The organism is Novosphingobium sp. ERN07, from assembly GCF_012641335.1.
In the GTDB taxonomy this organism is placed as follows: domain Bacteria; phylum Pseudomonadota; class Alphaproteobacteria; order Sphingomonadales; family Sphingomonadaceae; genus Novosphingobium.
Window position 1 is genome coordinate 1 of record NZ_JABAID010000020.1, and the last position, 53,393, is coordinate 53,393.

Here is a 53,393-nt window from a genome sequence, read left to right on the forward strand (position 1 = left end):
CACCAAAGCCCTTTTACCCATAGACCTGTGCGAGCCCCACCGCGGGTCGTACTTGTAAGACTTTCGTACGCCTGCCGGCGCCCGAAACCCTTCGACATTGCCGTCATTCCCGTGCGAGCGTCGAAAGGGCGGCTAATAGCTGACACCGGACGCTCTGAAAGATAGAGAATAGCGGCAGGGAACCGGAAAGGCGGGGCGACCGGCGAATGTCCGGTTCGAGCTGGGTCGCGGAAAAAGCCAAAGATCACGCGGCGCCTGCTGCCGATCCTTCCGGACGTCTTTTATGCTTAGCCGGTAAGGCATCCAGGACTCCAGCGCCCCTGCTCTGCCGCCGTTGGTAAAATCAATGGGATTGCCAGTGCCACCAATTAGGCGAGGCTTAGAGCTAGTCTAAGCCGCTTCCAGTTTCCGAGCGATCAACCGATCTTTTTGTGATTGCCTTGCGAGTGAACGCACTTGGGAGTAAACGACATCATGCGTGATGCGCTTCTGTCGGTGCCTTGATGGATAGCTACCTAGAGATTGCTCGTGCTGTCCTTAAAAGTTCGCGCCAGCCGATGAGTGCCCGCCAAATCCTGCGGACTGCTCACCAGCTCCAACTGGTTCCCCGCGACTTGTTCGGACGAACGCAGCACAAGACCATGCAAGCACGTTTGGCGTCCGATATTCTTAGGCATCGTTCCAGAAGTGATTTCTATCGAACTGGTCCTGGACGCTTTTTTTTGCGCATGTTTCAGAACGATCGCAACATTCCAGACCGGCACAGGAGGGAGTACATCGCACCTTTGCGCGCGGCGCAATTAGGTAGGTTCGACGCGGTCGCTTTCCCGCGTACCGAACTCGCCGAACTAGGCTTTAAGCTCAGCGGACCCTTCTTGGTGACCGAACTACTGCCGCTGTCCTGGAGTCTAATGCGGCTTTTCAGTCTCCGGAAAAGCCGCAGCCATGTTCCGTTCCGCTTCTTGCTAGTCCTTTTTGCGGATGGGCAAATTTTTCTGCAGCATCGCAAACCTACTTCCGACGGCGACATCAGCCATCACTCCGCCATTGGTATCGAAGGCGTTGTTCGGCGCGATGACCAATCCTTGTTTTCTCCTGGCGACTTGGGCCTTGCCGATGCTGCTGCACGCACGCTTTTTGAGCATTTTGAGCTGCCCCATCATGTTCGGGCATCAGTACGTGACGAGCGCCGTTGGTCCAAACCACTCGCGGTGATCGACAGAGCACACGACGTACTTGAGACGGACATTCTGACCTATATTGGCTTCCAATGTGCCGGCATCTCCGAAATTACTGATGCCGTGGAGGCCTGGACGGCGTGTGAATGGATTAGCTTTCCCGCGAAGTTCAACGACCTCAGTCGGTTCGACAAATCATCAGCGCGCGTTCTCTCCGACGCTGAGCTTCAGGCCGCCCTTTGCAGCTAGGGAATGCGCTCAATGATCTTCCCTAGAGAAATGGTTTTCAGCAGATCGCTTAACGTCTTCATGCCCAGCGACCGCCAGTGATCATCGGCCTTTGCAGGATCGGCACTGTCCGAAATTACACGGATCATGCTAACCGCAATCCCCTGTTTGCGCGCAGCGGCGCAAACGCCGCCCGCCTCCATTTCTACCCCAAGAAGTTTGGGGTCGCCTCCTTTGCCATTTAGAATTTGAGCGCTCCATTCGTTACTGGCTACCACCTCGTCTGCGCTCGCCAACGGACCATAATGTATCGAAGGGCGCTGGTCATCCGGCCATCCCAACTCACAGGCCTGATTCACCCATGCCTTTTTATCAAACTCATCTGATTGGATGTGCCGTTGCAGCACATCGTCCATCACATAGTCCTCGTGTCTGAAATGGGTAATAGCGGCGTCCGCTTCATCAACAACCTTCCGCAGCGCGAGATCTACAACCTTCGTCGCGACCACGATGTGCCCTGGCTTGCTGTTGTTATTCTGGAAGCCACCCGCCAAGCCGACGATGAGAATTAGCTTGGGCTTTGGTCTTCTCGCCAGATAATCTGCCATAGCCACAGCGCCTGCAACTCGCCCCATTGCTCGCGGACAGATGACGGCCACATCATAACCATCGAGCTTGCCTGTCGCCTCGGGCGTACCTGCTGGCTTATCAAAGCCCAAGCTCTTCGCCAGCACGTCAAGTTCTTCGGCCAGGGCCACGAAGAGGACCAGTTCGGGTTGGTTGGACATGCCGGGCACTCTCTTGTTAGTGTTGGGTGAAATGATCCGCTGCCCGCGAACCGGCAAACCATGTTCTTTCACGAGGTGTGAACTGACCTCCGCCAAGGCATCACATAGTTCACGAATTTCTACGGGGCTGCCCTCATAAAAGCTCAGGCGTCGTGACTTGAGTGTTTCCCAGCCGTAGCTGACACCTTGTGCGGCCCGGCCAGCATGAAATTTGATGTCTGTCTCACTGCCTGCACTTTTTGCAAATGCCGCGAAAGCATCCATGAAGCTGATAAAACCTGGTTGCCGTCGCAATGAGACGATGAGGTCTGCCGGAGCTTCATAGAGTAGTTCCCGCATCTCAAAAATGTCGAGAAAACTGCTAAGGCGCCTGTAATTATAGACTTTTGTATCAGCCGGAATATTGAAATCGTGTAACACATGCGGAATGCCATTTAGCGCGATGAGGCCAAATTCAATGCAATATTGCCGGAAATAGACATGCTGTAGCGTATCGCGCATTTCCTTCGCGGCTGCCCTTGCAGGCTCGGGAAGCTCAGGCTCGATTGCTGACCAAGTGAGCGCCATCCCCTTCTCATGTAAAGCAGCCGGGATTTTGGAAACAATATCCACAAGATCGTGGGTCAGGCGCTTCTTGATCGGAGCCCACATGCGCGCGCCGCTTTCTGGCCCCGAAGTCCAGTCGTTCAGAATACCTTCGGTAATCAGGGTTTTACGACTGATGATCCCCTTGGCGTTGTCGCCGAGAAATCCGATTCTAGTGTCATTAAATAGGCCGGAATAACGATCTCGCATCGGCTCGTAGCCGATACGCTTCTTCTCGGCGAACTCCGCCAGACTGTTTTCCCGCATAGGGAACTGAATCAGCCCTTCGCGCAGAAAAGCACGCTGACTCTCAGCCAGCTCAAATGCGAGTTCATCTTCGACAATAAAGCCTGGCGGGGCAATGCAATGGTCTTCACACAGGATCGCGGCCGCGTTCAGAGCCTGACGCAGCAAGCCACTATGGCTTTGCCTTTGCAGACTCCCGTAGAAATCGAACACCTCGCGAGTGTCGCGATTGAGGAAATGAAGGAAAATATTCCGCCGCAAGTTTCGAACCTATGCCACAATCCTGGCAAGCGACAGACGCAAATGATTCAGATCACAGTCGTTTGATATCTCGAAATCAACCGCCGATGCATCCAGCTCAGTTTCCGAACGATGCAGACCATCAGTGGCTGGATCAAAGACCTGGCCGCGCTCGGCCAGACGGCGCAAGCGCTGATCGTCTGGGGCGCTGATCCTAATGGTGAGGCAGCCATAGTTCTGCGCCATCGCAAGATCTTCACAGAACCGCAGCGCATCGACTACGAACCCCTGATCGCTGCCCACACTTCGCAGCGCCGCGCGTAGGAAGATGCATGGATCAAGCGGCGTTAGGGCGTCATCGAGGCGCTGCGTGGACCGCTTGTCTTCATTTCCAAACAGGATATGCGAGATCTGTCTGCAGACTGCGCCAGTCTTAATGTGTGGAACATGGAGCAAGTCGCTCAATATTTCCGCGGCCCGCGACTTACCCGAGCCACTTTTTCCTAATAGTGCATATCGGATCGGCTGCGTCATGGTTTTACTGTCTCTATCACGGAAAGGGCCGCAGTAGGCAGGCGGCTCAACAGGCTTTCGACCGAGATACGCCTGAACAGGGCAATATCCGTCAGGAGGCGGTATATGAGTTCAGTGTGATGCCGCGCCAATCTCGGGAAATACTCCTTGGCTTTCGCAGTGTACCGCAGTGTGAAAGTAAGATGTTCATCCGTCATCGCTCCGGCCTTTTTAGCCAGAACGAACGTCAATGCTTGTAGCTTGTCTATACCTTTCACAAAACGGGCTTCTTCAGACAAACCATAGATCGATTCTAGGATTAAGGCGCGCTGCCGCTCTCCAGCAGATGCTGGCAGTCGAGCAATATATAGTTCGAGCGCTGCTAGTTCGAGTTCCTGCTTTCGTGCGCGCGCGGCGCTGTCGAAGGCATGTGACAAGTTTCCCTGCCCATCTGCTCCAACCGGGTCCAGGTCACCGGTGAAGAGTTCCAGCTTGTCGTGCAATATTGCTAGCTCGAGAGCGTGAAGGCTGTCGATGTCAGAAAAATTTGAAGCGACCAGCATGGTCGCGTCCGCAACATGCCAGCTATGCGCGGCGACGTTTTCAAGCTTCAGCCCGGGTTCGATCTCGTCTGCCGCGCGTGCGACCTGCGATTCATCATGCCAGTGATGCTGGCCCATATAGCGCCGGATCGATTGGAGCCCTAGCGAGGCGATCATCATGTCGACGTCCCGAACAACATCATTGAAGGGTGGAAGCCCCAAATCGCTTTCCTTCGATCCAGATCGCATTTCCAAGCCCTCGCGGTGGTCAATCGTATACCTTAGTCCGCTGTCAACATACGGTGCTTCTGTGGTCAGTGTGACCTCGTCTGTGCGAACTACACGGCAAGCGTCCATGATCACCCCCTAATCCGCAGAATGCAGAAGCGTTCGTTATATGCAAGCTCCAATGAACTGCCGATCAGGAGCATTGAACCGCGCTAAGTTTGTCGCAGGGCCCGACTTCTGAGAGTAAGGGGCTATCGCGAGGCAACTACTACAAACAAGCATCGGATACGATTAACGTTCGGAATTGGGTGCTATTTGCTGCGAGAGCGATCAGGCTGCCATCGGCCGCTTTCAACCTTAGCGGTCGTTCACGCTCGTCGATCGGAACGGCCTATTCTGGTCGATCACTGTCGTCCGTATAGGGAGCTAGCCGCCCTGTGCAGCAATTTCTGTGGGTATTACTGTCTGCACATGCTGAACAGTCAACGTTCCGTGTTGGTGCGCATCCTCCCAGCTGATCGTGACCCAGCTGATCGATCTCGGATACCGGATCTCGATCCGACTTGGGCGGTATTTCGCCGCCGCGAGCACCGGATATCGCTCTGGGTCGAAGGGCTCGAGTAGGAGAACGAATATGAAGCCGAGGATGCTCACTTGGAGCGCAACGATCTCATCCCCGCCGTCTGCTGTCTCGACCCAAGGGACCAGCTGGAAGCGCGAATGATTCAGCATGAGATCGCCCTCATTCATCATGCAGTATAGCCCCGCCCCTGCCGGCCAAGCCGCTGGGTCATCTAGCATCGCAATGAGTGAGTTGTCTTGGGCGAAAGCGCCGGAGAGCCGCTCTTCTCCTCTTGCCAAGTTCCCAGACACTGCAAGCGCCTTTGCCGTCTTCAAAACCCACCGTTCCAGGTCATGGCCTGAAACGAGCGAATGCCGAGGTTCGCCAGCATCCTCTTCCAGATATGTTTTGAGCGATTGGAACAGATGCTTTGCGGCACCGTCGATTGGACTCAACGAGCTGTTATGCTTAGTGCAAAGGCAGTTCGCACGGAGCGCATTCGCGCCCAAAACCCGGACCTCGCCTCGCGGCAGCCACGGCACCCCAGCAATCGAGAACTCACCGTTGCCTTGAAGCACCTGCATGACGGATTGCGAGATCAAATGCTCTCCGGAAATCGGGGCGACGCATGATCCGAGCTCGCGCATGTAGCACCTCTCGACAACCGCAGCCGCGGGTAAATCTCGTAGGCCGAGTGAGGCGGGTCGCCGGTGCCAGTTGCGACCATCAAAACAACACTTTCGCGCTATATCGTTCGATCCGCAGGGGCACGCACCGATGAGCACCGCCTCCCTCTTGCGCTTTGCTTCTCCCATGCTGCCCCCATTCATCTTGGCGATCTGAAATCTGGACGAACGGCTGCTTTTGAGCTGCTCCACCGGCGGTTTGCCCGACCGACACATCGGTGCATCCCGCCGTACGTTCTGATGTAAACTTGTATCACTACCCTTCTCAGAATGCGATGTTGGCGACGCCAGAAGCCAACGACGCATTCTCGTCGACTTACCGCCGCCGCCTGCTTTGCTTTCGTTGGCTCACAGGGGGCGTTTTGATCTCGCTTTGCTCCAAGGCGTTACGGACGTCATCGTCGAGGACGTGGGCGTAGCGGAGGGTGGTTTCGATGCGTTTGTGTTTCAGGGCTTCCTTGGCAGCAGCCAGGGAACCAGTGGCGCGGACGATGCGGGTGCCGCGTGTGTGGCGTAGGTCGTGGAGGCGGAAGCTGTCGACCTTGGCGGTTGCTAGGGCTGCGGCCCAGGGCTTGCGCAGGGCGGTGGGTGTTAGCGGGTAGCGTTTGTCCTTTCGGCGCTTGCCACGGCTCTTCTGGCAGACATAAGTGAAGACAAAAGGTTTGCCTTCCTTCGTGTCGGCCTGAGGCTGGCGCGCAATGATTTCGACCAGGGCGGTCGTCAGCGGGCGGCTTACGAAATCACCACCTTTGATGCGAGTGATTGCCGACTTTGCTGGCAGGTTCAAATCTTCCCAGCGCAGACCCAATACCTCGGCGCGGCGCCAGCCTGACTTGAGCATGAAATCTACCACATCGACGACGTCATTGCGAAGCGCCAGCATCAGCTTGTCTTCTTCAACCTGCTGGAGTTCACGCGGGGGCTTTTTCGGGACTTTCAGCAGCAGTAGCGCCCAGTCGGGCATTTCGCCTACGTCATATTTGGTCCGATGGGCGCGCCGCCACATGGACCGAGCGTTCTCGATCTCACGATTCACCGTGGCATTCGAGCGGGCATCGCGTCGTTTGGCAAAATAGATTTGCAGATCGCGGTCGGTCACCTCGGAGAGAAGCTTTGATGGGCCAAGCCCATCGACCAACTCGGCGAGCATGTAGCGTATGGTGGGCCAACTGGGCAGTAGCTCGACATGATCCTGATACAGGCTTGCAGCTTCGTTGACCGTGATCGTTGGTCGTCTGGTCTCAGGGTTGGCGGCAGCATGGCGCTCGCGCCGCTCGTAGGCTTCGGCAGCACGCAGCGAACTGCAGCCAGTTGAGCCGTAGTACCTCCTCCCTTTGAACTGGAAGTCGTAATGGTAGTGGGGTTTGCCCTTGGGCTTATAAACACTCACGGTTGGACCGAGTACGGCGCTAGCGCCTGTTCCGATCGGTAAAGGGAATGATCTTGGCCCCCTTGCGAGTGCTTCGTGTTGAGCGGGTGGGTTGAGCTTTGGGCGGACATGCTGGCTGCACCGTGCGAAGAGAATCGATGAACGTAGTCAGATCGTCCTCGGTGTATCGCACGGCGCGACCAATCAAAACATAGCGGAGCTTGCCTTCCTGTCGCGCCTTGCGAAGCGTGCGGGTGGAGAGGCTGAGGCGTTGCGCGGCCTCTTTTTCGGTCAGCAGCAATTGCTCACGCATTTTTCGCAGCCATTCAAAAAGGGGCAGGTCAGTCTCGCAGCCACCAAGGTTGCGGGGGTGGTTCGGGGTCGGCGCGGTGGATGGGGGCGCTTTTCAGGGCTTCGAGGCGGGCGTGGCCCTTGCGCCATTCTTCGTGGGCGGCGCGGCGCTGTTCGGCTCCGGCGCGGCGGGCCAGTTCGGCTTCGGCTTCCTTTGGGGTGCAGCCGAGTTCGCGCGCCAGTTCGAAGGCCGCGCGGTGGGCGCGGTAGCGTTCGGCCAGGCTGACGGACTTACGCGGCACCGCCTGAGGTCCGAGGCATGGCCCGGTGGGCCTGCGATGCCATACGGGCGGCGATCATCGCACCGTATTCCCGCTGCCTTGCCCGCCACTGGCGCTGGTAGGCGCGATCGGCGAGATTATCGGCTTCGGCCTGTTCTGCGGCGGTGAGCGGACGCAGCAGGCGCAGGGCGTCAAGCTCTGCCGTGCGGCGCAGCTGCTGGGCGACCGGCATCTGGCGCGGCGCGCGGGTGGCGGTCGCGCTTACCACGGGCAAGTCTCCCATGCCTGACACTGCACGAAACCGGCGATGAGGCGTTCGGCAAAATGCAGTGCGGCGGCGAGGGACAGGGCGAAGGCGGCAAGCCGCGCGATGTGGTGGAGCTGGTGAGCCATCACGCGGCGCTCTTCTGGTCATCGATCAGCGCGTTGACGCGACTGACCCAGTTCACGCGCTTTGCAGATCCGGGCGGCATGAGGGCCGCGCCTTCCTTTAGCAGGGCCAGCACCTGACTGCGCAGGCGGAGCTTGTCGGGCGATGGCCTGCGCGGTTTGACAGTGCGCGCGGCGATGCCGGCGCGGGTGCAGTCTGCGCACCAGACCTTGCTGCCGCGCTGGGACCAGCCCACCGGCAAACGCGCATCAGGCGCGTGGTGGATGTTGCCGCAGGTGCATTCGAAGCTGGCGACGTGCGGCAAGGCGGCGGGGATGCGGGGGCGCTTCATTTCACGGACGCCGCGATGAAATTGGCCACGGCGATCGCCGCCAGCGAGAAGGCGACGAGGCCGACGAGACAGGCGGCGGAAAGAAGAGCCTCGGTCCTGCTGTTTCGGTTGGCAGGCAAGCGGCATTCACGGCATGGGCAATCGATGCGGTGGAGTTCAGACGGCATGGTTGGCCTCCTGGTTGGTGCGCGAAGTTGCGCGGATTTCTCTGGCGAGCTGGGAAAGGGCGGCGGTTCTGCGGCCGGGTTCGAGGTGCCAGCGCAGGGCGATCACGCATTCGGCCTGATCGGCGAGCGCATCGGAAAAGGTGCCTTCCTCGCGGGCGATCTCGGCAATGGTGCGCAGGCTGGCATCGATGGCGGCGCGGCGCTGATCGAGGGACGCCAGCGGGGCTGGCTCGCCTTCTCCGGTGCAGATGAAGCGCCAATCGGCGGCGATCAGGCGAAAGGTGCCAATCTCTGCCTCGGCTTCATCAGCCGACATCTTTCCGGCGGTGACCAGCGCGGGGAATCGCTTTTCGCGCGAGGCGAGCATCCGCTCTGCCATGCCGAGAAGTTCGGCATGATCGTGGATGCGGTTGGGTGGATCGAAAGTTTCGATGCCCTGCCAGATGCGCAAGCCCGCCAGCTCGGCGCGCGCGTCGGCGAAATTGATGACCGCCCCCATCAGATGATCCGATCCGGCTTCGCGGTCTGCTGGAAAACCCAGCAGGGGACCGACCGGTTATCCGGCGCATTGACGTTCTTGTTCGCCAGCCACTTGCGCGAATGGCTGCCGCGCAGCACTTTCTTCAGCACGTCCATGTTGGGCAGGCGGAGGCCTGCATGGTGGCAGCGACTTTCGAACTGCGGCAGGTTGATCGCGATCAGGGTTTCGGGGCTGCGCGACTGGTTGAGGCTCTTGCCATCGCCGTGCGCGGTGGGGTCTTCCCGGCTGATCAGGTAATCGACCTTTTCCCAGAATTCGGCCACGAGCGGGTGATCGCCGCCCGCGCTCTGCTGCCGGTCGAGCGCCATCTCATCGACCAGTTGCAGTGTTTCCGCGACCCATTCGGGGCGAACGTTGTCGAAGAGTTTGGGCAGCGCTTCTACAGCGGCGGCAAGCTGGCTGTGGCACTTGATCGGGCGGGCGTTGTGCAGGCCCTGCACGCGCTTGCCCATGTTGCTATCGTGCCAGGCGTAGCGATCAAAGAAGAACGGCAGATAGTCCGCCTCGTTGCGGACGACATGAACGATGGTGCCGGAGAGCGGTTCAATCGGCCATTGTTCGAGGCGGACAGCGGCGGCCTTGGTGTTTCCGTTCCACCGCGATTTATCAATCGCCATCGACATCAGGCGTTCGAGGACCGCCGGGATGGCGTCGATCCGCTCGTTCTGCATCAGGTAGATCGAGCCGAGGAACGGCGGCGAGACGGTTTCGAAACCATCGGTCTTCTGGCCGGTGCCGCGCGGGCTGCGCCCGTTGTAAAGCACCAGCAGTTCGTTGAAATCGAACTTGGCCTTGCCGGTCTTCTTCTCGTCATCGCGCCCACCTTCGATCAGGCCGACCGGCAGGTTCGAGACTTTCATCAGAGTGCGGGCGAGGAATACCGCCGTGCCCTTGTTCGGATCATCGCCTTCGTAATCGGCGCGGCCCAGCAGCTTCCACAGGAATTCAACCATCGTGGATTTGCCCGAACCGGGAGGGCCGGTGATTTCGAGAAAGCCCAAAGACTTGTGCTTTTCGCGGATCTGCACCGCAAAAAGCGACATGGTGAAAAATGCCAGCGCCACGAGGCCCTTTGGCCCATAGGCGGTCCACAGATCGGGCACCCATTCGAACTGCAGGCGATCCGCATCATAGGCGATATCGAGCAGGCGTTCGGCACTGCGCAGCTTCACCGCCTGCTTGCCGAGATCGAAGTAGCTTTCCTTGTTGGTGGCGATCAGCCGCCCCCGGCAGACCGCGAGATCGCCGAGAATCCACGCCTTGTGATCGCGCGAATATCCGGTGAAATCGATGGGTTCGACCACTTTGAGGTTCGGCGTTTGCGCGCGAATGATGCGATCAAGCTGTTCGCCGGTCCCGCTCCATGATCCGGCGAAATCCAGCAGGCGCTTCTTGAATTCGCTGCTGTTGGCGCAGGCCGCAGACGAGAAACGCGCCTTGACCGTGGGCTGCGCGGTGGGGAAATCGATCTGCAGGAAGTAGGTCGTTACGTCCTTGGCTTCGCTGCGTTCGCGGTAAAGGATGCGGAACGCGCAGTTGGCGATCTGCTCAATCTCGATCTGGCGGTGATCGCCGTCTTCATCCTTGCGCAAGCGACACCACCACAGGCGGTTGCCATGCCGGAAATCGAAAGCTCCGACCGAACGGGCCTGATCCAGCTTGCGGCCAACGATCAGCTTGGCCTTGTCATAGGCCGAGGCGGCAAGGGTCAGCCTGCCGTTGTAGAGATATTCTTCGAACGCTCTCGTGCCGAGCGGGGCCTTGTCTGCTTCTCCATCCCAATCGAGGTGTTCCTTGAGAAGGTCGTTCCAGTCCTTCTTGGTGCCTTCACCATCGGGTTTCACCTGCAGCGCTTCGGCTTCCCAGCCTTCGGCGCGGGCCTGCTTCACATGTTTGCGTGATGCGCTGACGCCGGCGTTGCCCACGTCATAGGCGAAGAGCAGCTTGGGGCGAGTGGTGCGCCCGATGCGCTCCAGTTCGGCGCGCAGATCGGCAAGGAAGTGTTCCGGCCAGTTGTTGGTGGACATGACCGACGCGGCCACCTTGCGCACCTGGCACAGGGAAACCGCATCGAAGATGCCTTCGGCGAAGATGATTTCGTCTGCCTTGGCATAGTCTTCGATGGTGAAGCGGGGCGGGGTCCAGCAGTGGCCCTTATAGGTTCCGCCGTATCCGAAATTGGCCTTGGCCTTGAACCGGCCCACCCGATCAATGAGGCGTTCCCAGAAGGTTTCGCCCACCCTGAAACGGACGGTGGCCGAAACTGCCCCGCTTTCGCCATCGCGGTACAGTTCCTGCGTGTACGAGCCGCGCAGCCATTGCAGATCGAGCATCCGGTCATGCAGCAGATAGGCATCTGCGGTGGCGGTGGGGTTTTCGGGCGTGGGGGCGAAGCGCTTTGACCAGTCTTCGAACAGATCGGGCAGCAGGTTGCGGACGCTTTCCGTCCACCCGCAGTTATCGGCGCGCCCACATTTGACGACTTTCGGGTCTTTGGCAGCGCAATAGGCAGTGCGTTTGCCGCACTGTTCGCAGTTGCCTTCCTGCAGCCACTGTCCCTTGGTTTTGCGGAACTGGAACTTGGCCTGCAGGCCTTTGATGATGTCGGCTTCAAGGCTCACTGGGTGCGTCCGCCCTTGCCCTGCGAGACCGCGATCAGGTTTGCCGCCGAGGTGACATAGAGCCGCCCGAACTCGGTCAGTCGGTAGCTGCTGCTCATCTGGCGTTTGCGGCCAACGTGGCGCTTCCACGCGCTGTCCTGCCACTGGACAAGGCCCTTCTGCTCCCACGCGGGGGCTTCGAGCATTTCGATCATCGCGGCATCGAAGGCATCGGCTTCGCGGAAACCGCCGACCGCAGCGAGGAACTGGCGCTGGCGGCGGGTGAGACGCGGCGCGACCAGGCGAAGGGCTTTATCAAAGCCGATGCGCCGCGTGGCCGATGTGTGATTTGTTGCAGGCAAAGCTTCCCCCTCGCCCGGAATGCGGGCGTTCAATGGTCCAGGAATTTCAGGATGGTGGCCGGGTGGCCGGTGGATCAGCCGGAGAACATGCTGATCTGCGCCGGGTCTTCCTCCTCGGCCCGGCGCGCGGTTACGTGGGGCACCTGATCGCGCGGGCAGACCGGCAGATCGAGGTCGGGCCGGTCGATCAGGCCGGGGCTATAGGAATGGACGAAAACCACCTGCGCGGCGAAAGTGTGGCCGCAACCGGTGTTGGTGCAGTGCGCCTCAAGGTGTTTGACCTTTTCGGTGATGCGTTCCGACCGGCGAATGAAGCACGGCTCCTCGCACTTTGGGCAGGTGATGAAGGCGCTGTCCTTTGCAGGCTTGCCGCCAGAGCGCAGACGCATCTGCAGCGGCGCGCTGATCATCGGGCGCGGGGCGAGATGGCCTTCACCGCTCATGGACGTTCCCCTCTTGGCGATCAATGGCGGCAAGCGCGCCGGTGAGCGTGGCGATGGCTTCCTCGATTTCGCGGCGCGCGGTGCGGCGATCTTCTGCATTTGCCGATTGTGCCAGCACGATCAGCGCGGCCACCGCTTCCCCGGTTTCCTTTGCCGTGGCGGCAGCGGCGCGCGTGATACAAAGGTCTGTTGCGTCCGCCCCGGCAAGATCGAGCCGGAGCGAATAGACCTGATGAAACGGTGCGACCTTGGAACCTTGATCGAGGCAGGCGCGATCAATCCGCTCGGCATCGATCAGCCGGATTTCAGCGTTGGTGTCAGGCTCGGACCAGTTGCTGGCAGCGCGAGGCGTAACCCCACAGATACCGCCAACTGTGTCCCAACCTCCGAGGATGGCAGCGGCTTTGGTCAGCGCGAGGTGGAAAGTCAGGGGTTCGCGGCGCTTGGTCACAGCGTCACCCCAGCATATCGAAACACAACCATGTTCCCGCGCAGCGTGATCTGGCTGCGCGGAATTCTGGTGCGAGGGCAGACGGCGAAATGCGTCACCGAAACCTGAGATGTGAGATAGACGCGGTGCGCGAGGTGGCTATGACCCACGCAGCGAAAGTCGCCATCGCTATAGTCAACCGCCTTACAAATGCCCACGTGCCCCTGATCTTCGGCCCTGCCGATGAACAACTGGACCCGCTCGGTGGAGGTCTTCAGACCAATTGCCTGAGATAGGTCATAGCCGATGTATATCGACAGACACGGCGATGGCGGATTGTCGGTCCACATCAACACAATCTCATCGCGGCTAACTGGCTCTGGCTTCCGCTGGTCTACGAGACCACGCCTGATACGCTGAAAGGTCATGCAGCAGCCCCCACTTCGTCGATGCCGCGATGCAAAATTTGCGAACTTTGGAAAGAGACGCTCGCAGCGCATTGATCTACCGCGAGAAGGCGCTGGGGAGGCGGGTAAATGTCGGGGCGCAAATGGTGCCGCGAGATGCCGGTGTCTGCCTCAGCCTTGAGAACGTATTCCGCAGGAAGGCGCTTTGATTGCGAGACCCATCGACTGACTGTGGACTGATAGACGCCGAGAGCTTCGGCTGCAGCTTCCTGCGTGCCGTAAGCGTCGATGACCAGTTTAAGGGCTTCGAACCGAGTGGGAATGCTAATCATGCATTAGTGCATATTAGCGTCATATTAGCACGTCAATAGGAAACTAATGCTAATGCTCGAACTAGATGCGTTAGACCCCGACGCCGTGGCTGAAAAACTTCCCATCACAGCGACTCGGTTGCGAGATCGCCTCCTCGAAACGGGCATGACCCAAGAGGAACTAGCCATTGCCGTTGACGCTACCCAGGGTGCGATAAGCCAGATTTATACCGGCATGACCCGACGGTCACGGTTGTTGCCCGCCATTGCTACTGCGTTAGCTGTAAACCTCGACTGGCTTGTCGGCACATCTGACCAAAAAATCGACATGTTCGACGCAGACGGAAAAGATATTAGCGAAGATGACTTGGCGCTAATTCGAGCTGGTCGCAGCCAGAAGCGGCTTTCTAATCCCGCGCAACTCGAAACGCCCCAAACGATTATCACTGTAGCAAATTCCAATGAAGCAAGCGTTCCTCCTGCCGCAGAAGAGGATGAAGACGACGAGATCGTCGAGGTCAAAGAGATCGATCTGCGCTTTGGCATGGGCGGTGGCGGCTATCTTGAAGTGCCGGTCAAGAAGAAGCCGCGCAAGTTTACGCGGGGCTGGCTGCGCCTGTTTACGAATGCCCCGCACACCCGGATATTCATCGCGCAGGGCATTGGCGATTCGATGGCCCCCACGATCATGAATGCCGACATGGTGATCATCGATACTTCGGAAAACGAGGTGCAGTTCGGTGACCAGATATGGGCGGCTGCCTATGGCCAGACCGGGGTGATCAAGCGCCTGCGCCCGCTGCCCGATGGCGGGGTGAAGATCCTTTCCGACAATCCGCTGGTCGAAGCCGAAACCGCCTATGACGGCGAGCTGCACGTGCTGGGCAAGGTGGTTGCGGTTATCCGCCGGATGGCAGGCTGATGCCGCTGCCTGCGCTGTCTCTGGCAGTCGTTGGCGCTGACTATGAAAACGAGGACAAGGCGCGCAGCAATCGCCGGTTCGAGATCGCGCTGTGCAAACCGGGAGACGCGGTTCACCTGGTGCCGGAACCGGAGAACAACGCCGATGAGAATGCCGTTGCGGTGTTTTCCGAACGCGGCATCCAGATCGGCTATATCACCGCAGAGCGATGCGTGCGCATCGGCGCGCTGATCCGCGCGGGGCGCGATTTCTGCGCGGTATTTCAACAGGCTGCGCCCTATGGTTGTGTGATCAGGGTCGCATTCGACGGGGCAGTTCCAGTGGTAGACCCTGACGCGCAACCGATTCTGCGAAGGCCGGAGCTGGCCGAGGGGGCAGACCCGGATTTTGATTTTGAGCCGGACCCGGAGTGGCCGGATTAGCTGGGGGTGGGGATGTCTACGCGTTACAGTCTTGTTAGTGTTCCTGATGCAACGCTCATTCGATTTTTTCAGGATATTACAATAACTGATAGCGAGGCCCGTCCAAGCTTTTCGGGATTAAACACTTTGAACTTTTCGCTCAATAGTGAGCGTGAAGTTCCTAATTCGTTTGATGGGATTTATACTTCGCAATCTGCGATGATTAATAAGGCGGTATACCGCTGCCCCGATTTTGGTTTCAATGTGACCTTTTTCAGAGGTCATTCATGGACTATAACTCCGCAGGGTGGGTCTAGCTGGCTGCCCAACGCAGGATTTGTCGATGGTCTTGAAATCGAAGGACCAGACCACATCCAACACGCACTATTGCTGGCTAACGCAATCAAACAGCATCTACAGATGGCTCCCATTCCTTCGATTGGGCAACGTTCTGCTGATACACTTGATTTAGCCAGCCAGATGCTAAATCGCCTGAGCGCCGCAGCTGCTGATTTAGCTGAGCACACGGCGAAGCGGCAGCGGGATCTGGACGGATACAAGGCTCAGATCGAGCAGCGAAATTTTGAAGAATTAGTAGAGCAGAAAGAAAAGCTCGAACTGACCTTCGAGCAACGACAGGCTGTCCTGGATCAGCGGGAAGAGGAAATTTCCCAGAAAATATCTCGGATTGATGATCGCGAAAATACGCATGTCAGAAGGGAGATAAAAAATAAGTTCACGGGTGAAGTTGAAAGTATACTAAAAGAAGATTTACTAGGACGCTCAAATTCGCAATATAAACACCTCTCCCTTTTAACCATATTTGTAGGAATTGTTTTAATTTCGGTCGCAGTTCTTTCAGGTTACGCAATAACCGGGCTAAATGATCAAAATACACTTATATTTCTAGGGGTTAGCCGCATTCTTTTGGGTATTGGTGCTGCATCCTGCTTCTGGTTTGCTATTCGCCAAGCAGCTCAGCGCTACGCCCAAGTCGCCAAATGGGAAAACGAGCTTCATCGGTTTAGGCTGGATGCCGAACGCGCCGCCTTTATATTGGAAGGTGATCTGGAAGCTAGAAAGTCGAATTCTGAGGGATTGCCTCATGTCATTTTGGACCGATTTTCTCGAGGGTTGTTCGCGACGGAGCCAACCTCCGATGGTACTGATCCCGTCGGGAACACGTTGGTGCATTTGCTCAATCGACCAGCGGGACTTGAAGTTGGTACGAACGGTATCAAGGTAGAAGTCGATAAAGCGTCACTACGGAAGGCTAGCAAGGAGATAGAAGGCAATTAAGCGCTTTCCAGCGCAACCTTCTGCGCCAGCCCGCCCGCGCCGAGCGAGGTTTCCACGCTTTCGACCAGCCACACGGTGCCATCGATGCGCGCGTTCCAGCCTGACAGCTTTACGTGGGCGTTGGGCTGGATCTGCATGTCGGCCTCGGCAAGGTCATAGTCGAAGGTGAAGGCCCCGCGTTTGCCCTTGCCCGCAGCGGCCTTCACCGCCTGATCGGCTTCGGCATGACTGGCGTAGACGCGCTTCAGCTTCTTTGGGTTCTGGCCGCCGGTGGTCACCTTCCTGCGCTTTCCGGTGCCCTTGTCGTGCCATTCGGCCTCCGCGCCATCGTTCTGGCTGCGATCCGCGCGGCTGAAGCGCCATGTCCACCCATCGCGGCGGGTGAGCGTGAGGGTGGGAATCGCCTTGCCGCTGGCGGTGGTGCGCGCGCCCACCGGCATCAGGATCAGCCTGCGGTCCTTCCACGTGGCCAGCGCATCGAACCGGCTGCCCAGATCCATGACAAAGGCCATGTCCGATTTACCGTGCTGCTCCAGCACCGCGATAGCGGCTCCGCGCAGATCGGGGTGGACCATGCTGGCCACGCCATAGCGCGTGGCGATGGCATCGATCACCGCGCCCAGCGTGGTATCGCGCCAGACTTTCGTTCGGCGTTTGCGGTAATTACCGCCCAGATCGGCGGAGCGGGCGCGGATGGTAATCACGTCGGGCGGGCCGCTTTCCTCAACCTCGTCCACCTTGAAGCGACCTTTGCCGACAAGGCCGGTCGACGGCCCGCCAGAGCGCCAGCCCAGCGCCAGCGTGAGCATGCGGCCTGTGGATGGCGCGGCAAGACGGCCATCGTGGTTGTGCAGGGTGAGCGAAAGCTCGTCTGCCTCGTCCCCCCGCTTTTCGGTGAGCGTGAGATCGAGGAAGCGCGGGTCGATCTTTGCGGCCAGATCGGTGCCATCATCGAGCAGCAGCTGCACGCCTGCGATGTTCGCGGCCACTGTCAGTCCACCCGTTCAAGCTCGATGGCGAAATCCACCGCGCGGGGCAGGCCACCGCCCATGATGCCGCGGTGCGTCTCTTCAAGCCGCATGATGCGATAGTGGCCCAGAACGCGGCCCAGACCATCGACCAAGGGATAGTCCTCTCCGGTATCGGCCATCGCCTTGACGATCTCAATCGCCACGAACTGCCCCGCCACTTCGGGCACGAGCAGGCCCGCCAGCGTGATCGTATCCTCACCGGGGCCGAGATACTGGCTGGCGGGGCGCGCCATGAACCGCTCCGACGTGCCGTGCCGCCAACTGGTGCGGCGCGAAAGTTCGGAATAGGCCATCGCATCGATGCCGAACAGGAACATGCCGAGCGTGAGCAGGTGCGCTGGCGACAGGGTGTTGGTCGGAAGCGATGCCATCAACGGTCCCCTTCGTAGGAACTGCGCGCCTTCACGCCCTTGGCCCGCTCGATCTTGCGGATCACCGCCTGCGCCAGATCATCGACACTTTGACCCGGCGCGCCGTAGACCTGCACCGTGATGCCGCCACCGCCACCCAATGCGCCGCCCTGCTGCACGCCGCCCGATGCCGGTGTGATGGGGGATAGCGAGACTGCGCCTGCGCGGGCCACGCCAGTGGCCATGCGGCCCATCGCGCGCTGGGGCTTTCCGCTGCCGCCATCGATCCCCTGGGCAAGCCCGGTGGCAACGTGGCCACCCATCTGCATCATCAGCCGCGACGGGCTTTTGATGCCGAGGTAGTTCTTGAAGGCGGTGATGCCGTTCTTCGCCATCTGCACCAGCTTAACCGCCAGTGCCATCGGGTTGATCGACATGAGCAAGCCCTGCATCATCATCTTGCCCAGATTGGTCAGCCAGCTTGGCGCAGCGGCAAGGGTGGATTTGACCCAGTTCCACCCGGTGAGAAACGCCGATTTGATCTTGTCCCAATTGGAATAGACCAGATAGGCGAGCAGCCCGATGGCCACCCCGATTGCGACGATCGCCAGCACCATCGGATTGGCGAGCATCATTGCCCCGGCGCGCATCATGCCCTGACCGAGCAGCAGCGCCGCCGTGCGCATCATGCCGAAGAAGCGCACTGCCATGCTGCCTGCGCGGATGCCAACGTTGACGAATTGGCCGAGCGTCCTGCTCATCATCATCATCATGCCGCTGTGCATTCGGAAGAACTTCAGGGCGGTGGCAAACGGGCCGAGCAAAGTGCCGAATGCCAGTTGCAGCGCGCCGAGGCCAAGGCGGAAGGCAACGAGATAACCGAGGCCCTGGACCAATGCCGAAGACAGTTGTGGGTGTGCCTGGCTCCATGCGCGGACGGAGCGCGAGAGTTCGAGGATCTTCTGCGATCCTGCGACCACGGTGGGCAGAAGGTATTTGCCCAGTTCGATGTTCACCGCCTGCAGCCCGTTCAATGCCAACCCGGTTGCGCCTTCGGTGGTGGCAACGCGGGCGAGGTATTCCTTCTGCATTGACCCGGCATACTGCGCCTTGTCTCCCACAAGCTTGAAGTTCGCCTGCAGCTTATCGAGGTTTGTCAGCATCGGAGCGATTGCACCGATGGATTCGGTTCCGAAGAGTTCGCCAAGGATGCTGGCCTGCGCCTCTTTCGGCAGCTTGCTGATGCGCGAGAGGACGTCAGTGATGGTGGCGGCGGAATCCTTCTGCATTCCTGCGGCAACGCTGCTGGCTTCAAGACCGAGGCTGGAAAGGGCCTGCTTCTGTCCCTTCGTGGCGGCGGTGCCCTTGGTCATTGCCAGCATCATGTTCTTGATGCCGGTGGCGGCAACCTCCTCTTCCACGCCCACGCTGTTGAGTAACTGGGCCATTGCGCCGACCTGCGACGAGGACAGCCCCGCTACCTTGCCGAGCGAGCCGATGCGGGTGACGATGCCGGATACCGCCGTGGCATTGCCGCCATAAGTGTTGGTAAGCGCGTTGATCTGATCGGCCAGCGCGGTGACGCCAGTTTGCGAAAGGCCAAAGGCGGTGCGCCATTTGGCCATCATGCCGCCCGCTTCATCGCCGGTCATATCAAAGGCCACGCCCATCTTCGCAGCATCCTGCGCAAAGCCGAGCAGCTCCTTACGCGGGATATTGGCGCGCCCCGCTGCTGCTACAATCTGGGCAATGCCGCCTGCCGCCATCGGGATTTTCGTGCTGAGATCGAGCACATCACTGCTCATCTGCGCGAATTGCTGCGGCGTATCGAAATTCACCACTTTTCGCACATCGGCCATCGCGGATTCGAAGCTCATCGCCTGCTTGACGGCGTAGGCCAGAGGCACAGCCATTGCCGCACCGCCGACCAGATTGCTTTGCCCTTTGGACTGGTAGTCTGCCCCGGCGCGGCGCATCGCCCGTTCATCAGCATTGATCGCAGCAAGGCGACGCTGGCGGCGAAGTTGTTCGTTGGTTTGCGCAAGCTGGCCTTCGAGTTCCCGTTCCTTGTTGATCAAAGCGGTGAGGTTGCCGGTTCCTTTGGCGATATCGCGACGGACATTGGCAAGCTGCCTTTCGTACTTCTTGGTTTCGCCAGTCAGCGCACGGATGGATTTTGAGCCATCGCGGCTGAGGCCGATAATGTTGCGCAAAGCGCCCGACATCTTGTCGTGCCCGATGAAGTTCACGAGGAGATTGAGCTTGTTGCTCATGCGTCATCCTTGCCTTGCATCCGGTTCCAGCGCGACACAGCCCGTTCGCGCCAATCGAGCAACTCGGGCAGGGTAAGGGCTTCGAGTTCGGCCTTTGACCAGTGGAAGATGGCGGCGATATCGGCCATCAGCTCTTCGGCTGATAGTGCGTCATTACCGCCTCGATCATGCCGCGCTCCGACTTCGTCATAAAAAAACCGCGAACAGTTCCTGCGATCTCGGCGAAGTCTTCAGGATCAAGCGCGTTCGCCTCATCAGCCGTCAGCGGCGGTTCGCTGATGCGCGGAATGAGCGTGAGCATGGCGACGATGTCCATGCCCATCACATCGTTGAGCGAGAGGCCGCGCAGCTCGCCCGCCTTGGGGCGGCGCACAGTGATCGCATCGAAGCTGGTCTCGCCACGCTTGATCGGGACGGCAAGGTTGACCGTTTCGAACAGGGGCCGGGTATCGGCAGTGGGGGCGGCGGGTTCTGACATGTGCGGGGCTCCTGAAATTGCGGGGCTGGTTTCCTGCGAGGTGGCGATGTGGGGGTTCAGGCCATCGCCACCCCGCAGCCCCCACCGGACGGCGCCCCGCAAAAGGACCGCCCGGTGAAGCTGAAGGGGATCAGCCGGAGATGATCGCCATGATCTCGGCGTAGCGATCGTTGCCGTCGACGAGGAAGATGCCGCGCAGCATGTCGATCTCGATCTCGGTGCGGCCATCGACCACGCGGCGGTAATAGGCGAGCGGCACCTTGTACTTCTGCTCGGTATCGTCGCCCGCCTTGGCCTTGCCGGGATCGATCTCGGTAAAGCGGCCACCGATGTAGACTTCGACCGCCTCGGCCGCGCTGCCGTTGTCGGCCTGATATGCGCCGATGAAGCGGACGCGGACGCCGTCAACGCGCGTGGTGCCGAATTTGCGGATCAGGCTGGCCACGTGCCCACCCATCGTGAGCGTGGCTTCCATCGCCTCGAGCCCCTTGTCGAGCATGACCGGGCCGAGCATCCCGCCGCCGCGCCACTCCTCGGTGGCGATCGCCAGCTTCGGCTCTTCGAATTCGGCCACGGTGCCGAGGAAGCCTTCGCCATCGACATAGGTGTTCAGGTTCTTCAGTTTGCGGGGGAGGCCCATTGCCGTGTCCTTTCAGAAGCTGGGGGCGCGCCTTGGCGATCAAACCGCGTTGGCGATCTGGTCGGCAAAGCCCGAATAGTAGAAATCGGTGATGACCAGGCTGACCTGCGGGTTCTCCATCGGAGCCACCGGGGTGTACTGGATGCGGAAGTTCGGACGGCCTGCGGCCAGCTGCTCTGGCGTGTTGGCATCGGCATCGAAAAGGATTTCTGCGCCCATGATCTTGCCTTCAACCACGAGCTGGCGGAATTCGGCGTTCACCGTTTCCATCAGGTCTTTCACGCGGGCCACGGTCATCGGCTGATCGAGGAAGGGCAGCACCGCCGCCGCGATGATATCCTGCAGCGCGTGGCTGGTGCGCACCGCGCTTTCAAAACTGAATTCGGGCGTATCCTCACCCGCGGTGGTGCGATTGCCCCAAAGCCGATAGCCCGACTGGCGAATGATCGTGGTCACCTGCGCATCGTTCAGAACGCCGGCATCGGTATCGTTGTCGAGCAGATCGAAGTGGACGTTCCGGGTGACGCCGGTGACGCCATAGAACGGCACGTTGCTGACCGTCTTGTGCCAGCCCTGCTCTTCATCGATGCGGGCGCGCAGGCCCAGCGTGCGCGCCACGATATCGCCCGCGAAATCAGGCGAGCTATCGGGCCAGAGCAGCATCAGTTCGCGCGCCGAAAATTCATCGCGATAGGTGGTGACCTCAGCGATGTCGTCGCCAATGGCCGATGCATAGACCATGCCGCGCAGCTTGCGGGCGGCGATGACCATCTCGGCCACGACCTCCTGCGTATCGAGGCCGGGGGCACCGATGATGCGCGGACGTTTGCCAACGACGGTTTCCGCCGCGAGCAGTGCCTGCAGGCCGGTGTAGACGTTGCCATCGGTCGTGCCGATCACGTTGGCATCGGTCTCCGCCTGGTCTTCGCCTTCGGCCACGCGCACCACGATCACCAGCGGGCTTGCCTCGTCGCCGATAGCCTCGAGTGCGGCCTTGAGCGTGCCCGCGCTACCTGCCTTGCCTGCCGCTGCATCGACGCTGGTGACCAGCACCGGGGTATCGAGCGGGAATGCAGCGTCGATCGCGCCCTGATTTTCGGGCGCAACTGCGGTGGACGTGGCGATCAGGCCGATCACTGCCATCGATCTGCGAGCGATGGTGCGGACGCCGGTTGCGGATTCGGTGATGGTCAGGCCGTGCATGGGCGGTTCCTTCAGCTGGACAGGGCGGCGGCATTGCGCCGGATCGGGATGGAGAGAGAGACGAGCGCGGTGGGATCGGGCGCATCGAGATCGTAGCCTTCGATGCCGATCACTGGTGCGCCGCCGGGGAAATCGCCCGAGAGCGTGACGCGGGTGATCTGAAAGCCGGTTTCCCAGCGCCGGATGGCAATGGCAGTGGCTGCGCGCAGCAGCATGGCTGTGGCGACGTTGAGCGGGCGATCGAGCAGTTCGAACAGCAGCGAGCCGAAATCCCGGCGCATCACGCACGAGCCGAGCGGCGTGGTGAGGATGCGGGCAATCGACTGCGCCCGGCGCGGTGCGCCAGTGAGAGCCTTGCCGGTGTTTGCATCCATGCCGATCATGATGTGGAGCCGATCATGAGGCGGACAGAAGCGCGCTTTGCGCGGCGCACGCCAGCGGGCGGGATGGTAGAGGCCGGGTTTACCGTGAGGAGAAGGGTTAGACCGGCGATCCGGTCTGGCTGCCGCCGCCTTGGACGCCGCCGTGCCTGTGCGATTTCAGGCTGATGCCATCTGCGGTCACATCGCCGGAAACGGTCACGTCACCCTCAATCGCCACCGGGCCGCGAATGGTCAAGCCCCCCGGCGCTTCGACCAGAGCAGTGGCACCGGCGGGCAGGATCGCGGTAAGCGCGTGGGTTTCGGGATCGTAGGCGATCTGCGCGCCGTCTTCATATTCCACCAGTTCTGCCAGCGTGGAACCGGGCGCGGGGTTGGTGTCGTTGTTCAGGCCGAGCAGGGCCACGCCGTTGCCGATCTGGCCATCGGGGCAGAGCAGCAGGCATTCTTCACCCACCGATGGCGGCGACCAGGTGCGCGTTTTCCCGGCGCGCAGGGCAAGCCAGCGGATGGGCGGGGTTTCGCCCCCTTCTTCATCATCGCCTTCGGGATCGGCAAAGCGGACCTGACAGCGCGGCGGCGCGAGCGTGACGGCGCTGATCTGGCCGAGGCGGATCAGGGTGGAGGGATCGAGCGGGATGTCTTCTTCGGGCGCGGGCATCAGCGGCGATTCATCGCTGTCTTGCGCGGCGCGGGGCAGAGGCGATCATGCACCGCATTGTGTTCGAGCGCTTCGGCCACGGTCTGTTCGGTGTCCCACTGGTTGCCGGGATCGGTTGTGCCAGCGGCGGGCGCAGGCTCTATCGAGATGCGCCGGTCATTCAGGCAGAAATCGCTGACAGTTTTCGGGGGTTCGAGCGGATCGCAGGCACTGGTCATAGCGAGCAGACCCGCGAGGATCGCGAATTTCGATACGGGCGGCATTGCCTTCCTCCGTGCGTTTGAGCGTGGTTTCCAGATCCTGCGCGCGCTGGCTGGCGGCACCGGCTTCCCGCTGGGTCTGGTTGTGGTGGGCGGCAGTGGTGCCGATGCGGTCGATCAGGAGCAGCACGGCCAGCGCGATCAGCAGCGCGGCAAGCCCGATCACCGACCAGCGCGGAAAGCCGAAGAGCGAGCGGGCGGCAAGCCATGAACTATCAGGAAACATTGGCATCCGCCTTCTCCCGTTCGGTATCGCCGCCTTCGAAATTGAAGGACTTGTCGCCGGATTTGCCCTGAAGCTTGCGCGGCGTGACCGCAAAGCCGAGGCCGAGCAGCACCAGCCCGATCGACCCCATCGCAATCCACAGCGTCCAGCGGATGGTGGTGGCGCGATTTACCTCGCTGGCGCGCGTCCACCCTTCGGCAGGCAGAAGCTGCGCCACGCCCCACCAGACGAAGGCGGTGAGCACAACTGCGCCCGCTACCGAAAAGACCAACGCGGCAAAGGCCCGCCAATCACGCGGGGGCCATGAAGGCAAGCGGGCGGGAAGGATATCGCGCAGGCTCATGCCGATGCGCCAGTCTTGCGCTGCAGCCATGCCTTGAATTCGGCCACCGACTTCCCGCGCAGGATCGATGGGTTGGCGGCGGTGGCCTGCGTCCCGGCCAGCAGATCGGCGCGATCACGATCCGCCGCTTTCAACACTTTTGCCGCCGTGCCCGCGCCAAAGAAGTGCGCGGCATAGAGTGTGGCCGCATTGATCGGGATGCCCTGCGCCTGCAAATATCGCGCGTTTTTCAGCGTGAAGCTGCGCGCGCGTGCGGTCTGCTCCTCAACCGGCGGACGCAATCCGCCGAACGCGAGGGCGGCGTTGCCACCCCAAGCGCCGCCTTCGCCCAACCAGGTGCTGCGGATGAACTGGTATAGGCCGCTGGCGGTGCTGGTGCTGGCCTTGATAAAGGGCCGGTTGCCGCTTTCGATCTTTGCCAGGATATCAAAATAGCCGGCGGGAATCGGATCGGCTGCGGGATCTGGGGCAACGTTCTTTTCGGGGCGCTTTACGTCGAAGGCATCGAGCAGATTGTCGAGTGCCAGCACGTTGCCGGGATCGTTGAACAGGCCGGGACGCGCAGCCGCGCGCACGGCATCGAAAATCGGTTTGCGGGGATCGTTCACGGCGTTTCGTCCTTTTTCTGGCGCTTCAGCAACCCCTGCACGGTCGGCGTTTCGTAGATCCTGATCAGCCACCAGATGATGGGGAGGATGGTGGCGATGGCAGGCAGCATGCTGATCAGGTTCCCCAGAACGGTGGCGAGCGAGAGCGCATCGAGCAGCTGCTTGAGCCGGTCGGGCAGGTGTTCGATCAGGTCACGCATTACGCCGCCTCCAGATAGCTTGGCGTGTGGTAGCGAACGCGCGGCCTGATCCCGACGAGATCGAGGCCTGCGGGCATCCCGGTTTTCACGCCGCGCAGGATGCTGGCCCCACTGACCGGATCGTCCCACGTGGTCTGGTTGATCGTGGGGTCTTGCAGCGGGTTGTGCGGGTTGTTGCCGAAGCCGGACCAGACCTTGAGGCCTGCGGGAAGATCGACCGCGAACGACACGGTAACTTCGAAGCGACCGGCGTGCGTTCCGCTGGCCACGCGACCGGGGGTGACCACCGCATTGCTGGGCCAGATCGGCGCGCTGCCATCGTCGTTGGCCGAATAGCGGCACCCGCCGTGGAAGCCCGCCCCGACCAGCTCCATGCTGTCGAACCACGAACCGCCATCGTCGAAGTAGAGCTTGAGCTCGCGCAGGCCCGTCTTGATCGCCGCGACTAGATCAGGGCCTTGCCCATCATGGTCGGCATCGCCGGTAACAAAGGCGATGTGCTGGCCGATGCGCTGCATGATCTTGGCTTCGGAGCCGTGCGGATCGGTATCCGCAGTGCCGTGGTGGAGCAGATCGGTGCCGTTCCAATGCTTGCGCAAGTCGAACGTCGAAGGGCCGAAGCTGTGGGCGATGCCATCTTCAACGCAGCGCTTTTCGACTTCGCGCGCGGCCTGATAGGCCTGCTCGCTGCCGCTGTGCGAAGACGAGATCGGCATCATCACAACGTGGGGCGGATGGTCAGAATCCATCGTGGCAAAGCTGCCGGGGCCAGCATAAGTGGCCGACAAGTCTGCGAAATAGGTGACCGCGTTATCGACGTTCGATTGGCCGGTGGTGTTGACGATCACGTCCACCCGCCCGCCCGCGTGCATGATTCCATCGAAGGCAGCATTGAACTGCGCGGTTCCGGGCACGCGCTGGCTTTGCGGTGTGCCAGACGTGCCCGCTGCAACCAGCGTCATCGGCAGGCCGGATAGCTGGCCGAAACGCTGCGATAGGTGCGCGGGAAGCGCATTGGCCGTCTGCACCAGCATTCGCCGGTCATAGGCATTGGTCGTGGCAGCATAGCCATCCACCCAGCGCGAACCGGGGTGCGGGGTTGCGGCTGTGGTCTGGGTCTGGTTGCTCTGGAAGACCGACAGCGACTGCCCGAACATCAGGACATTGATGCCAAGGCGCTGCACCATTGACGGCCACGGCACCGTGAGCAGGCCACCACCAACCGGGTTTTCCACATCCGTGCGCCAAATCCACGTTTCCAGCGGCTTGCCCGCGAGCCCGGCGGCGGTGTCGGCATCGATGTAGAACATGCCCTTGAACGTGCCGAACAGGCCCGAAATCTCGGTCACCGTTACGGCCACGTCTACCGCCGCATAGCCTGCAACTGCAACGGGCGAGCCGCTCGACCGGTCGTTGACCAGCGCCTTGACCTTGCCCATGCCCTGCACCGTGTAGCGGCCCTGCACGATCACCAGCGCGCGCCCATCGGCAAGGCGGCTGATCACCGGTGCTGCCTGTTCGAGCATGGCCACAGCATCGTTCGCCGGTTCGACGATTGCGAACCAGTCGAGATGCGTGGCCGGTGCATTGCCGGAAAAGCCGTGGCGGCGCGAAAGCGGGACGCTGCGCACCGCTTCGGAGACATCCTGCGGCGCATCATGGCCACGTCCGTTCATCCGCATTTGCAGAGTAACGGTGCTGTCGGCTTCCAAGTACTCGTGCGCCTGCACATCGTAAGGTTCGCGGCGCAGGCCATTGATCGCGCGAATGCTGGTGGCGCTGCCGCCCGCGATTTCGCGGTTGATGTTGATACGGCCGGAAAGCGGAGGGCCGAGAACTTCGGTGGAGGTGAAGCCGAAGCGGGTAATGTTGACGACGGTGTTGCCAGACGCAGTGACGTGGTCGTTGCTCAGGTTTGCGCCGAACGGGTTGGGCAGGCGGCGCGCGACGATCACCGTCTGCGATGGCGCTGTGGCGACAGCATAGTGATTGCCAGCGCCAGCCACCCCATTGCCGCCCGCGAAACCGGCAGCGACCGACATCGACGTGTCATGCGTGCCACCTCCGAGCGCATCGGTGGCTTTTTGCAGAGTCCACGTTCCGCCCCGGCCCTGCAGCGTGCGCCCGATGATATTGCCGGGGTTTGCATCGAAAGTGTCGAAGCTGGGGGCCTGCGCCAGCGCAAGGCCGATTACCGGGCCGACTTCGGCACTGGTGGCAATGGTCGTTCCGCCATCCCCGGTGGCGGTCACACGGTAGGCAATGTCTGCATCCTGATCGGCGAAATCCAGTTCGTAGGTTGCGCCGGTCGCGCCGCTGATCGCCGCCCCATCGCGCAGCCAGGCGCGGGCGGTGACTGCGCCGAAGCGGAGTTCGCCATCATCGCCGGTCAGCACATCGCCCACCTGCACAGTGCCGGTAATCGAAGGCGCTACATCCCAGATCGGCACCGGCGCGCCGGGGGCAGACCCAAGGTATTGCGCCAGATTGAACAGCGACAGCTTCATCTGCACGCCATCGACATCGATGCTGATCCACTCTGCGCCACTGGGTTCGGTCACTTCGGGCAGGGATGCCGGTCGTGGATAGATGCTGTCCACATCGGCAACGCGCGTTTCATCGTCCTGCACCAGGACAAATTTTTCCGTGCCCGATAGTGGATTGGCCGGGGGCACTTCGGTGATCTTGGGCATCAGGCCTGCTCCTCGCCCACCGAATTGCCCAACAGGCCCAGCGCGAACTTGTGCGCCACGCCTGCCGCAACCTCGTTGACCCGCGCCTCGGTAGCTGCGCGATCGTGCTTGCCACTTTCGGTCAGAACCGCGTTGACATCGCGTGTGTGCATTTTGCCGTCCGCCTCGAAGGTGACCGGGACGGTTTTGGTGGCAGCATCGAACCTGCCGATGGTGAATTTCATCGATCAGACCCCCTTGGTGTGGATGAAGAAGCGCACGGTGAAGTTCTCGGCGCTGTAGAGCTGGACAGTGGTTGGGCTGCCCACAGTGACCGTGCCGATGCCGCAGTTTTCGGAGTTGTTGTCGTCACCCACGGCCACCTGCACGCTTATCGTCGGGATCAGCCAGCTCGTGTGATCGACAGGGACGTTGAAAGTGGCAGAGGCATTCGCGGGCACATCAACCCAGCCCCACGTTTCCTTGAAACCATCGGAATATTCGATGTGCCCGCCATTGTCGGTGATGTTCGAAGAGACGACGCGGCGGTAGCTTGCGCCGTTGTGGCCATCGAGCAGGTCGGCATCGATGCCGCTGCCTGACCCATCGACCGTCAGCAGCTTCGCCAACACATCGGCGGCGGTATAGGCGGTCTGGTTGAGCGGGGTGTAACCGAGCCGCGCAACGATATCGGCGTACCAGCTGCCCTGCTGCCCGTCGAGCAGATCGGCATCGAGACCGCTTCCCGAACCATCGACCGTGACCAGGTGCGAAAGCACGCTGGCGGCGGTGTAGGCAGCGGCGGCAAGGAAATAGCCGATGTCCTGCCCCTGAAACCTGTCGGCATCGAGGCCCGATCCGATGCCGTCGCGCGCCTTGATCATGTCGAGCAGGGCAAGGCCAAGCCCTTCGGGCGTTACCGCGCGCTGGTTGTCGATGGCGTTAAAAGTTTCGGCCCCGGTGGCCAGTTCAACTAGGCCGCGCGTGGTGGTCGTTGCCGGCGGATTGGTGAAGATCGGATCGCCGAACGCAATCGAGGCCGCATCATCGCCCATCCACACGATATCGAAGACGACCAAGGCAAAGGCAGGCCCGGCCTTGTTGAGGATGGTGGAAGGCGCGGAATAGACCGCGAACAGCGTGCCGTCCGCCAGCCAGAGGCCAAGGCCGGTAGCATTCCACACATCGACGCTGGTATCATAGGCGCTCATGTGCGTGACGTTTGCCGCCACAGAGGTTCCGGCCACCGCAGCAATGCGCTTGAACTCTCCCGGCAGCGCGGTGAGCGTGGGCGCGACGACGAACGGCGTGGCGGTGAGGCCCAGTTCGGCAATCGTTACCGGATCGCTGCCCGATGCGGCCTGCACCGCCGCCAGCCCCGCAGAGGTGAGGGAAAGGACCAGAGCGGCCATCATTCGGTCTCCAGAAATTCGGTGCCGTCAGGCGTCAGGATCGGTTCGCCATCTTCGGTCAGCAGCACGATGCTCCAGTCGCGGCTCTCGTCGATTTCGGCCACGTAATCGGCGCGGTGCATCGTGCCGGGCAGCGCGCCGCCCGCAATCCACAGCGTGGCCTGCGCTTCGAGCGCGAAGACGAAATCGAAGTGGCTGCGCGCGTTTTTGGCCGCTGCCACATCGCGGATGATCGCTTCGGCGGTTTCGGTGGTGAGGAAACTGGCGTCGATCCCTTCCGGCCCGGCGGGGGCGCGCACTTCGAAAGTGAAGGGTTCACGGCGCGGGTTGGCTTCCCACCATTCCACGATATCGAGAAGCGGATGGAAGCGGGCCAGCACTTCCTCAGCCGCCGCGCGGGTGCCCTTGATCTGGTGGAACGGGATGGCCCCGGCCACGGCGGTGCGCTTTTGGCTTTCGGTCCACCCGGCGTCCCAATGACTGATCGCCAATCCCCAAGCGAGGAAGGGCAGCACATCGGCAGGGCAGGTTGCCGGGTTCCACAGATCGCCCACGGCGGACAGATCAATGCCGCTGCGCATCGCCGTTTCAAGCGCGCGTTCGCCGCTGGTGGCGTTGGGTGGCAGGAGCGAAGTCACAGGACCGTTCCCGCCACGGTCACATCGATATCGGTTGCGGCGGCGATTTGCGCGGAGGAGATCACGATATCGCCGGCAGGATCGTCCAGTTCGACGCGCTGCACATTGGCCACGTGCAGCGCCGCGATGATCGATGAGCGCGAAACATCGCGACCAAGGCGGCGGGCCGTGGCGAGATGGGCATCAAGACTAGCCAGCGCGGTCTGCAAAATCAGCGACTGATCCGGCCCGGCAAAGACCCAGAGCCGCGCGTCAATGGCGAACGGTACGAGCGTGACCGCCTGCACGATCACTTCATCGGTGAGCGGGCGCACCGGCCCCGCCACGACGCTGCGCACCGCATCGAGCACTTCGGATGACGGGACGCCACTGCCGCTTGCGGACAGCACTGTCACCACCACCTGCCCAGGCGTGGGTGAAACGGCGGTGGCATCGGCCACATCGGGATCGGCAGAGCGCGCGTGGAAGACATAGGCCAGTTCCGGCCCCGCGACCGAGAACGAATGCGGCGCGAGCTGGAGGCGCTGGCGCAGAGCGGTGTCGCCAGTAAGGCGACCCACGCCGAACAGCGCGGCCAGATGATCAAGGCGCGGCCCGGTGGCGAAGGCAATCAACATCCCGCGCGCGGCATCGTTGAACGCCTGGGCAAGGATCAGTTCGTCATAGCTGTCTGCCTGCAGCAGCTTCATCGCCGGATCGCTTTCAACCAGATCGGCAAAGGCCGGGAACTGCGCGATGGCGCTGGCCAGCTTGGCGGCAAGGCGCGTCTCGAAATCCGGCTGATCGATGATCGATGGCGCGGGAAGACCGGAAAGGTCGATGGCGGGGGATGATGCGATAGAACCGACCATGCCCGCCGGAATGGCGCGGTTCGTCGCGCGCGCGCTAGGCGCGGGCGCGGTAGAGGCCGGGTTTACCTGTCAACGCACGCGGGCAACGGCTCTTTTCCATTCGCGTTCATCGGGCCACGGCAGGGCGAAATCGGTTTCGGCCAGCCTGCCAAGATCGAGCTTCACCGGGTGGACCTTGCGCCGATGCGACGAGTGGCAAACGCGGCACCAGAAACGTTGGCGGGCAGGCCCAAGCCGATCATCCCATCCCCGCCGCTGGAAATGCCACCACAGCCCGAACGGGTTGAAGCTGGCCGAGTGACCGCAACTGCAGACGGGAATGACCGAATGCTTCAATGTGGCCGCTTCGAAAATGCAGGTCGGGACCATCAGGCCACTTTCCGACCACTTCATGTCAGATCAGATGGTCCTGCCGCGCAGGGGAAGGTTCAGGCGCTTCGACCTGCCGAAGGATGGCGCTGGCAAGTTCGAGCGCAGCGTCTTCACGCAGGAATGGCTTTGGGTCGGATATGCCCACGCGCGCCCAACCGGGGGCGTTCAACAGGGCATCGGCGATGCGAGCTTGATCGATTCGAGACATGCTGCAATTGGAACATAATAAGAACATTGGTGCAAGATGGATTCCCGGCGTTGACTCTGCGCTGACTGCGCGAGAGCATCGCCGCATGTGCAATCTATACCGAATGCGCGCATCGACGCAGGAAATCGGCCAGCTCTTCGGCGCGAAAGCGACCGAAGGCCTGAACGCAGCGGGCGAGATTTATCCGGGCTATCCGGGTCTGGTCGTGGCCGAAGGCGAAGTCCGGCAGATGACGTGGGGCCTGCCGCTGATCCTGACCGGAAAACAGGGACAGAAGCTGAAACCCAAGCCGGTGAACAACGCGCGCGAAGACAAGCTGCACACGCCGTTTTGGCGAGACAGTTTCGCCCGGCGACGGTGCCTGATTCCGGTGAGCGAATGGGCTGAAGCCGAGGGCGAAAAAGGCCGGATGACGCGCACTTGGTACGCCATGCCCGACGTTGAAACCTTTGCGGTTGGCGGGCTTTGGCGTCCGACCGCCGAATGGGGCAATGCCTATGCGATGGTCATGGTCGATGGGTGCGAACAGATGGCCGATGTGCATGACCGGATGCCGGTGCTGCTGCGGCGCGAATCGTGGGAACAGTGGACCCAAGGAACGCCGGAGGAAGCCTTTGCGCTGTGCCGGGTTTGGGATGGCGGTCTGGTGGTAGACCGCACGGCGGAGCGCTGGGCCAAGACGCGCTAGCCGTGGGTGCGGAAAATGCCTGTCTTCACTTTTGCAAAACGGGGGTCGTTTCGCGGAATCTTCGAAACTGAAAACGACCCGTCTCGCTTTTCGGACAATATTACCACCTCATCTTCTGATACAAAGCCGACATCTACATCGTGCTCGGCCATTACGATCGTCATATTCCGACCAACCATCACTGCGACTTGCTGGCCATGTAGCTCAGCAATTCTGGCCCAGCGCTTTATGTCAGCGTAATAGGGTTGAGTGCGCCAAACATTCGGCGTCGCACGATCTACTCGAACCAGCAATCGGCTATCATCTTCCAGCTCAACAACCATCTTCGCTCGGGATGGAAACCAATGCTCACCTGTTTCCGACCAATAAAGATAGCCACACCCATAGGCTGCACACGAAGGCGGTCTGTCAGCGTAGATCGAGCAACCTTTGCCTTTTCGGACATGCTGACACCAAACCCCAAAAGGCTTTTTGAGCTCCTCAATTGCCAAAACTTTGCAGCACATGCTGCAAGTGCCGCAACTGCGACCGAACACAATTTGAGCCTCCATTTCGTTCGCCTCTGAGAATCGCAAATCCGAAAATATCAACGGTTTTGCAGATCAGAACGGAAAAGGAACGATTCGGCAAGGTAGCAAGCTTACTCCGGCCCGATCATCGCTTCGGCCACATTCATCGCCAGATCCTCGTCCTCTGGTGAGAGCCCCATCAGGCGGCGCACCGGGTAGCGATAGCGGATCGGGGTGCGGTCTCGCAGTCTGCCAATCGTCTTGGTTTCGCCGAACTGGCTGACCGAGGCAGCCCGATCGACCAGCGGGGATTCCGCCGTCACCGTCACGCCATCCTCGGTGGCATCGATGCGCCAGTGTTTGGCATAGCGCAGGCCCTGAAACATCTTGCCGCCCGCCTTTTCGCGCAGGCGTCCGCGCCGGTCGTATCGAGCCTTCTTTGGCTCCATCGGCGTGCCATCGGGCTGAACGTTCTGTCCGATGCGCTTGAGGTTCGACTTGCGCAGATCGCGGCCCAGGCGTTGCGCTGCCCGCTTGCGCTCTGGCGGGGAAAGTCCGTGCAGAACCTGCCCCATCCATTCGTCCAGGCGGGAGAGATCGTCGTCGGCCATGACTGTTTACGCGGGTGTGGGCACGAGTTGTTCGCCGCCGAGCAGGATCGCCGCGATATCGGGGGCCATGCCTTCGGCGCTGGCTTCAGCAAGCACCGGATCGTCCTGTTCCAGCGCTTCGACGATCTCTTTGCCGTCTTCGATGCGGACATCGTAGTTCTGGGTCAGGTCGATCTGGATCAGGACGTCGGCAGTGCCATTGTCGAGAATATCGGCATCGAACGTGAAGCTGTCCGCGCCGGGTTGAAGCCGATCGGGCTGGTTGGTCCGCAGCCACCGGGTGACCGCAAGAGTGATGATCGAAAGATCGGTGCGCACGCCGATTGCAAGCACGTTGAGACGGAAGGCCAGTTCGAAAGAGCCGTTCGCGGTCTGGCGCGCGCGTGCCGAGCCGCGATCAATCCAGACCGGCAGCATGGCGGGATCATTGTTCGCCTCGGGGATTGCGGCGAGCAAGGTGGCCTTCAGGCTGTCGATCTTGCGCATCGGATCAATCCCATAGCTGGACGGTTTCGCGCATGGCGGTTGCCGCCTCTGCCACTTCGGGAAGCGTCAGTTCGGTGCCACCGGGAAGCCGGGGGCCAAGCGCAGCGATGCCGGGATTGAGTTCGAGCACCTGTTCGGTGACGTTGCCGGTGCGGCCCAGCACGCGCCAGCAGACTTCGTCGACCGTCTCGCCCTCGCGCGCGGTGGCGGTGATGGTCATCAGATCAACTCTACCCGATTTCGCGGCACATCGGCGCGGGTGCCGCCGGGGGCGAAGCTCTTGAGGTCGGCCACGGCAGCCCAGGCGCGGCGGTAGTACTCGTCGGCACCGTCTTCCTTGTCTGCCGCGCGGTCGAGCCCGCGATCGGTGGCGGTGATGTCGCGGCTTCCGGCGAAGAGATCGGCGGCGGTGAGCGAGATGATCAGGCGGTCCCACAGCACTTCAGCCTGAGTGCGATTGCCCAGCATCTCTTCGGTGACTTCGGCCAGTCCGCCCGCACCGGCCAGAACATGCGCGGTGCGCCAATCGGCAAGCTGGCGAAAGGCGGTGAGCATCGCTGCCTCGATGGCGCTGATCAGACGATCGGTCGTGACCTCGCCATTGCCGAGGCGGACAGCGTTACGCACCATCGCCAGCGGGATGTCAGGGAACCAGCCGTCGGCGCCGACCGACGCTTCTGCCGGATCGAGCGGCTGCACGGGATTTGCGGTCAGGCCTGCCATCGGGGTTCACTCATCCAAGTTCTGGCACGGATATTTTCGGGGGGTGAGGATGGGATCGGGCGGGCAATGTCTATGCCGCCCTTTCCCATCCGCCCCCCGAGCGCCGTGGGGCGGGACGTTCAGCCGGGAGGCACTGCAGGCGTCGATGAAGACGGTGGAGCCTGCAAAGCTTCGGCAATTCGGGCAAGATTGAGCGCGGCACCACAGCAAAGCTGCATCGCGATATCGCCGCTGGCGTCATCGTCACCGGCGTGGATCGCTTCGCCCAGGCGGGCGGTGAGTTCGCGGACCTGATCGGGAGTCATTGACCGTTTCCTTCGCCTTCCGCGAGCAGCTTCTTTGCTTCGCGTTCGAGCCGTTCGATGTCCTTCTTCACGCCGACATTGCTGTCGAGCTGGAGCGCGCGGCGCAGGGCTTCGAGCGCGGTCTGGACATAGGCAGCCTTGCCGCCAGCGGGGGCGTTGTCTGCCGCGGGGTCGAAGTGGGCAGCGCGCTGGGCATAGCGGCGACCAATGGCCTTCAGCAGCTTGGCCCGCACGGCATCGTGCATGTCGTGGCCTTCGACGATTTTCTGCACGGCGAGCAGCTGGTCGAGGTTGACCGCGTCGAACTCGGCATTGGCGATGGTGGCGACTTCCTCGGCCAGATAGCACGCAGGGGTGCGGGTGAAGCCCTGCGGCATGGCAAGGCCGTGGCTGATGGCATGGGCGGCAAGGCGCAGCGCATAATCGAAATCGCGATAGTCGATGGCCCAGACCAGATTGACGACGAGGATTTCATCCTGCGCGGCTTGGCCTTCAGCGGCGAGCACGCCTTCGATCCACGGCGCGAAGGCGCGGGCCATTTCGACCTTGACCGGCACGCGGGCCTCGTGGCTGGCAATATCGGAAAGGGAGCGCAGGTTGCCATGCAGCAGCACGCGCAGGGCGGCGTATTCCTGTCCGGCGGCCGTGCTGCGCTCGGGTTCCCGCAACTCGATAGTGCGGGCTGTTTCGGGAGCCAAGGTACCCGACATGATGCCGAGGACGCGCTGCTTGTGACGACGAAAGGGGCTGCTCATGCGGGGCGCTTTCTTGTGGCCGACCGGACTAATGCCCGCTTTGCGGTCATGCCGCCGGTCTTGGAGGGAGGCCGCGCTATCCGGCGCGCGGCCGACCGGTTCGGTTAAGGAGCATTCGCTCCCCTCCCCGGCCTCTGATGTGGGCTCTTGCGGCAACCGACCCGGATGTCAGCGACCGCCTTCAGTGCCCTCCCGGCGTGGTATTACGGGCGCGATTTTATGGGCGGACGCCGAACTCGATGTTTTCGGCCAGAACCATGAAATCGGTGTCTTCAATGACGTAGCCTTCGTTGACGCTGTTGTAGTCGACGAGGCTTGCTTTGTTTTCCGGCTCATCCTTGATGTACCGGCGGCGCGAGCCTTCCTGATAGTACATCGACAGATTCTTGAGCGGCGTGATCGCCATCGTCTTTTCCGGGAACTTCGGAACGATGGCCGCGCGTCGCCCGCCGATCTGCTTGGCCGACATGATAATATCGCCCACCACTTGGTCAGACGTTGAGCGGCCACCGTCGATCGTGTCCGAAAGCGGACGGTTGATCATCGGGAAGTACTTCTCATCGACCAAGTCCTGGCTAACCACGACCACATGATCGGTGCTGTTGCGCGCCCAGCTGGGCATACCCGAAGCGAGATCATAGGCCAGCGCGTCGATGTTCTTGTAATCGCCATCGGAGCTGTCAGCATCAGGCCCGATGTAGATCGGCGCAGCGGCACCAGTGGCAGTGGTGACGCCGCCGACAGTAACCATTGCGCGGCCCATGACGTGACTCGGCTTTTCAAGGCGCAGCTTCTGCAGCCAGCCAATGTTCACATCTTCACCAAGCGGGTTGTCATCGGCATCGGTGCTTGCGGCGGCGGCGAGGCCGTTCCAGCCAACGGAAATGCGGCTGAGCGCAACCGAGATAGCGACGTGGCGCGCATAGCGCTGGGCGAAGTCCGGGAACTTCGACCAGTTGTCGATGATCTGCCACGGCAGCTTGGTGTTGAACTCAGTGTCATAGAGTCGGTACTCACGACCATCGAGCTTGCCGACGTACCGCGGCTTGCGCGGAAGATCGGCCTCTGCGGTGCGCGATGCGATCATGTCCTCGGTGCCAAGACCGATGACTGCACCAATGAGATCACGAACGCCAATGACGTTGATCTGCTGCAGGAAGCCCACTTCCTCGCGCTGAAGGTCTTCAAGGCGCTGCTCGGCAGTGGGATCGAGCGAGAACTGGTGAGCCACGCCGCGCGTTGCGCCGTTAAGCTGCACGATGGCATTGAACAGGCCGTCAAGCGCCCGGCGGCCGCGATCGGAAAGAGTGTAACCCATGTCTGTCAGGTCCTATTGAGGGGATAAGCGGGGCGGGCGGCGGACTGGATCAGAAGATCCCGGAATAGTTGGTGGCGTTGCCATCAGAGATCGGGCGCTGGCGGTACTTCTGGTCGGGGGTGCGCTCCTGCACCTCCTCGATCTTCTTGAGCTTGACCGCGAGGGCATCGGCATCGGCGCGGAATTCGGTGCGCAGGCCTTCGAGCGCGGTTGAGAAGGTCTTGCCCAGGTCTTCGAAAAGCGGGCGCAACTGGGTGAAGTCCATCGCCGTGGCCGCATCGGGCTTGTCGTCCGCCTTGGGTTCGGGCTTTTCCTCGGTCTTTCCGCTGAACTTGGCGGTGAAGGCATCGAGCATCGAGCCGAACTTCGAGAGCAGAGCGCCGCCGCTTTCGATGACATCGCCATCGGCGAATTCGAGCGGTTCGGCCTTGTCCGCAGAAACAGTGAGAGCGCCGGGAAGCGAGCGGTTGAACTGCAGGCGTTCGGTGGCGATCGAGGCGGGGCTGTCGGTCAGCGCGCAGCCCATCATGTAGGCAAAGCCCTTGCCACCGAAGTTGGGTTCGATCTCGATCGAAGGATAGACCTTCTGGCCGGCCTCGTTGAGCTTCTTGGCATCGTCGGTCACATCGAGCACGCCGTAGAGCGCCTTGCGCCTTTCGGTCTTGCCGTTGAAATCGACATCGACCTCACCAATCGAAAGTTCGACCACATCGCCATAGGCGCGGAACGGACCTTCGCCGCTGATGCCGCGAATGTGTTCGATGTTGACGCGGGCACCGTATGTCTTCGGATTATAGCTCGACACCATCTCCTCGAGCATCTTGTCGTCAATCGTGCGGCCATCGACGGTGGAACCGGCAGTGGCGAGCAGGAGGGGCTTGGTCTTCATCGAAAGGGCTCCCGTTGGGGCGTTGATGCCTGGGCGGCTTTGGGGGTCGGCAAGTTGTGCCCTTTGAGGCACCGGCGGCGCGGCCAAGGCAACGCGCCTGCGCGGTAGAGCGCGGGTTTACCCGGCGAGGCAGGCGACAGGAGACGGGGTTCGGGGTGCATGGCTTGACGCATGCCCAATGCCTTGCTCCCGCATCCTGCCGCCGATGCAGACGACCTGCCCGCGATCAGCAGGCAGGTGAACCGCGCGCAGCGGCGAGAGGCGCGATCGCTCTACCATCGCGGGTGGACTGCCGTTCAAATCTCGCAGGAAATGCAGGTTCCCTATGGCACGGTGGCCGCGTGGAAGCGGCGCGATGCGTGGGACCAGGACGCGCCGATCGCGGTGGTGGTGGACCGGGTTGAGGCGAAGATCGCCATGCTGCTCGACAAGGAGCCGTTCACCGAAGGCGACATGAAGCGGGTCGATTTCCTGATGCGCCAGCTTGAGCGGGCCGCGCGCATCGAGAAGTACAACAAGACCGGAAAGGAGGGCGACCTAAACCCGAAAATTGCCAACCGGAACGACGAACCGGCGAAGGCCAAGCGCGCGGAGAAGCGCAAGAACTTCCTGACGCTCGACCAGTGGCAGCAGCTTCTGGACGATTTCGAGGCGTGGCGGTTCGAATATCAGGATCTGTGGTGGGAGCAGCGCGACCAGCGCGTTCGCAAGATCCGCAAGAGCCGTCAGGTGGGTGCGACGGTCTATTTCGCGCGAGAGGCCTTTGCCAAGGTTGGCGAGGCGGTGCTGCGGGGTGAGCAGCCGCGCAACCAGAATTTCATTTCGGCCAGTGAGCGGCAGGCGCTGAAATTCCGGCGCGAGATTTACAAGTGGGTCCGCAAGGTCACCGGGATCGAGCTTAAAGGCAAGATCATCGAGTTGGACTTCGTCGGGCAGTACCCGGAAGACGATGATGGGCAGGCCGATCACAAGCCCATCGAATCGGTCGGTTTCTACTTCCTTTCGACCAATTCGGCGACAGCGCAGGGCGAAAGCGGCGACTTCTACTTCGACGAATACGCGTGGGTTCACGGTTTTGCCGAGCTGGCCAAGGTCGCCAGCGGCATGGCCACCCACAAGATCTACAAGAAGACCTATTTCTCGACGCCATCGACCAAGACGCACGAGAGCTATGCCTTCTGGTCGGGCGAGGAGTGGAACAAGGGCCGCGCGAAGGGCGATCAGAAGCCGTTCGACATCAGCCACAAGAACCTGCGCCGCGGCGCGATCATGCCGGATGGCAGCTGGCAGCAGATCCTCACCGTCCACGATGCCTGCGCGCTTGGCCTCTCCGCCCTGGTCGACGTTGACGAGCTGCGCCGCGAATATTCGGAAGACGCGTTCCGCAACCTGTTCGAGTGCGAGGACGTGGACGATGCCGAAAGCAGCTTCCCCTATGCCCGCCTCAACCCGGCGCGGGTGGACAGCTTCCTCAAATGGCGCGACTTCCACCCGGCGCTGGTCGATGTGCCCGGTGGCCGTCCGTTTGGCGACAAGCCGGTGTGGCTGGGATACGACCCGAACAAGCAGGGCCGCGACGATGCCGCGCTGATCGTGCTGGCCCCGCCAGACAAGGCCGGTGGCAAGTTCCGCGTGCTCGAGAAGTATCGCCTCAACGGGCTGGACTTCGCCGGGCAGGCCGATTTCATCAAGGCGGTGGCGGGCCGCTACAACGTGACCGATATCTCGATCGACACGACGGGATCGGGGCAGGCTGTGTTCGAGCTGGTCGGCCACTGGTTCCCGCTGGTGCGCAAGATCGAATATTCGGTGGCGAGCAAGACCGCGCTGGTCATCAAGGGGCAGCACGTATTCCGCGCTGGCCGCATCGAGTTCGACGCCGGGTGGACCGACCTGATGCAGGCACTGATGGCCATCCGCCCTACGCTTACCGCTAGCCAGAAGGGCGTGACCTATGTCGCGCGGCGCAATGGCGAGATCGGCCACGCCGATATCGCCTGGGCGCTGCTGCACGCCCTTTCCAACGAACCTTTGGATGTCGGGACCGAGAGTGAAGCCGCTGGCGGGACCGTGAAGTTTTTCGATTGAGGAGCCGAGCATGACCACGAGGAAGACGAGCGCCGTAGCGGCCCCCGCAAAAGGCAAGCTCTCGCGTATGCCGTCAAAGGGCCGCGAGGTGCAGAGCCAGTTCTTCACCTTCGGAGATCCCGAAAGCGTACTCGATCGGCGCGAAATCTCGCAGTATTTTGAAATCTGGCACAACGGACATTGGTATGAGCCGCCGCTGCCGACCGCGCGGCTTGCCCAGGTGTTCAACATGTCTCCCTATCATCGCAGCGCGGTCGCGTTGAAGGTCAACATGCTGGTTTCGCAGCAGGTGCAGAGCCGGTGGCTGGGTGGCGACGACTTCGAGCGATGGGCACTGGATTTCGTGCAGATGGGCAATGGCTACCTCGAGCAGGTGCCTAACCTCGGCAACCGGGTGGCAGTGATCAGGCATGCGCCTGCGGTCCACATGCGTGCCGGGGTGAAGGCCGATGTGTTCTGGTTCATCAACGGCCCGATCGGGCAGAGCCATGAATTCGAACCGGGGCGCATCTTCCAGCTGCAGCAGCCCGATGTGGCGCAGGAAATCTATGGCCTGCCCGAGTGGCTATCGGCGCTACAGAGCGGTCTGCTTTCCGAGAACGCCACGCTGTTCCGCCGTCGCTACTACCTCAACGGGGCGCATGCCGGGTTCATCCTCTACGTCAGCGAGCCGCTGGCCGATCAGAAGACCGTCGACCAGCTCGAGGAGAAGATGCGCCAGTCTAAGGGCGTGGGGAACTTCAAGAATATGCTGGTCCACATTCCCAAGGGAAAGAAGGACGGCATCCAGGTGATGCCGATCGCCGATGTCACCGCGAAGGATGAGTTCTCGAATGTGAAGAACATCAGTCGCGACGACATGCTCGGCGCTCACCGCACGCCGCCGCAGCTGCTCGGCGTGATCCCGCAGAACAATGGCGGCTTTGGCAGCGTCCGCGATGCGCGCGACGGCTATTACGAGCTGGAGATCGTGCCGATCGCGCGTCGCATGCTTCGCGTGAACGACTGGGCTGGCGTGCCGGCGCTTTCGTTCGCCGACTACCTTTGCGCCGATGGCTCGGTGATCCGGCAGGAAGGCAACGGCTTTCGGAAAATCCCGGCGTCGCAGGTGCGATAGCGCGACGGCGGGGGACCGGGCGTTGCAGCGCCCAAGTCCGACGAACACAGCTCGTCTTGTCCCAATCGGTCCCGCCTTGGGGCCAATCCCGCCTGCCGACTCGGCGCGGGAACATTTAAGGAACATGTTGAGTGTTGTCGAATCTTGAACCGGTTGATCCGGTGAAGCCGCTCGCCCCCTATATCGGCGGCAAGCGCAATCTGTCGAAGCGCTTGGTGCAGCGGATCAACGCGGTGCCGCATGAGACATATGCCGAGGTCTTTGTCGGCATGGGCGGTATCTTTCTTCGTCGCGATCGCAGGCCCAAGGGCGAAGTGATCAACGACTGGTCGGAGGACGTGGCAACTTTCTTCCGCGTGGTGCAGCACCATTATGTGCCGTTCCTCGACATGCTGCGCTTTCAAATCACGAGCCGCGCCGGTTTCGAAAAGCTTCTGGCGATGGAGCCAACGTCGCTGACCGATCTGCAAAGGTCGGCGCGGTTCCTGTACCTGCAGCGTCTGGCATTTGGTGGGATGGTAGGCACACGCAGGTTTGGATCAGTGTACGGCGCAGGCGCAAGGTTTGACGTTACCAAGATCGGGCCGATGATCGAGGCCGTGCATGAACGGCTCGCCGGTGTGATCATCGAGCGACTACATTGGACGGACTTCATCACCCGCTACGACAGGCCCTCCACGCTGTTCTATCTTGACCCGCCGTATTATGGGTCGGAGAGCGACTATGGTCGGGACATGTTCCGCCGCGAAGAGTTCCAAACGATGGCAGAGCAGCTGCGCGGCATCCGGGGACGTTTCATCTTATCACTCAATGATCACCCTGAGGTCCGCAGGATCTTCGACGGCTTCACCATCGACGGGGAGCAGGTGCGCTACTCGGTGGGTGGCACACAGAAATCGAAGATTGCTGGCGAGGTTATCATCTCGAACTGCTAGTTATCGCCAAGGTCGCGCAAGACCTTGGTCGATCAGCCACTCGCCCGCGTCACGGCCATTGACTGTTACGCGGGCGAGCGTGCGTTTGTAGACATCGAGGCCTCGCCGCTCGATTCGCACCGTGCCGCGCAGCATGAACCTCTCGAGCGCCACGCGGGCGCGCTCTCCCTTTTCATGATCGCACCATGCCGGATTGCGGCTGCGCTTTAGCCGTTCACGAGAGACGGCGCTGCAGCGCGATGAACCGCGCAGTTCCGGCGCGTCAATGCCCACCAGTCGCACGCGCTCTCCATTGCAGAGGCGAAGGCTGTCGCCATCGGTAACACGCGCCACGCAGGCGCTGGCAGCGGCAGAGAGGGCAATGAGGAGGGGCATGGGCTGCCCCTACCACCCCGACAGGGCTGAGACCACCGCCGCCACCCCCAGCGCGCCGCGCTCGCCCCCACGCCTCGCTTTCGGCTTCTTCGTCGAAAACTATGCAAGTTCGCCCCTTGGCGGCGCGAGGCACGAACGCCCCCATGCGTCGGAATGACATAACATTCCTCACATGCCGCAAAATGTGGAGCAGAAACCCCCGGAAATGCTGCATTTCAGGTGTGAGATCGGAGGCCTAACACCGACGTAATATTTTTTGCGCTCTCACATAATGTCATTGATTTTTCGGAGTTTTCTTAGTCCCCCAAGTTACACTCCCTTGATGTAATATGATTATGTCTATGTTATATAATTATTATGTCGTAAGTGCCTGAAATTGCACACTTGTTATAAATGTTATGCCATTGCGCGTTATACCCTCCGATGTCGTTAAGTTCGCCCTGTGCAGAGATTTCCCGAGGAAAAATCGCCGATCGAGGTAATGGGAACCGCCACCCTTCGACTGTGCGCTTCTATGCAAGTGCGAGACTACGCTGTGCGCCGGAATTCTGGTCGGGACTATGTCGGGACTCTAGGTGCCGATCTGTTCCGCTTGGTGCCGTTTCGTTCCGTGAAGGTAGCGGTTGACGTGGGCAGAAAATGCCCTAAATGCGCGGTCTCCGGGTGACCGGGCGCTTAGCTCAGTTGGTAGAGCATCTCGTTTACACCGAGAGGGTCGGCGGTTCGAGCCCGTCAGCGCCCACCATTTTCCCGGCCCTTCCAAAAACGATCCTAAGAAGATGGCATGTGCCGCGCTTGCGGTGTTTGGTTTGCGATGGGCTGTGGCTTTGCGACCCGATGCTTTAACTCCTTGATAACCATGAAGTGTCAAGTTCATGCCATGTCCCGGCACGCGCTCCTTGTTGCGGCTTTGGCCGCTTTGCTCTCTGGCTGCATCGGCGCGCCTGAGCAGCCGAAACGCCAGCCTGCGCGTGGCACGGGCGCTTCGCTTTCTCAATCACCACAAGCGCGCGCCTGCCTTGCCAATCTGGGGCAGACGCAGGCGAAATTCACACCGCTTGCTGACCAGTATTTCGGCACCGGCTGTTCCAACCTTGGCACCGTGCGGCTTGCGGAGTTGCGGGGCGACGATGCCCGGCTGGAAGTGACCAACCTTGGCCCGGTGACCTGCCCGGTGGCAAGTTCGCTGCAGGGGTGGGCCCGGTTCGGGGTAGATCGGGCGGCACGGCAAATTCTGGGCAGCCCCCTGGCCCGGATCGAGACGATGGGCAGCTATTCGTGCCGCAACGTGGCAGGCACCAACCGGCTTTCGGCCCATGCCACCGCCAATGCGGTCGATGTGGCGGCATTCCGGCTGGCAGACGGGCGGCGGATCAGCGTGGTTTCAGACTGGAACAGCCCCTCGCCGCAAGTCCGCGCCTTTTTGCGAACCGTGCGCGACAGTGCGTGCAAGCGCTTCGGCACCGTCCTCACCCCGGATTACAACGCCGCGCACCGCGATCACTTTCATCTGGAACCGGGCGGATTGAAGCCATTTTGCCGGTGAAAGCAAAAATGGCGGGAACGCTCCCGCCATTTTTCGCATCTGGTTGTCGCCACGTAACGTCAGGCAGCCACTTCATCCAGCCCGGTGGCTTCAATGCGCAGGCGCACAGCTTCTGCGGCGTGGCGTGCACCAAGTTTGCCCATCATCTTCATACGGTGGATTTCGACCGTGCGTGGGCTAATGTCGAGTTCGCGAGCGATGGCCTTGTTGCTGCAGCCTTCAGCAAGGCGATCCAGCACTTCGCGTTCACGCAAAGAAAGCCGGGAGATACGCTGGCGCGCCTCAGCCGCGCGCGCACGCTGGGCGCGGAAAGAGTCAGCCTCTTTCGCGGCGTGAGCAATGGCATCGTTCAAGGGCGCGATCTGCGACGGCATGGCGAGATAATCGAGCGCCCCAGCCTTGATCGCGCGGACTACGGCAGAGGTTTCAGGCGCTTCGGCAATGGCGATGACGGGCAACCAGTGCCCAGCGCGCATCATCGCCGCGATAAGGCGTGGGATGCCTTCGCCCAACGGCTCGTCCTGCGCCAGCACCAGGCCACCCGACGGAGCGTGAGCCAGCAGCTCGTCAGCCGAGGCATAGATTTCAGCATGATGGCCTGCTGCAAACGCCAAGCGTGCGAGCTGCGCCCTGCGGGCGGTATCACCATCGAGGATGTGGAGTGTGACGCGATCAACCATGAGGAGAGGTATGCGCCAGCTGAAATATTTGGCCACAAAGGTTAGTTTCGGAATGAACCGAAACTGAACGCTTTCAGGCCGTCATACACGTTTTTCCTAAGGAAGATCGCTTCGGGAACGGATGCAATCGTTTCAACACGACCGACACCGATGGACAAAATCTGGAATCTTGCGACTAATTCGCAAAGAATCTGTTATTTTTCGGCAAGATAGTGTTAAGCATATCGCATGGCCCGTTAGGCGCTGTTGTGTGTTTGCCTGGGTCGAACATCAGGGGCGATGTTCACCATCTTCGGCAAAGGTATAATCAGGCAACGAATGGAACGCCTGCCGCAGCGCTTCGCTCCAACTTGAAGAGATCGATTTGAAATAGGGGTCGCTGGCCAGGATGCGGCGCTGGTGCAACGGTTCGAACCGATCACGTTCCAGCACCATGAGATCGAAAGGCAGACCAACCGACAGGTTGGCCGCCAGCGTTGAATCGAACGACACCATCAACAGCTTGACCGCATCTTCAAAACTCATCGTCCGATCATAGCCGCGCAGCAGGATCGGACGGCCATACTTGGTTTCGCCAATCTGGAAGAACGGCGTATCAAAGCTGGCTTCGATGAAGTTGCCTTCGGGATAGATCATGAACAGGCGCGGCTCCATGTCCCTGATCTGCCCTGCCACGATCATCGAAGCGGTAAAACGCGGTCCTTCGGACTGCATCCCGCCTTCCTGCCGCCCTTCGATTACGGTGCGCAGCAGATTGCCCACCATCGTGGCGACCTGAAACATCGTCGGCGCTTCGAGCACCGAAGGCCTGCGATCGCTGGGTGCCTTGTTGCGTTCTTCGAGCTGCGAGATCACGGCTTGGGTTGTGGCGAGGTTTCCGGCGGTCATGATCGTGATCTGGCGTTCGCCCGGAACTGACCAGTGAAACATCTTGCGGAAGACCGAGATGTTGTCGACGCCGGAATTCGTGCGCGTGTCGCTCATCAACACGAGGCCCTTGTCGAGCACCATTCCCACGCAATACGTCATCGATCTGCCCCGTCAGCTCGTTCTATTCGCAGAGACACTCGATCCGACCGTGGCCGAATCCCATGCCCTGTCATTATCCCGCCTTATTGTTCCACACGCTGCTGTTCGACGGCAAGCTTCACATGCATGGATTCGTCACGTGCACCGTATCGGATACCGGTGATGGGAGCCGCATCACGATAATCACGTCCGGTCGCCACGCGGACATAGCGGGCATCGGGGCTGATGCCGTTGGAGATATCGAACCCGACCCAGCCCAGCCCTTCGACGAAGGCTTCGGCCCATGCGTGTCCGGCGTCCTGCTCCACCCGGTCGTTCATCATCAGGTAGCCGCTGACATAGCGCGCAGGGATACCCAAGGCACGAGCTGCGCCGATGAAAACATGCGCGTGATCCTGACACACTCCATGCGCCGCCGCGAGCACGCCTTCCGCCGTGGTCGCGGCATCGGTGTGGCCGGTGGAATATTCCACCCTTTCGCGGATCAGCGCGGAAAGGCCGTGTAGCATAGCCAGCGTGTTACCATCCTGCGTCAGGCCCCCCAGCAGGGCACGGGTGCGCGGACCTGCGCGCGTAAGATCAGTCGGCTCCTGAAACTGCCACATCGGCATGAAGCCTGAATGCTTGCCGATGATGCCGGATTCATCGTTGGTATCGACCAGTCCTTTGCAGCGGATCGTCACTTCTTGAACGCCCGGTTCGAAAGAGATCAGGGTAACATGATTGAAGTTAGGATCATCGTATTCGACCTGCGCCTGCGCGCCATCGAAGTGCATGTTCCATTCGATCACGCGTTGGCCGGAGGATGTTTTGGGCTTCAGCCGCAGACGCTGCATCCCGCGACTGACAGGGCCAGAGAAAACGTAATGCGTGGTATGATCTATCGCGAGGCGCATGGAGTTCTGGCCTAATCGATGAAGCGGTAATCGCGCTGAATTTGCAGCGCGAGCGAAGTGTTGTTGCGAATGAACGTGCCAATGAATTCATGCAGGCCCTGTTCGAATATTCCTTCGATCGTGGCCTGATGGAACTGGCAATCGGCATCGCGCAGCAATTCATGGCTGTGCATTTCACCGCCATATTCTCGCGCAAGGCTGGCAAGGTTCGATCGCAGCTTGGAATAGCAGAACGCGAGGCTGCGCGGAAACCGCCCATCGAGAATCAGGAATTCGGCAATGCCGCGCGGGTCCATCCTTCCGGCATTCAGCCAACGATAGGCACGTTCACCCGCGACCGAGCGCAGCACGTTTTCCCACTGCACGTTGTCGAGGCTGGAGCCGACATAGGAAATCGACGGGAGCAGCACGTAATACTTCACGTCAAGGATGCGCGCGGTGTTATCGGCCCGCTCGATGAAGCTGCCAAGCCGCGCGAAATTGTAGATTTCATTGCGCAGCATCGTGCCTTCCATCGCGCCTCGCACTTGCGTAGACTGGCGACGGACGAGATCGAGCACCGCGCCAAGCCGCGTTTCCGTCACCGGGCGGGCCAACGCTTCCTTCAACTGCATCCAGCCATCGTTTACCGATTCCCAAACCTCACGCGTGATGCCCCCTCGCACCATGCGGGCGTTGGTTCGCGCTTCTTCGGTGATCGCTAGGATGCTGCCCGAGTTATCTTTATCCCGAAGGATGAAGTTGAACACATGCGGTCCGGTATACTCCGTCCCGTGCCGCGCCTCAAACGACTGGCGCAAGCCGAGTGTGACGATGAGTGAGCGCCATTCATCGGAAGCGTCGGACGCATCACGCGTAAGCGCCATGCGAAAGCCGGCCTCGATAAGTCGCGAGATGTTCTCTGCCCGTTCAAGGTAGCGGAACAGCCAGAATATGCCGTTTGCGGAGCGTCCCAACATATCAGTCGTCCAGTACCCAGCTATCCTTGGTGCCGCCGCCCTGCGACGAATTCACCACCAGCGATCCCTTTTTCAGCGCCACACGGGTAAGCCCGCCCGGCGTGATGTCGATCCCGTTGGGGCTGACCAGCACGAAGGGGCGCAAATCCACGTGGCGCGGGGCGAGGCCCGCCTTGGTCAGGATCGGCACGGTGGAAAGCGAAAGCGTGGGCTGCGCGATGTAGTTTTCAGGCTTGGCGCGCAGCTTCGCCTCGAACGCGGCAAGTTCCTTTTTCGAAGACGTCGGCCCAATCAACATGCCATAGCCGCCCGAACCGTGGACTTCCTTCACCACCAGTTCGGCAAGGTTTTCGAGCACATACTTGAGCGCGTCGGGTTCTGCACAGCGCCAGGTCGGCACGTTCTGAAGGATGGGCTTTTCGCCGGTATAGAACTCGACGATTTCCGGCATGAACGAATAGATCGCCTTGTCATCGGCAATGCCGGTGCCGGGCGCATTGGCGATGGTGATGCCGCCGCCGCGATAGACATCCATGATGCCTGACACGCCAAGCACCGAATTGGGATTAAAGGTCAGCGGATCGAGGTATTCATCGTCAACGCGGCGATAGAGCACGTCGATCGGTTCATACCCGCGCGTGGTGCGCATCGCGATGCGCCCGTTTTCCACGCGCAGATCGCTGCCTTCGACCAGTTCGGCGCCCATCTGGTCGGCCAGAAATGCGTGTTCGAAATAGGCGGAGTTATAGATTCCCGGCGTCAGCACCGCGACGACAGGCTTCTTGCCCCCGAACCCCGACGGCGCGCAGGCGGCAAGGCTGCGAGCAAGGCGGCGCGGGTAGTCCGAAACTTCACGCACGCGAACGCGGGTGAACAGTTCCGGGAACATCGCCATCATGGTTTCGCGGTTCTCCAGCATGTAGGAGACGCCGCTGGGAGTGCGGGCGTTGTCTTCCAGAACCATGAAATCATCCTCGCCTGTGCGGACGAGATCGATGCCGACGATGTGGGTATAAACCCCGCCCGGCGGCGTGAAGCCGACCATTTCGGGCAGGAACGCCTCGTTGTTCTTCAAAAGCCGCGCCGGCAGGCGGCCCGAACGGACGATTTCCTGACGGTGGTAGAGATCGTGAAGGAAGGCGTTGAGTGCCCTCACCCGCTGTTCGATCCCGCGTGAAAGCTTGCGCCATTGCTGCGCGGTGATGATGCGCGGCACCATGTCGAACGGGATCAGCCGCTCTTCCGCGTCTTCGTTCCCATAGACGTTGAAAGTGATCCCGGTTCGACGGAAGAAAGCCTCGGCCTCGCTCCCCTTGCGCCTTAAGAGATCAGGCGGTTGCTCATCATACCATCCGCAATATCCGGCGTAAGCAGAGCGCACCGATCCATCGGCTTGGAGCATCTCGTCATAGGACGAGGGCGAGGTTTTTTTCATAGGCACATCCCGTTCGATACCGAAGCTTGCACAATGAATCGGGTTTGCCAAGCGCACTCATGCTGCACCTGCGAAATAATTTTGCGCCGCATTGGCTGCGCCCATCGGACAAGCATTTGCGCTTGCCCCGACCACCTGGATTGCGATTTAATCGGCCAGCTAAAAACAAACCCGGAGAAACGCGATGCCGACAATCCACCATCGCACCTGCCATATCTGCGAAGCCAATTGCGGCGTGCTGGTGGAAGTGGAAGGGCGCAACGTGCTTTCGATCAAGGGCGATCCCGACAACCCATTGTCACGCGGTCATATTTGCCCGAAAGGCTCGGCCTTGCAAGACTTGCAGGAAGACCCGGAAAGACTGCGCAAACCGCTGAAACGTGTGGGTTGCGAGTGGCACGAAATCAGCTTCGAACAAGCCTTTGCCGAAATCGGTGAGAAGACCCGCGCGATACTTGCAAAGGATGCGGGTGCATCGGCAGTCTATATCGGCAACCCCAACGCACACTCCTATGGCAACGCGCTCAATGCGGGCTTTCTTGAAAAGGCTCTGCGCACGAAGAACAAATTTTCCGCCAGCACGGTGGACCAGATGCCGCATCAGGTGGCGAATCTGCGGCTGTGGGGCCACGCCAGCATGTTCCCGATTCCGGATGCGGACCGCACGCAGACGCTGGTGATCCTCGGCGGCAATCCGATGGCATCGAACGGATCGTTGTGGACCGTGCCCGATTTCCGCAACCGGATGCGCGATCTGAAAGCGCGAGGCGGAAAGCTGGTTGTGATCGATCCGCGCCGCACCGAAACCGCGAAGATCGCCGACCAGCACCTGTTCATCCGTCCGGCCAGCGATGTGTTCCTGCTTGTGGCATTGCTCAAGGCGGTGATGGAGCGCACGCCTTTCCGCCCGGTGCAGGACTTCGTGACGGGATTGGATGAAGTGCGTGCCTTGCTCGACCGTTTTGACAGCACCGCCTGCGCGACCGCTTGCGGAGTGAAGCTGGATGATATCGAAGCATTGGCAGACCGCTTCACCAGCGGGCCTGCCGTACTGTATGGGCGTATGGGTGTGGCAACGCAGGCGCATGGCACGCTCAACGCCTGGCTGATATCATTGATCAATATCGCAGCAGGGCAACTCGACCGCGAAGGGGGCTGGGTGTTCGGCCTTCCTGCCGTCGATACGGTAGGCGTTCTGCCGCCCGGCTCCATCGGCAGGTTCACGTCGCGCGTTTCGGGGCACCGGTCCGTGCTGGGCGAGTTTCCGGCCGCCGCAATGGTCGAGGAGATCGAGACGCCGGGCAAAGGGCAGATCAAGGCTCTGTTCGTAGTGGCCGGCAATCCGGTGCTCTCCACCCCCAACGGCGCGCGGCTGGCCAAGGCGCTGGACAGCCTTGATCTGATGGTCTCCATCGACATCTACCGCAACGCCACCAGCGCTCAAGCGCATTACATCCTGCCGCCCTCCGGCCCGCTGGAACGCGATCATTACGGGCTGTTCCTGCTGCCGATGGCCGCGCGCACCATCGCGGTCTATTCCCCGCCCACGCTTTCGCAGGAAGATGGCACGCTGCACGACTGGGAAATCCTGCGCGGCCTTGCCCACGCGATCAGCGGAGAACCGGTGCAGGCCCCCACCCCGCGCGAGTCGCTGGACGGCTTGCTGCGCGCGGGGCCTTATGCCCTGACGCTGGAGCAAGTTGAGGCCGCACCTTCGGGCATCGATCTGGGACCGCCGCCTATCGGCCAACTGCCCGCCAGATTGCGGACCGAGGACAAGCGGGTTTCCTGCGATGTAGCGGAGTTCATGGAAGCCCTCGCCGCGCTGGAACTGCCGGTCGAGGAGGCGGCAGGCGGGTTGCGCCTGATCGGCCGTCGCCATCTGCGGACCAACAATTCGTGGCTGGCCAACAGCCGCCGCCTGATCAAAGGACCGGACCGTTGCACCGTGATGATCCATCCCGACGATGCCGATGCGCGCGGCATAGCGGATGGCGGGCAGGTAATCGTGCGTTCGGATGCAGGAGAGATCGCGCTTTGCGCCGAAGTGACCGAGGACATGATGCCCGGCACCGTCTCCATCCCACATGGCTGGGGTCACGCCCTGCCCGGCGTGGCAATGGCCAACGCGCTGGGCAAGCCGGGGGTGAGCGTCAACGACATCACGCTAAGTGCGATTGATACGTTATCAGGGAACGCCGCGTTGAGCGGGATTGCGGTGGAAGTAGCGGCGGCCTGAAGAATAGCGGAACTTGGGTGGCAACCGGGCCTGCCTCAACAATCCGTCAAAAGCCGCTTCAACATCACCGCCACATCGGGGTGAGCCGCAAAGCCAAGGTGCGTGCAACGCAGCGCCACGGCCAGATCACGTTCACCCCTGCGGCCGCAAGCCGAACGGGCCGAGACGATGCCATCGCGCGGACTCCAGATGGCTACAGTCGGCACCGGAGGCTTTGTCGCAAGATCGGTACCGATGGGCGGCGTGTCCACCGAATGCCCAGCGATGAGTTGATAGGCTCGCCAAGCGTTGTTGGCGCGCCGGTCTCCTGAAAACGGGGTGCCCATCGTCACCACCATGCGCACCGCTTCGGGGTGGGCCTTGGCCACTTCGCGCGCGAAGAGCCCGCCAAGGCTCCAGCCGACCAGCACCAACGGTTCGCCTTCTTTGCGCGCCATCGCCACGACACGTTCGCACAGCCGTTTAAAGCGGTCCTCGGTCGCGCCCATGTTGAAGCCCAGCCCCCAGTCGCTGACGCGGTGCCCCGCCGCTTCCAGCGCGCGGGCGAGCGGCCTCATCCGCATAGGGTGTGTACCGAAGCCGGGCAGGAGCATGACGGGGCAGGAATGAACGGGCGGCTCATCCTGGCGCATTGGCTGGCGCGTGGCTTTCCAATGTTCCACCGGTGTGCGCAATTCGCCCAGCAGCGCCTGCCACTTTGGCCCACGCACACCTTGCGGACGCGGCTGGAGCGCCAGAGCGCCCCTCCGTGCCACTTCATCGCGCAGGGTTGAAATGCGGGCCGTAAACTGCCCCATTCCGCCTGCCGGTTCCAGTTGCCTGAACATCATTGCCATTGCCTGCGCCCTATCAGACTAACCGCCGATGAACGCCAGCTTTGGCTGTTTGTTTCAAATTCGTGTCAAGAATATGAAATATGCGCAGTCCGATCAGGACGTTTCATCGCCCTTGCACTCGCCCACGTGCTTTGATGCCATCGCCATTTCGATAGACATGGTTTTGCCATTGGGCGCTGTGCCATCCATGTTCATCGTCATGTCATAGGAATCAGCGCTGTAAGTACCCGCCATCTTCATCTTGGCCGAAGTCCCAACATCGCTGCCCGATCCCTTGCAGGTCATCGTCGCGTCGATCTTGCCATCACCCATCGTGAAGCTGTCATAACGGCAATCCTCGCCCTGCTGACCGAAGAAGCTGCCGTCGGGCTTTTCAGCTTCTTCCTTGGTCAAGCATGACGCGAACGTGCGGCTTTGCCCCATCATCTGCTGCATTGCCTGCTTGGCTTCGGGCGGCATTCCTTCGACATCGAACTTCTTGAAGTTCATCGTCAATTCCCAGCGCCCCGGTTGCAGCTTCATCCCGGCATCGGCCACCGATTTGGCCACTTCGGCGGTAGTGGCATCCTTCTTTTCAACCGTCGCATCATCGCCGCAGGCGGCCAGTGCAAGCAGCGGAAGCAGGGCAATCGTGGCGCGCATAGGACTCTCCGTTTCTGATCCGGCCCGAAGGCTAACAGGCTTGCGCGAAAGCGCCAGCGCCGCTTGCCTTCCGCAGTTGCACGGACGCGGTTTGTTCTCCATATCCGGCATATGGCCGAACTCGTTATTCGCAGGGGACTCGAAGAACCCGACACATCCGGCACTTTTGTGCCCCACCGCCCTGCCCGGCCTGACAAGGTGGAAGGCGGCAAGCCGTTCAAGATAGTATCGGAATACGAACCGGCGGGCGACCAGCCCACCGCCATTGCCGATCTGGTGGAAGGCATCCGTGCCAACGATCAGACGCAGGTACTGCTGGGCGTCACCGGATCGGGCAAGACCTTCACGATGGCACAAGTAATCGAGGCTACGCAGCGTCCAGCACTGATCCTCGCGCCTAACAAAATCCTCGCCGCGCAGCTCTATGGCGAGATGAAGAGCTTCTTCCCCGACAACGCGGTGGAGTATTTCGTCTCCTACTACGATTACTACCAGCCCGAAGCCTATGTCCCCCGGTCTGACACCTATATCGAAAAGGAAAGTTCGACCAACGAGGCGATCGACCGGATGCGCCATTCGGCCACCCGATCCCTGCTCGAACGCGATGACGTTATCATCGTGGCTTCGGTTTCCTGCATCTACGGCATCGGGTCGGTCGAAACCTATTCGGCCATGATCTTCGACCTGAAAGTGGGCGCCAGCGTCGATAGTGGCGAGATCATCCGCAAGCTCGTGGCACTGCAATACAAGCGCAACGACGCGGGCTTTGCGCGCGGCAACTTCCGCGTGCGCGGCGATAATCTTGAAATCTTCCCCTCTCACTATGACGATACCGCATGGCGCATCAGCTTCTTCGGGGACGAGGTGGAGGAGATCGTGGAGTTCGACCCGCTGACCGGCAAGAGCGGCGCGAAGCTGACCAACGTGCGCGTCTATGCCAACTCGCACTACGTCACACCGGGACCGACGATGAAGCAGGCGGCAGATGCAATTCGCTTCGAATTGACCGAGCGGCTGAAGGAACTGGTCGAGGAAGGCAAGCTGCTGGAAGCGCAACGGCTGGAACAGCGCACCAACTTCGATCTTGAGATGATCGCCGCCACCGGATCGTGCGCAGGGATCGAGAATTACAGCCGCTTCCTGACCGGCCGCCTCCCCGGCGAGCCGCCGCCGACGCTGTTCGA

Annotated in this window: 68 protein-coding genes and 1 tRNA gene (1 of these 69 running past the window's edge); 13 read left to right on the forward strand and 56 right to left on the reverse strand. The window is 61.1% G+C overall.

What is annotated here, in order from left to right; translation table 11 throughout:
• The first annotated feature begins 503 nt into the window (after positions 1–503).
• Positions 504–1,427: a winged helix-turn-helix domain-containing protein gene (locus tag HGI47_RS18345; protein ID WP_168854232.1), complete on the forward strand. Its 924-nt coding sequence runs from the start codon at positions 504–506 to the stop codon at positions 1,425–1,427.
• Here HGI47_RS18345 and HGI47_RS18350 read toward each other — a convergent pair.
• From HGI47_RS18350 to HGI47_RS18430, 18 genes are all read right to left on the reverse strand, one after another.
• Complete coding sequence (locus HGI47_RS18350) at positions 1,424–3,286, reverse strand: 5'-methylthioadenosine/S-adenosylhomocysteine nucleosidase (RefSeq protein WP_168854233.1); 1,863 nt, start codon at positions 3,284–3,286, stop codon at positions 1,424–1,426. The two genes, HGI47_RS18345 and HGI47_RS18350, sit on opposite strands and share 4 nt — an antisense overlap.
• 9 nt (positions 3,287–3,295) lie before the next feature.
• Positions 3,296–3,799 carry a hypothetical protein gene (locus HGI47_RS22430; RefSeq protein WP_206066286.1) on the reverse strand — a complete coding sequence of 168 codons (504 nt, stop codon included), beginning with the start codon at positions 3,797–3,799 and terminating at the stop codon, positions 3,296–3,298.
• Positions 3,796–4,500 carry an HD family hydrolase gene (locus HGI47_RS18360; RefSeq protein ID WP_168854235.1) on the reverse strand — a complete coding sequence of 235 codons (705 nt, stop codon included), beginning with the start codon at positions 4,498–4,500 and terminating at the stop codon, positions 3,796–3,798. Before HGI47_RS18360 ends, HGI47_RS22430 begins: the two co-directional genes overlap by 4 nt.
• Positions 4,501–4,974: 474 nt before the next feature.
• The gene (locus HGI47_RS22435; protein ID WP_206066287.1) at positions 4,975–5,757 is read right to left on the reverse strand and encodes a hypothetical protein; all 783 of its coding nucleotides are present in this window, start codon (positions 5,755–5,757) and stop codon (positions 4,975–4,977) included.
• Positions 5,758–6,112: 355 nt separating this feature from the next.
• Entirely contained in the window at positions 6,113–7,186 is a 1,074-nt protein-coding gene (locus HGI47_RS23150; RefSeq protein WP_168854236.1) for a site-specific integrase, read from the reverse strand.
• A 19-nt stretch (positions 7,187–7,205) separates the two neighbouring features.
• A complete protein-coding gene (locus HGI47_RS18375) occupies positions 7,206–7,478 on the reverse strand; it encodes a helix-turn-helix domain-containing protein (protein WP_168854237.1) in 273 nt (90 codons plus the stop codon).
• A 28-nt stretch (positions 7,479–7,506) separates the two neighbouring features.
• Positions 7,507–7,758 carry a hypothetical protein gene (locus HGI47_RS18380; protein ID WP_168854238.1) on the reverse strand — a complete coding sequence of 84 codons (252 nt, stop codon included), beginning with the start codon at positions 7,756–7,758 and terminating at the stop codon, positions 7,507–7,509.
• Positions 7,748–8,005 carry a hypothetical protein gene (locus HGI47_RS18385; RefSeq protein ID WP_168854239.1) on the reverse strand — a complete coding sequence of 86 codons (258 nt, stop codon included), beginning with the start codon at positions 8,003–8,005 and terminating at the stop codon, positions 7,748–7,750. Before HGI47_RS18385 ends, HGI47_RS18380 begins: the two co-directional genes overlap by 11 nt.
• Positions 7,999–8,130 (reverse strand): hypothetical protein, encoded by a 132-nt coding sequence (locus HGI47_RS22940; protein WP_255460923.1) that lies wholly within the window; start codon positions 8,128–8,130, stop codon positions 7,999–8,001. Before HGI47_RS22940 ends, HGI47_RS18385 begins: the two co-directional genes overlap by 7 nt.
• On the reverse strand, positions 8,130–8,459 hold the full coding sequence (locus HGI47_RS18390) for a hypothetical protein (RefSeq protein ID WP_168854240.1): 330 nt from the start codon (positions 8,457–8,459) through the stop codon (positions 8,130–8,132). The genes HGI47_RS22940 and HGI47_RS18390 overlap by 1 nt, the downstream gene beginning before the upstream one ends.
• Positions 8,456–8,626 carry a hypothetical protein gene (locus tag HGI47_RS18395; protein ID WP_168854241.1) on the reverse strand — a complete coding sequence of 57 codons (171 nt, stop codon included), beginning with the start codon at positions 8,624–8,626 and terminating at the stop codon, positions 8,456–8,458. The genes HGI47_RS18390 and HGI47_RS18395 overlap by 4 nt, the downstream gene beginning before the upstream one ends.
• On the reverse strand, positions 8,616–9,125 hold the full coding sequence (locus HGI47_RS18400) for a hypothetical protein (protein ID WP_168854242.1): 510 nt from the start codon (positions 9,123–9,125) through the stop codon (positions 8,616–8,618). The genes HGI47_RS18395 and HGI47_RS18400 overlap by 11 nt, the downstream gene beginning before the upstream one ends.
• A complete protein-coding gene (locus HGI47_RS18405) occupies positions 9,125–11,788 on the reverse strand; it encodes a toprim domain-containing protein (RefSeq protein ID WP_168854243.1) in 2,664 nt (887 codons plus the stop codon). The genes HGI47_RS18400 and HGI47_RS18405 overlap by 1 nt, the downstream gene beginning before the upstream one ends.
• Positions 11,785–12,129, reverse strand: coding sequence for a hypothetical protein (locus HGI47_RS18410; protein WP_168854244.1), 345 nt, complete (start codon positions 12,127–12,129; stop codon positions 11,785–11,787). Before HGI47_RS18410 ends, HGI47_RS18405 begins: the two co-directional genes overlap by 4 nt.
• 74 nt (positions 12,130–12,203) lie before the next feature.
• Positions 12,204–12,572, reverse strand: a complete 369-nt coding sequence (locus HGI47_RS18415; protein ID WP_168854245.1) for an ogr/Delta-like zinc finger family protein — start codon at positions 12,570–12,572, stop codon at positions 12,204–12,206.
• A complete protein-coding gene (locus tag HGI47_RS18420; RefSeq protein WP_168854246.1) occupies positions 12,562–13,023 on the reverse strand; it encodes a hypothetical protein in 462 nt (153 codons plus the stop codon). Before HGI47_RS18420 ends, HGI47_RS18415 begins: the two co-directional genes overlap by 11 nt.
• Positions 13,020–13,430 carry a hypothetical protein gene (locus HGI47_RS18425; protein ID WP_168854247.1) on the reverse strand — a complete coding sequence of 137 codons (411 nt, stop codon included), beginning with the start codon at positions 13,428–13,430 and terminating at the stop codon, positions 13,020–13,022. The genes HGI47_RS18420 and HGI47_RS18425 overlap by 4 nt, the downstream gene beginning before the upstream one ends.
• Entirely contained in the window at positions 13,427–13,741 is a 315-nt protein-coding gene (locus HGI47_RS18430) for a YdaS family helix-turn-helix protein (RefSeq protein ID WP_168854248.1), read from the reverse strand. Before HGI47_RS18430 ends, HGI47_RS18425 begins: the two co-directional genes overlap by 4 nt.
• A 145-nt stretch (positions 13,742–13,886) precedes the next feature.
• Between HGI47_RS18430 and HGI47_RS18435 the strand changes: the two genes are divergently transcribed.
• Genes HGI47_RS18435 through HGI47_RS18445 form a run of 3 tightly spaced genes read left to right on the forward strand, consistent with a single transcriptional unit; the run spans position 13,887 to position 16,342 of the window.
• Complete coding sequence (locus HGI47_RS18435) at positions 13,887–14,642, forward strand: XRE family transcriptional regulator (protein ID WP_206066288.1); 756 nt, start codon at positions 13,887–13,889, stop codon at positions 14,640–14,642.
• A complete protein-coding gene (locus tag HGI47_RS18440; protein WP_168854250.1) occupies positions 14,642–15,064 on the forward strand; it encodes an HIRAN domain-containing protein in 423 nt (140 codons plus the stop codon). The genes HGI47_RS18435 and HGI47_RS18440 overlap by 1 nt, the downstream gene beginning before the upstream one ends.
• Positions 15,065–15,076: 12 nt before the next feature.
• Positions 15,077–16,342, forward strand: coding sequence for a YueC family protein (locus HGI47_RS18445; RefSeq protein ID WP_168854251.1), 1,266 nt, complete (start codon positions 15,077–15,079; stop codon positions 16,340–16,342).
• Here the strand turns inward: HGI47_RS18445 and HGI47_RS18450 are convergent.
• The 21 genes from HGI47_RS18450 to HGI47_RS18550 form a co-directional block, all read right to left on the reverse strand.
• Positions 16,339–17,331, reverse strand: coding sequence for a contractile injection system protein, VgrG/Pvc8 family (locus HGI47_RS18450; RefSeq protein ID WP_168854252.1), 993 nt, complete (start codon positions 17,329–17,331; stop codon positions 16,339–16,341). The two genes, HGI47_RS18445 and HGI47_RS18450, sit on opposite strands and share 4 nt — an antisense overlap.
• Before the next feature lie 2 nt (positions 17,332–17,333).
• The gene (locus HGI47_RS18455) at positions 17,334–17,744 is read right to left on the reverse strand and encodes a phage tail protein (protein WP_168854253.1); all 411 of its coding nucleotides are present in this window, start codon (positions 17,742–17,744) and stop codon (positions 17,334–17,336) included.
• A complete protein-coding gene (locus tag HGI47_RS18460; protein WP_168854254.1) occupies positions 17,744–19,996 on the reverse strand; it encodes a phage tail tape measure protein in 2,253 nt (750 codons plus the stop codon). The genes HGI47_RS18455 and HGI47_RS18460 overlap by 1 nt, the downstream gene beginning before the upstream one ends.
• Complete coding sequence (locus HGI47_RS18465) at positions 19,993–20,124, reverse strand: GpE family phage tail protein (protein WP_168854255.1); 132 nt, start codon at positions 20,122–20,124, stop codon at positions 19,993–19,995. The genes HGI47_RS18460 and HGI47_RS18465 overlap by 4 nt, the downstream gene beginning before the upstream one ends.
• Positions 20,124–20,474 carry a phage tail assembly protein gene (locus tag HGI47_RS18470; protein WP_168854256.1) on the reverse strand — a complete coding sequence of 117 codons (351 nt, stop codon included), beginning with the start codon at positions 20,472–20,474 and terminating at the stop codon, positions 20,124–20,126. The genes HGI47_RS18465 and HGI47_RS18470 overlap by 1 nt, the downstream gene beginning before the upstream one ends.
• Positions 20,475–20,604: 130 nt before the next feature.
• Positions 20,605–21,114, reverse strand: a complete 510-nt coding sequence (locus HGI47_RS18475; protein WP_062347166.1) for a phage major tail tube protein — start codon at positions 21,112–21,114, stop codon at positions 20,605–20,607.
• Positions 21,115–21,153: 39 nt separating this feature from the next.
• On the reverse strand, positions 21,154–22,317 hold the full coding sequence (locus tag HGI47_RS18480; RefSeq protein ID WP_168854257.1) for a phage tail sheath subtilisin-like domain-containing protein: 1,164 nt from the start codon (positions 22,315–22,317) through the stop codon (positions 21,154–21,156).
• A gap of 11 nt (positions 22,318–22,328) precedes the next feature.
• The gene (locus tag HGI47_RS18485; protein WP_168854258.1) at positions 22,329–22,700 is read right to left on the reverse strand and encodes a GPW/gp25 family protein; all 372 of its coding nucleotides are present in this window, start codon (positions 22,698–22,700) and stop codon (positions 22,329–22,331) included.
• A 97-nt stretch (positions 22,701–22,797) separates the two neighbouring features.
• Positions 22,798–23,358, reverse strand: coding sequence for a phage baseplate assembly protein V (locus HGI47_RS18490; protein WP_168854259.1), 561 nt, complete (start codon positions 23,356–23,358; stop codon positions 22,798–22,800).
• On the reverse strand, positions 23,358–23,576 hold the full coding sequence (locus HGI47_RS18495) for a hypothetical protein (RefSeq protein WP_168854260.1): 219 nt from the start codon (positions 23,574–23,576) through the stop codon (positions 23,358–23,360). Before HGI47_RS18495 ends, HGI47_RS18490 begins: the two co-directional genes overlap by 1 nt.
• The gene (locus HGI47_RS18500) at positions 23,515–23,850 is read right to left on the reverse strand and encodes a hypothetical protein (RefSeq protein WP_168854261.1); all 336 of its coding nucleotides are present in this window, start codon (positions 23,848–23,850) and stop codon (positions 23,515–23,517) included. The genes HGI47_RS18495 and HGI47_RS18500 overlap by 62 nt, the downstream gene beginning before the upstream one ends.
• Positions 23,834–24,217: a hypothetical protein gene (locus HGI47_RS18505; protein WP_168854262.1), complete on the reverse strand. Its 384-nt coding sequence runs from the start codon at positions 24,215–24,217 to the stop codon at positions 23,834–23,836. Before HGI47_RS18505 ends, HGI47_RS18500 begins: the two co-directional genes overlap by 17 nt.
• Positions 24,184–24,795, reverse strand: a complete 612-nt coding sequence (locus HGI47_RS18510) for a hypothetical protein (protein ID WP_168854263.1) — start codon at positions 24,793–24,795, stop codon at positions 24,184–24,186. Before HGI47_RS18510 ends, HGI47_RS18505 begins: the two co-directional genes overlap by 34 nt.
• Entirely contained in the window at positions 24,792–24,995 is a 204-nt protein-coding gene (locus tag HGI47_RS18515) for a hypothetical protein (protein WP_168854264.1), read from the reverse strand. The genes HGI47_RS18510 and HGI47_RS18515 overlap by 4 nt, the downstream gene beginning before the upstream one ends.
• On the reverse strand, positions 24,995–27,688 hold the full coding sequence (locus tag HGI47_RS18520) for a hypothetical protein (protein WP_168854265.1): 2,694 nt from the start codon (positions 27,686–27,688) through the stop codon (positions 24,995–24,997). Before HGI47_RS18520 ends, HGI47_RS18515 begins: the two co-directional genes overlap by 1 nt.
• Positions 27,688–27,912 (reverse strand): hypothetical protein, encoded by a 225-nt coding sequence (locus HGI47_RS18525; protein WP_168854266.1) that lies wholly within the window; start codon positions 27,910–27,912, stop codon positions 27,688–27,690. The genes HGI47_RS18520 and HGI47_RS18525 overlap by 1 nt, the downstream gene beginning before the upstream one ends.
• 3 nt (positions 27,913–27,915) lie before the next feature.
• Complete coding sequence (locus tag HGI47_RS18530; RefSeq protein WP_168854267.1) at positions 27,916–29,079, reverse strand: hypothetical protein; 1,164 nt, start codon at positions 29,077–29,079, stop codon at positions 27,916–27,918.
• The gene (locus HGI47_RS18535) at positions 29,079–29,717 is read right to left on the reverse strand and encodes a phage tail protein I (RefSeq protein WP_168854268.1); all 639 of its coding nucleotides are present in this window, start codon (positions 29,715–29,717) and stop codon (positions 29,079–29,081) included. The genes HGI47_RS18530 and HGI47_RS18535 overlap by 1 nt, the downstream gene beginning before the upstream one ends.
• Positions 29,714–30,568 (reverse strand): baseplate J/gp47 family protein, encoded by an 855-nt coding sequence (locus tag HGI47_RS18540; RefSeq protein ID WP_206066289.1) that lies wholly within the window; start codon positions 30,566–30,568, stop codon positions 29,714–29,716. Before HGI47_RS18540 ends, HGI47_RS18535 begins: the two co-directional genes overlap by 4 nt.
• Positions 30,569–30,637: 69 nt before the next feature.
• Positions 30,638–30,961 carry a hypothetical protein gene (locus HGI47_RS18545; RefSeq protein WP_168854269.1) on the reverse strand — a complete coding sequence of 108 codons (324 nt, stop codon included), beginning with the start codon at positions 30,959–30,961 and terminating at the stop codon, positions 30,638–30,640.
• Between the two features lies 1 nt (position 30,962).
• Entirely contained in the window at positions 30,963–31,148 is a 186-nt protein-coding gene (locus HGI47_RS18550; RefSeq protein ID WP_168854270.1) for a DUF6771 family protein, read from the reverse strand.
• A gap of 85 nt (positions 31,149–31,233) precedes the next feature.
• On the opposite strand from HGI47_RS18550, the gene HGI47_RS18555 reads away from it, so the two are divergent.
• Positions 31,234–31,836, forward strand: a complete 603-nt coding sequence (locus HGI47_RS18555; protein WP_168854271.1) for an SOS response-associated peptidase — start codon at positions 31,234–31,236, stop codon at positions 31,834–31,836.
• Here the strand turns inward: HGI47_RS18555 and HGI47_RS18560 are convergent.
• The 9 genes from HGI47_RS18560 to HGI47_RS18600 form a co-directional block, all read right to left on the reverse strand.
• Positions 31,833–32,387: a hypothetical protein gene (locus tag HGI47_RS18560; RefSeq protein WP_168854272.1), complete on the reverse strand. Its 555-nt coding sequence runs from the start codon at positions 32,385–32,387 to the stop codon at positions 31,833–31,835. The genes HGI47_RS18555 and HGI47_RS18560 overlap by 4 nt on opposite strands.
• An 89-nt stretch (positions 32,388–32,476) precedes the next feature.
• A complete protein-coding gene (locus HGI47_RS18565; RefSeq protein WP_168854273.1) occupies positions 32,477–32,956 on the reverse strand; it encodes a phage virion morphogenesis protein in 480 nt (159 codons plus the stop codon).
• Positions 32,957–32,962: 6 nt separating this feature from the next.
• Complete coding sequence (locus HGI47_RS18570) at positions 32,963–33,442, reverse strand: phage tail protein (protein ID WP_168854274.1); 480 nt, start codon at positions 33,440–33,442, stop codon at positions 32,963–32,965.
• Positions 33,443–33,446: 4 nt separating this feature from the next.
• A complete protein-coding gene (locus HGI47_RS18575; RefSeq protein WP_206066290.1) occupies positions 33,447–33,662 on the reverse strand; it encodes a tail protein X in 216 nt (71 codons plus the stop codon).
• Positions 33,662–34,165, reverse strand: coding sequence for a head completion/stabilization protein (locus HGI47_RS18580; RefSeq protein WP_168854275.1), 504 nt, complete (start codon positions 34,163–34,165; stop codon positions 33,662–33,664). Before HGI47_RS18580 ends, HGI47_RS18575 begins: the two co-directional genes overlap by 1 nt.
• A 119-nt stretch (positions 34,166–34,284) precedes the next feature.
• On the reverse strand, positions 34,285–34,470 hold the full coding sequence (locus HGI47_RS18585) for a hypothetical protein (RefSeq protein ID WP_168854276.1): 186 nt from the start codon (positions 34,468–34,470) through the stop codon (positions 34,285–34,287).
• Positions 34,467–35,225: a phage terminase small subunit gene (gene gpM, locus HGI47_RS18590; protein WP_168854277.1), complete on the reverse strand. Its 759-nt coding sequence runs from the start codon at positions 35,223–35,225 to the stop codon at positions 34,467–34,469. The genes HGI47_RS18585 and gpM overlap by 4 nt, the downstream gene beginning before the upstream one ends.
• Positions 35,226–35,442: 217 nt before the next feature.
• A complete protein-coding gene (locus HGI47_RS18595; protein WP_168854278.1) occupies positions 35,443–36,543 on the reverse strand; it encodes a phage major capsid protein, P2 family in 1,101 nt (366 codons plus the stop codon).
• Between the two features lie 49 nt (positions 36,544–36,592).
• Positions 36,593–37,432, reverse strand: coding sequence for a GPO family capsid scaffolding protein (locus HGI47_RS18600; protein ID WP_168854279.1), 840 nt, complete (start codon positions 37,430–37,432; stop codon positions 36,593–36,595).
• 171 nt (positions 37,433–37,603) lie between these two features.
• Between HGI47_RS18600 and HGI47_RS18605 the strand changes: the two genes are divergently transcribed.
• The 3 genes from HGI47_RS18605 to HGI47_RS18615 all read left to right on the forward strand — a co-directional run bounded on the left by HGI47_RS18605 (position 37,604) and on the right by HGI47_RS18615 (position 41,572).
• Positions 37,604–39,520: a terminase large subunit domain-containing protein gene (locus tag HGI47_RS18605; RefSeq protein WP_168854280.1), complete on the forward strand. Its 1,917-nt coding sequence runs from the start codon at positions 37,604–37,606 to the stop codon at positions 39,518–39,520.
• Between the two features lie 10 nt (positions 39,521–39,530).
• Positions 39,531–40,637, forward strand: coding sequence for a phage portal protein (locus HGI47_RS18610; RefSeq protein ID WP_168854281.1), 1,107 nt, complete (start codon positions 39,531–39,533; stop codon positions 40,635–40,637).
• Positions 40,638–40,798: 161 nt separating this feature from the next.
• Positions 40,799–41,572, forward strand: a complete 774-nt coding sequence (locus HGI47_RS18615) for a DNA adenine methylase (protein WP_370521793.1) — start codon at positions 40,799–40,801, stop codon at positions 41,570–41,572.
• Here the strand turns inward: HGI47_RS18615 and HGI47_RS18620 are convergent, their stop codons facing one another.
• Complete coding sequence (locus tag HGI47_RS18620) at positions 41,573–41,947, reverse strand: thermonuclease family protein (protein ID WP_168854283.1); 375 nt, start codon at positions 41,945–41,947, stop codon at positions 41,573–41,575. It abuts the gene before it with no gap.
• Here HGI47_RS18620 and HGI47_RS18625 point away from each other — a divergent pair.
• From HGI47_RS18625 to HGI47_RS18635, 3 genes are all read left to right on the forward strand, one after another.
• Positions 41,946–42,104, forward strand: a complete 159-nt coding sequence (locus tag HGI47_RS18625; protein ID WP_168854284.1) for a hypothetical protein — start codon at positions 41,946–41,948, stop codon at positions 42,102–42,104. The two genes, HGI47_RS18620 and HGI47_RS18625, sit on opposite strands and share 2 nt — an antisense overlap.
• A gap of 512 nt (positions 42,105–42,616) precedes the next feature.
• Positions 42,617–42,692 (forward strand) — tRNA-Val (locus HGI47_RS18630).
• Positions 42,693–42,827: 135 nt separating this feature from the next.
• The gene (locus HGI47_RS18635; protein ID WP_168854306.1) at positions 42,828–43,493 is read left to right on the forward strand and encodes an extensin family protein; all 666 of its coding nucleotides are present in this window, start codon (positions 42,828–42,830) and stop codon (positions 43,491–43,493) included.
• Positions 43,494–43,552: 59 nt separating this feature from the next.
• Here HGI47_RS18635 and HGI47_RS18640 read toward each other — a convergent pair whose 3' ends face one another.
• The 5 genes from HGI47_RS18640 to HGI47_RS18660 all read right to left on the reverse strand — a co-directional run bounded on the left by HGI47_RS18640 (position 43,553) and on the right by HGI47_RS18660 (position 48,492).
• Positions 43,553–44,173: a response regulator transcription factor gene (locus HGI47_RS18640; protein WP_168854285.1), complete on the reverse strand. Its 621-nt coding sequence runs from the start codon at positions 44,171–44,173 to the stop codon at positions 43,553–43,555.
• 270 nt (positions 44,174–44,443) lie between these two features.
• Positions 44,444–45,202, reverse strand: coding sequence for a proteasome-type protease (locus HGI47_RS18645; RefSeq protein WP_168854286.1), 759 nt, complete (start codon positions 45,200–45,202; stop codon positions 44,444–44,446).
• An 83-nt stretch (positions 45,203–45,285) separates the two neighbouring features.
• A complete protein-coding gene (locus HGI47_RS18650) occupies positions 45,286–46,098 on the reverse strand; it encodes a transglutaminase family protein (RefSeq protein WP_168854287.1) in 813 nt (270 codons plus the stop codon).
• 11 nt (positions 46,099–46,109) lie between these two features.
• The gene (locus HGI47_RS18655; protein WP_168854288.1) at positions 46,110–47,057 is read right to left on the reverse strand and encodes an alpha-E domain-containing protein; all 948 of its coding nucleotides are present in this window, start codon (positions 47,055–47,057) and stop codon (positions 46,110–46,112) included.
• 1 nt (position 47,058) lies between these two features.
• Complete coding sequence (locus HGI47_RS18660) at positions 47,059–48,492, reverse strand: circularly permuted type 2 ATP-grasp protein (RefSeq protein ID WP_168854289.1); 1,434 nt, start codon at positions 48,490–48,492, stop codon at positions 47,059–47,061.
• A gap of 184 nt (positions 48,493–48,676) precedes the next feature.
• On the opposite strand from HGI47_RS18660, the gene HGI47_RS18665 reads away from it, so the two are divergent.
• A complete protein-coding gene (locus HGI47_RS18665; RefSeq protein ID WP_168854290.1) occupies positions 48,677–50,731 on the forward strand; it encodes a molybdopterin oxidoreductase family protein in 2,055 nt (684 codons plus the stop codon).
• A 35-nt stretch (positions 50,732–50,766) separates the two neighbouring features.
• Here the strand turns inward: HGI47_RS18665 and HGI47_RS18670 are convergent, their stop codons facing one another.
• Together HGI47_RS18670 and HGI47_RS18675 are read right to left on the reverse strand one after the other, a co-directional pair.
• Complete coding sequence (locus HGI47_RS18670; RefSeq protein ID WP_240950292.1) at positions 50,767–51,561, reverse strand: triacylglycerol lipase; 795 nt, start codon at positions 51,559–51,561, stop codon at positions 50,767–50,769.
• 99 nt (positions 51,562–51,660) lie between these two features.
• Complete coding sequence (locus HGI47_RS18675; RefSeq protein WP_168854291.1) at positions 51,661–52,209, reverse strand: DUF3617 domain-containing protein; 549 nt, start codon at positions 52,207–52,209, stop codon at positions 51,661–51,663.
• Between the two features lie 111 nt (positions 52,210–52,320).
• Here HGI47_RS18675 and uvrB point away from each other — a divergent pair, with 111 nt between their 5' ends.
• A protein-coding gene (gene uvrB, locus HGI47_RS18680; protein ID WP_168854292.1) for an excinuclease ABC subunit UvrB crosses the window boundary here: on the forward strand, positions 52,321–53,393 show its beginning. Its footprint extends 1,117 nt past the window's final position; the window shows 1,073 of its 2,190 coding nt (coding positions 1–1,073); its start codon is at positions 52,321–52,323; the stop codon falls past the right edge of the window.

Bases quoted from the DNA above. Each gene is read 5' to 3' on its own strand.
- HGI47_RS18660 (WP_168854289.1), bottom strand. From the start codon at position 48,492: ATGAAAAAAACCTCGCCCTCGTCCTATGACGAGATGCTCCAAGCCGAT.
- HGI47_RS18555 (WP_168854271.1), top strand. From the start codon at position 31,234: ATGTGCAATCTATACCGAATGCGCGCATCGACGCAGGAAATCGGCCAG.
- gpM (WP_168854277.1), bottom strand. From the start codon at position 35,225: ATGAGCAGCCCCTTTCGTCGTCACAAGCAGCGCGTCCTCGGCATCATG.
- HGI47_RS18485 (WP_168854258.1), bottom strand. From the start codon at position 22,700: ATGATCGGCATGGATGCAAACACCGGCAAGGCTCTCACTGGCGCACCG.
- HGI47_RS18570 (WP_168854274.1), bottom strand. From the start codon at position 33,442: ATGCGCAAGATCGACAGCCTGAAGGCCACCTTGCTCGCCGCAATCCCC.
- HGI47_RS18670 (WP_240950292.1), bottom strand. From the start codon at position 51,561: ATGATGTTCAGGCAACTGGAACCGGCAGGCGGAATGGGGCAGTTTACG.
- HGI47_RS18530 (WP_168854267.1), bottom strand. From the start codon at position 29,079: ATGGCCGCTCTGGTCCTTTCCCTCACCTCTGCGGGGCTGGCGGCGGTG.
- HGI47_RS18505 (WP_168854262.1), bottom strand. From the start codon at position 24,217: ATGGCTGCAGCGCAAGACTGGCGCATCGGCATGAGCCTGCGCGATATC.
- HGI47_RS18610 (WP_168854281.1), top strand. From the start codon at position 39,531: ATGACCACGAGGAAGACGAGCGCCGTAGCGGCCCCCGCAAAAGGCAAG.
- HGI47_RS18575 (WP_206066290.1), bottom strand. From the start codon at position 33,662: ATGACCATCACCGCCACCGCGCGCGAGGGCGAGACGGTCGACGAAGTC.
- HGI47_RS18395 (WP_168854241.1), bottom strand. From the start codon at position 8,626: ATGCCGTCTGAACTCCACCGCATCGATTGCCCATGCCGTGAATGCCGC.
- HGI47_RS18445 (WP_168854251.1), top strand. From the start codon at position 15,077: ATGTCTACGCGTTACAGTCTTGTTAGTGTTCCTGATGCAACGCTCATT.
- HGI47_RS18430 (WP_168854248.1), bottom strand. From the start codon at position 13,741: ATGATTAGCATTCCCACTCGGTTCGAAGCCCTTAAACTGGTCATCGAC.
- HGI47_RS18435 (WP_206066288.1), top strand. From the start codon at position 13,887: ATGACCCAAGAGGAACTAGCCATTGCCGTTGACGCTACCCAGGGTGCG.
- HGI47_RS18665 (WP_168854290.1), top strand. From the start codon at position 48,677: ATGCCGACAATCCACCATCGCACCTGCCATATCTGCGAAGCCAATTGC.
- HGI47_RS18625 (WP_168854284.1), top strand. From the start codon at position 41,946: ATGGGCTGCCCCTACCACCCCGACAGGGCTGAGACCACCGCCGCCACC.
- HGI47_RS18640 (WP_168854285.1), bottom strand. From the start codon at position 44,173: ATGGTTGATCGCGTCACACTCCACATCCTCGATGGTGATACCGCCCGC.
- HGI47_RS18650 (WP_168854287.1), bottom strand. From the start codon at position 46,098: ATGCGCCTCGCGATAGATCATACCACGCATTACGTTTTCTCTGGCCCT.
- HGI47_RS22940 (WP_255460923.1), bottom strand. From the start codon at position 8,130: ATGGCTCACCAGCTCCACCACATCGCGCGGCTTGCCGCCTTCGCCCTG.
- HGI47_RS18540 (WP_206066289.1), bottom strand. From the start codon at position 30,568: ATGGTCGGTTCTATCGCATCATCCCCCGCCATCGACCTTTCCGGTCTT.
- HGI47_RS18390 (WP_168854240.1), bottom strand. From the start codon at position 8,459: ATGAAGCGCCCCCGCATCCCCGCCGCCTTGCCGCACGTCGCCAGCTTC.
- HGI47_RS18470 (WP_168854256.1), bottom strand. From the start codon at position 20,474: ATGTCAGAACCCGCCGCCCCCACTGCCGATACCCGGCCCCTGTTCGAA.
- HGI47_RS18565 (WP_168854273.1), bottom strand. From the start codon at position 32,956: ATGGCCGACGACGATCTCTCCCGCCTGGACGAATGGATGGGGCAGGTT.
- HGI47_RS18440 (WP_168854250.1), top strand. From the start codon at position 14,642: ATGCCGCTGCCTGCGCTGTCTCTGGCAGTCGTTGGCGCTGACTATGAA.
- HGI47_RS18525 (WP_168854266.1), bottom strand. From the start codon at position 27,912: ATGAAATTCACCATCGGCAGGTTCGATGCTGCCACCAAAACCGTCCCG.
- HGI47_RS18655 (WP_168854288.1), bottom strand. From the start codon at position 47,057: ATGTTGGGACGCTCCGCAAACGGCATATTCTGGCTGTTCCGCTACCTT.
- HGI47_RS22435 (WP_206066287.1), bottom strand. From the start codon at position 5,757: ATGCGCGAGCTCGGATCATGCGTCGCCCCGATTTCCGGAGAGCATTTG.
- HGI47_RS18520 (WP_168854265.1), bottom strand. From the start codon at position 27,688: ATGCCCAAGATCACCGAAGTGCCCCCGGCCAATCCACTATCGGGCACG.
- HGI47_RS18515 (WP_168854264.1), bottom strand. From the start codon at position 24,995: ATGCGTGACCTGATCGAACACCTGCCCGACCGGCTCAAGCAGCTGCTC.
- HGI47_RS18345 (WP_168854232.1), top strand. From the start codon at position 504: ATGGATAGCTACCTAGAGATTGCTCGTGCTGTCCTTAAAAGTTCGCGC.
- HGI47_RS18375 (WP_168854237.1), bottom strand. From the start codon at position 7,478: ATGCGTGAGCAATTGCTGCTGACCGAAAAAGAGGCCGCGCAACGCCTC.
- HGI47_RS18480 (WP_168854257.1), bottom strand. From the start codon at position 22,317: ATGCACGGCCTGACCATCACCGAATCCGCAACCGGCGTCCGCACCATC.
- HGI47_RS18455 (WP_168854253.1), bottom strand. From the start codon at position 17,744: ATGGCATCGCTTCCGACCAACACCCTGTCGCCAGCGCACCTGCTCACG.
- HGI47_RS18635 (WP_168854306.1), top strand. From the start codon at position 42,828: ATGTCCCGGCACGCGCTCCTTGTTGCGGCTTTGGCCGCTTTGCTCTCT.
- HGI47_RS18675 (WP_168854291.1), bottom strand. From the start codon at position 52,209: ATGCGCGCCACGATTGCCCTGCTTCCGCTGCTTGCACTGGCCGCCTGC.
- HGI47_RS18605 (WP_168854280.1), top strand. From the start codon at position 37,604: ATGCCCAATGCCTTGCTCCCGCATCCTGCCGCCGATGCAGACGACCTG.
- HGI47_RS18545 (WP_168854269.1), bottom strand. From the start codon at position 30,961: ATGAAGTGGTCGGAAAGTGGCCTGATGGTCCCGACCTGCATTTTCGAA.
- HGI47_RS18465 (WP_168854255.1), bottom strand. From the start codon at position 20,124: ATGGCCGATATCGCCGCCATCTTCCACTGGTCAAAGGCCGAACTCGAA.
- HGI47_RS18620 (WP_168854283.1), bottom strand. From the start codon at position 41,947: ATGCCCCTCCTCATTGCCCTCTCTGCCGCTGCCAGCGCCTGCGTGGCG.
- HGI47_RS18560 (WP_168854272.1), bottom strand. From the start codon at position 32,387: ATGGAGGCTCAAATTGTGTTCGGTCGCAGTTGCGGCACTTGCAGCATG.
- HGI47_RS18500 (WP_168854261.1), bottom strand. From the start codon at position 23,850: ATGCCAATGTTTCCTGATAGTTCATGGCTTGCCGCCCGCTCGCTCTTC.
- HGI47_RS18600 (WP_168854279.1), bottom strand. From the start codon at position 37,432: ATGAAGACCAAGCCCCTCCTGCTCGCCACTGCCGGTTCCACCGTCGAT.
- HGI47_RS22430 (WP_206066286.1), bottom strand. From the start codon at position 3,799: ATGACGCAGCCGATCCGATATGCACTATTAGGAAAAAGTGGCTCGGGT.
- HGI47_RS18415 (WP_168854245.1), bottom strand. From the start codon at position 12,572: ATGAGCGGTGAAGGCCATCTCGCCCCGCGCCCGATGATCAGCGCGCCG.
- HGI47_RS18580 (WP_168854275.1), bottom strand. From the start codon at position 34,165: ATGGCAGGCCTGACCGCAAATCCCGTGCAGCCGCTCGATCCGGCAGAA.
- HGI47_RS18550 (WP_168854270.1), bottom strand. From the start codon at position 31,148: ATGTCTCGAATCGATCAAGCTCGCATCGCCGATGCCCTGTTGAACGCC.
- HGI47_RS18460 (WP_168854254.1), bottom strand. From the start codon at position 19,996: ATGAGCAACAAGCTCAATCTCCTCGTGAACTTCATCGGGCACGACAAG.
- HGI47_RS18645 (WP_168854286.1), bottom strand. From the start codon at position 45,202: ATGACGTATTGCGTGGGAATGGTGCTCGACAAGGGCCTCGTGTTGATG.
- HGI47_RS18360 (WP_168854235.1), bottom strand. From the start codon at position 4,500: ATGATGATCGCCTCGCTAGGGCTCCAATCGATCCGGCGCTATATGGGC.
- HGI47_RS18495 (WP_168854260.1), bottom strand. From the start codon at position 23,576: ATGACCAGTGCCTGCGATCCGCTCGAACCCCCGAAAACTGTCAGCGAT.
- HGI47_RS18400 (WP_168854242.1), bottom strand. From the start codon at position 9,125: ATGGGGGCGGTCATCAATTTCGCCGACGCGCGCGCCGAGCTGGCGGGC.
- HGI47_RS18585 (WP_168854276.1), bottom strand. From the start codon at position 34,470: ATGACTCCCGATCAGGTCCGCGAACTCACCGCCCGCCTGGGCGAAGCG.
- HGI47_RS18475 (WP_062347166.1), bottom strand. From the start codon at position 21,114: ATGGGCCTCCCCCGCAAACTGAAGAACCTGAACACCTATGTCGATGGC.
- HGI47_RS18425 (WP_168854247.1), bottom strand. From the start codon at position 13,430: ATGACCTTTCAGCGTATCAGGCGTGGTCTCGTAGACCAGCGGAAGCCA.
- HGI47_RS18595 (WP_168854278.1), bottom strand. From the start codon at position 36,543: ATGGGTTACACTCTTTCCGATCGCGGCCGCCGGGCGCTTGACGGCCTG.
- HGI47_RS18490 (WP_168854259.1), bottom strand. From the start codon at position 23,358: ATGCCCGCGCCCGAAGAAGACATCCCGCTCGATCCCTCCACCCTGATC.